This window comes from Dietzia sp. IN118 (assembly GCF_032905965.1).
GTDB lineage: Bacteria > Actinomycetota > Actinomycetes > Mycobacteriales > Mycobacteriaceae > Dietzia > Dietzia kunjamensis.
This window is the reverse complement of sequence record NZ_JAUMSR010000001.1, coordinates 196,607-252,224: the sequence shown is the minus strand read 5'-3', so window position 1 is coordinate 252,224 and position 55,618 is coordinate 196,607. Positions and strand designations below refer to the sequence as shown.

The 55,618-nt window shown below is 71.2% G+C and carries 52 protein-coding genes; 29 read left to right on the top strand and 23 right to left on the bottom strand.

The features are described 5' to 3' along the window. Nucleotides 1-68: 68 nt before the first annotated feature. A complete protein-coding gene (locus Q2K20_RS01290) occupies nucleotides 69-209 on the bottom strand; it encodes a hypothetical protein (RefSeq protein WP_167492364.1) in 141 nt (46 codons plus the stop codon). A gap of 296 nt (nucleotides 210-505) precedes the next feature. Between Q2K20_RS01290 and Q2K20_RS01285 the strand changes: the two genes are divergently transcribed. Beyond that, complete coding sequence (locus tag Q2K20_RS01285) at nucleotides 506-1,747, top strand: fatty acid desaturase family protein (RefSeq protein WP_132062382.1); 1,242 nt, start codon at nucleotides 506-508, stop codon at nucleotides 1,745-1,747. A gap of 185 nt (nucleotides 1,748-1,932) precedes the next feature. Then, complete coding sequence (locus tag Q2K20_RS01280; protein ID WP_313315021.1) at nucleotides 1,933-2,532, top strand: transcriptional regulator; 600 nt, start codon at nucleotides 1,933-1,935, stop codon at nucleotides 2,530-2,532. A 46-nt stretch (nucleotides 2,533-2,578) separates the two neighbouring features. Here the strand turns inward: Q2K20_RS01280 and Q2K20_RS01275 are convergent, their stop codons facing one another. Genes Q2K20_RS01275 through Q2K20_RS01265 form a run of 3 tightly spaced genes read right to left on the bottom strand, consistent with a single transcriptional unit; the run spans nucleotide 2,579 to nucleotide 6,984 of the window. Beyond that, a complete protein-coding gene (locus Q2K20_RS01275; RefSeq protein WP_317176540.1) occupies nucleotides 2,579-5,188 on the bottom strand; it encodes an ABC transporter permease in 2,610 nt (869 codons plus the stop codon). Continuing rightward, nucleotides 5,188-5,958 (bottom strand): ABC transporter ATP-binding protein, encoded by a 771-nt coding sequence (locus Q2K20_RS01270; protein WP_119193069.1) that lies wholly within the window; start codon nucleotides 5,956-5,958, stop codon nucleotides 5,188-5,190. The genes Q2K20_RS01275 and Q2K20_RS01270 overlap by 1 nt, the downstream gene beginning before the upstream one ends. A 27-nt stretch (nucleotides 5,959-5,985) precedes the next feature. Further along, complete coding sequence (locus Q2K20_RS01265; protein WP_313315018.1) at nucleotides 5,986-6,984, bottom strand: pseudouridine synthase; 999 nt, start codon at nucleotides 6,982-6,984, stop codon at nucleotides 5,986-5,988. Nucleotides 6,985-7,240: 256 nt separating this feature from the next. On the opposite strand from Q2K20_RS01265, the gene Q2K20_RS01260 reads away from it, so the two are divergent. The 5 genes from Q2K20_RS01260 (at nucleotide 7,241) to Q2K20_RS01240 (ending at nucleotide 9,936) form a co-directional block, all read left to right on the top strand. Further along, entirely contained in the window at nucleotides 7,241-8,137 is an 897-nt protein-coding gene (locus Q2K20_RS01260) for a universal stress protein (protein WP_119193070.1), read from the top strand. Then, complete coding sequence (locus tag Q2K20_RS01255) at nucleotides 8,134-8,424, top strand: GNAT family N-acetyltransferase (protein WP_096906670.1); 291 nt, start codon at nucleotides 8,134-8,136, stop codon at nucleotides 8,422-8,424. The genes Q2K20_RS01260 and Q2K20_RS01255 overlap by 4 nt, the downstream gene beginning before the upstream one ends. 159 nt (nucleotides 8,425-8,583) lie before the next feature. After that, complete coding sequence (locus Q2K20_RS01250) at nucleotides 8,584-8,862, top strand: GlsB/YeaQ/YmgE family stress response membrane protein (RefSeq protein WP_067717194.1); 279 nt, start codon at nucleotides 8,584-8,586, stop codon at nucleotides 8,860-8,862. A 101-nt stretch (nucleotides 8,863-8,963) separates the two neighbouring features. Further along, nucleotides 8,964-9,236 carry an antitoxin gene (locus tag Q2K20_RS01245; RefSeq protein ID WP_096906669.1) on the top strand — a complete coding sequence of 91 codons (273 nt, stop codon included), beginning with the start codon at nucleotides 8,964-8,966 and terminating at the stop codon, nucleotides 9,234-9,236. A 97-nt stretch (nucleotides 9,237-9,333) separates the two neighbouring features. Beyond that, nucleotides 9,334-9,936, top strand: coding sequence for a TetR/AcrR family transcriptional regulator (locus Q2K20_RS01240; RefSeq protein ID WP_096907452.1), 603 nt, complete (start codon nucleotides 9,334-9,336; stop codon nucleotides 9,934-9,936). 47 nt (nucleotides 9,937-9,983) lie between these two features. Here the strand turns inward: Q2K20_RS01240 and Q2K20_RS01235 are convergent, their stop codons facing one another. Next, nucleotides 9,984-10,529 (bottom strand): DUF2020 domain-containing protein, encoded by a 546-nt coding sequence (locus tag Q2K20_RS01235; RefSeq protein ID WP_119193071.1) that lies wholly within the window; start codon nucleotides 10,527-10,529, stop codon nucleotides 9,984-9,986. A gap of 90 nt (nucleotides 10,530-10,619) precedes the next feature. Here Q2K20_RS01235 and Q2K20_RS01230 point away from each other — a divergent pair, with 90 nt between their 5' ends. Next, nucleotides 10,620-11,279, top strand: coding sequence for a TetR family transcriptional regulator (locus tag Q2K20_RS01230; RefSeq protein WP_119193072.1), 660 nt, complete (start codon nucleotides 10,620-10,622; stop codon nucleotides 11,277-11,279). Here the strand turns inward: Q2K20_RS01230 and Q2K20_RS01225 are convergent. Further along, nucleotides 11,276-11,803 carry a DUF1990 family protein gene (locus tag Q2K20_RS01225; RefSeq protein ID WP_206473043.1) on the bottom strand — a complete coding sequence of 176 codons (528 nt, stop codon included), beginning with the start codon at nucleotides 11,801-11,803 and terminating at the stop codon, nucleotides 11,276-11,278. The two genes, Q2K20_RS01230 and Q2K20_RS01225, sit on opposite strands and share 4 nt — an antisense overlap. 99 nt (nucleotides 11,804-11,902) lie before the next feature. Between Q2K20_RS01225 and Q2K20_RS01220 the strand changes: the two genes are divergently transcribed. The 7 genes from Q2K20_RS01220 (at nucleotide 11,903) to Q2K20_RS01190 (ending at nucleotide 19,965) form a co-directional block, all read left to right on the top strand. Further along, on the top strand, nucleotides 11,903-12,868 hold the full coding sequence (locus tag Q2K20_RS01220; protein WP_163376251.1) for a hypothetical protein: 966 nt from the start codon (nucleotides 11,903-11,905) through the stop codon (nucleotides 12,866-12,868). Nucleotides 12,869-13,420: 552 nt separating this feature from the next. Then, nucleotides 13,421-14,338 carry an Ig-like domain-containing protein gene (locus Q2K20_RS01215; protein ID WP_096906664.1) on the top strand — a complete coding sequence of 306 codons (918 nt, stop codon included), beginning with the start codon at nucleotides 13,421-13,423 and terminating at the stop codon, nucleotides 14,336-14,338. Between the two features lie 117 nt (nucleotides 14,339-14,455). Beyond that, nucleotides 14,456-15,397, top strand: coding sequence for an Ig-like domain-containing protein (locus Q2K20_RS01210; RefSeq protein WP_096906663.1), 942 nt, complete (start codon nucleotides 14,456-14,458; stop codon nucleotides 15,395-15,397). A 149-nt stretch (nucleotides 15,398-15,546) separates the two neighbouring features. Further along, nucleotides 15,547-16,512, top strand: coding sequence for a carbohydrate ABC transporter permease (locus Q2K20_RS01205; RefSeq protein WP_371606897.1), 966 nt, complete (start codon nucleotides 15,547-15,549; stop codon nucleotides 16,510-16,512). Further along, nucleotides 16,509-17,351, top strand: coding sequence for a carbohydrate ABC transporter permease (locus Q2K20_RS01200; protein WP_096906662.1), 843 nt, complete (start codon nucleotides 16,509-16,511; stop codon nucleotides 17,349-17,351). Before Q2K20_RS01205 ends, Q2K20_RS01200 begins: the two co-directional genes overlap by 4 nt. 73 nt (nucleotides 17,352-17,424) lie before the next feature. Beyond that, on the top strand, nucleotides 17,425-18,750 hold the full coding sequence (locus Q2K20_RS01195; RefSeq protein WP_317176539.1) for an ABC transporter substrate-binding protein: 1,326 nt from the start codon (nucleotides 17,425-17,427) through the stop codon (nucleotides 18,748-18,750). Between the two features lie 150 nt (nucleotides 18,751-18,900). Then, nucleotides 18,901-19,965 (top strand): ABC transporter ATP-binding protein, encoded by a 1,065-nt coding sequence (locus Q2K20_RS01190; RefSeq protein WP_067717165.1) that lies wholly within the window; start codon nucleotides 18,901-18,903, stop codon nucleotides 19,963-19,965. Nucleotides 19,966-19,979: 14 nt separating this feature from the next. Here the strand turns inward: Q2K20_RS01190 and Q2K20_RS01185 are convergent, their stop codons facing one another. From Q2K20_RS01185 to ctaD, 4 genes are all read right to left on the bottom strand, one after another. Continuing rightward, nucleotides 19,980-20,960, bottom strand: a complete 981-nt coding sequence (locus Q2K20_RS01185; RefSeq protein WP_269504501.1) for an esterase/lipase family protein — start codon at nucleotides 20,958-20,960, stop codon at nucleotides 19,980-19,982. Further along, on the bottom strand, nucleotides 20,957-21,928 hold the full coding sequence (locus Q2K20_RS01180; RefSeq protein WP_317176538.1) for an esterase/lipase family protein: 972 nt from the start codon (nucleotides 21,926-21,928) through the stop codon (nucleotides 20,957-20,959). The genes Q2K20_RS01185 and Q2K20_RS01180 overlap by 4 nt, the downstream gene beginning before the upstream one ends. Continuing rightward, nucleotides 21,925-23,001, bottom strand: a complete 1,077-nt coding sequence (locus Q2K20_RS01175; RefSeq protein ID WP_069390029.1) for a diacylglycerol kinase — start codon at nucleotides 22,999-23,001, stop codon at nucleotides 21,925-21,927. The genes Q2K20_RS01180 and Q2K20_RS01175 overlap by 4 nt, the downstream gene beginning before the upstream one ends. 66 nt (nucleotides 23,002-23,067) lie before the next feature. After that, nucleotides 23,068-24,837, bottom strand: coding sequence for a cytochrome c oxidase subunit I (ctaD, locus tag Q2K20_RS01170; RefSeq protein WP_069390028.1), 1,770 nt, complete (start codon nucleotides 24,835-24,837; stop codon nucleotides 23,068-23,070). A gap of 121 nt (nucleotides 24,838-24,958) precedes the next feature. Between ctaD and Q2K20_RS01165 the strand changes: the two genes are divergently transcribed. Beyond that, the gene (locus Q2K20_RS01165) at nucleotides 24,959-25,654 is read left to right on the top strand and encodes a Crp/Fnr family transcriptional regulator (RefSeq protein ID WP_067715997.1); all 696 of its coding nucleotides are present in this window, start codon (nucleotides 24,959-24,961) and stop codon (nucleotides 25,652-25,654) included. A gap of 6 nt (nucleotides 25,655-25,660) precedes the next feature. Here the strand turns inward: Q2K20_RS01165 and Q2K20_RS01160 are convergent, their stop codons facing one another. The 3 genes from Q2K20_RS01160 to Q2K20_RS01150 form a co-directional block, all read right to left on the bottom strand. Further along, on the bottom strand, nucleotides 25,661-27,724 hold the full coding sequence (locus Q2K20_RS01160; RefSeq protein ID WP_269504493.1) for a M13 family metallopeptidase: 2,064 nt from the start codon (nucleotides 27,722-27,724) through the stop codon (nucleotides 25,661-25,663). A 155-nt stretch (nucleotides 27,725-27,879) separates the two neighbouring features. Continuing rightward, the gene (locus tag Q2K20_RS01155; RefSeq protein ID WP_159148467.1) at nucleotides 27,880-28,431 is read right to left on the bottom strand and encodes a hypothetical protein; all 552 of its coding nucleotides are present in this window, start codon (nucleotides 28,429-28,431) and stop codon (nucleotides 27,880-27,882) included. 188 nt (nucleotides 28,432-28,619) lie between these two features. Next, a complete protein-coding gene (locus tag Q2K20_RS01150; protein ID WP_159148468.1) occupies nucleotides 28,620-29,132 on the bottom strand; it encodes a DUF4395 domain-containing protein in 513 nt (170 codons plus the stop codon). A gap of 101 nt (nucleotides 29,133-29,233) precedes the next feature. On the opposite strand from Q2K20_RS01150, the gene Q2K20_RS01145 reads away from it, so the two are divergent. Beyond that, nucleotides 29,234-29,695, top strand: coding sequence for a hypothetical protein (locus tag Q2K20_RS01145; RefSeq protein ID WP_301163050.1), 462 nt, complete (start codon nucleotides 29,234-29,236; stop codon nucleotides 29,693-29,695). Nucleotides 29,696-29,720: 25 nt separating this feature from the next. Beyond that, a complete protein-coding gene (locus Q2K20_RS01140; RefSeq protein ID WP_269529043.1) occupies nucleotides 29,721-30,410 on the top strand; it encodes a pentapeptide repeat-containing protein in 690 nt (229 codons plus the stop codon). A 77-nt stretch (nucleotides 30,411-30,487) separates the two neighbouring features. Here Q2K20_RS01140 and Q2K20_RS01135 read toward each other — a convergent pair whose 3' ends face one another. Further along, on the bottom strand, nucleotides 30,488-30,760 hold the full coding sequence (locus Q2K20_RS01135) for a hypothetical protein (protein ID WP_067715983.1): 273 nt from the start codon (nucleotides 30,758-30,760) through the stop codon (nucleotides 30,488-30,490). 244 nt (nucleotides 30,761-31,004) lie between these two features. Between Q2K20_RS01135 and Q2K20_RS01130 the strand changes: the two genes are divergently transcribed. Then, nucleotides 31,005-32,066, top strand: coding sequence for a glycoside hydrolase family 25 protein (locus Q2K20_RS01130; protein ID WP_317176537.1), 1,062 nt, complete (start codon nucleotides 31,005-31,007; stop codon nucleotides 32,064-32,066). 12 nt (nucleotides 32,067-32,078) lie between these two features. On the opposite strand, the gene Q2K20_RS01125 is transcribed toward Q2K20_RS01130, so the two are convergent. From Q2K20_RS01125 to trmB, 5 genes are all read right to left on the bottom strand, one after another. Next, complete coding sequence (locus tag Q2K20_RS01125; protein ID WP_235027816.1) at nucleotides 32,079-32,459, bottom strand: DUF3054 domain-containing protein; 381 nt, start codon at nucleotides 32,457-32,459, stop codon at nucleotides 32,079-32,081. Continuing rightward, a complete protein-coding gene (locus tag Q2K20_RS01120; RefSeq protein ID WP_317176536.1) occupies nucleotides 32,456-33,784 on the bottom strand; it encodes a YbhN family protein in 1,329 nt (442 codons plus the stop codon). Before Q2K20_RS01120 ends, Q2K20_RS01125 begins: the two co-directional genes overlap by 4 nt. Nucleotides 33,785-33,848: 64 nt before the next feature. Then, nucleotides 33,849-36,302 carry an MMPL family transporter gene (locus tag Q2K20_RS01115; protein ID WP_317176535.1) on the bottom strand — a complete coding sequence of 818 codons (2,454 nt, stop codon included), beginning with the start codon at nucleotides 36,300-36,302 and terminating at the stop codon, nucleotides 33,849-33,851. 10 nt (nucleotides 36,303-36,312) lie between these two features. After that, nucleotides 36,313-36,987: an NYN domain-containing protein gene (locus tag Q2K20_RS01110; RefSeq protein ID WP_096906650.1), complete on the bottom strand. Its 675-nt coding sequence runs from the start codon at nucleotides 36,985-36,987 to the stop codon at nucleotides 36,313-36,315. A 46-nt stretch (nucleotides 36,988-37,033) separates the two neighbouring features. Beyond that, entirely contained in the window at nucleotides 37,034-37,828 is a 795-nt protein-coding gene (gene trmB / locus Q2K20_RS01105; RefSeq protein ID WP_317176534.1) for a tRNA (guanosine(46)-N7)-methyltransferase TrmB, read from the bottom strand. A 155-nt stretch (nucleotides 37,829-37,983) separates the two neighbouring features. On the opposite strand from trmB, the gene Q2K20_RS01100 reads away from it, so the two are divergent. The 7 genes from Q2K20_RS01100 to Q2K20_RS01070 all read left to right on the top strand — a co-directional run bounded on the left by Q2K20_RS01100 (nucleotide 37,984) and on the right by Q2K20_RS01070 (nucleotide 45,730). Further along, nucleotides 37,984-38,697 (top strand): hypothetical protein, encoded by a 714-nt coding sequence (locus Q2K20_RS01100; protein WP_317176533.1) that lies wholly within the window; start codon nucleotides 37,984-37,986, stop codon nucleotides 38,695-38,697. Next, nucleotides 38,694-40,022: a hypothetical protein gene (locus tag Q2K20_RS01095; RefSeq protein ID WP_313315106.1), complete on the top strand. Its 1,329-nt coding sequence runs from the start codon at nucleotides 38,694-38,696 to the stop codon at nucleotides 40,020-40,022. The genes Q2K20_RS01100 and Q2K20_RS01095 overlap by 4 nt, the downstream gene beginning before the upstream one ends. Beyond that, a complete protein-coding gene (locus tag Q2K20_RS01090; RefSeq protein ID WP_069389409.1) occupies nucleotides 40,019-40,432 on the top strand; it encodes a DUF6802 family protein in 414 nt (137 codons plus the stop codon). Before Q2K20_RS01095 ends, Q2K20_RS01090 begins: the two co-directional genes overlap by 4 nt. A gap of 117 nt (nucleotides 40,433-40,549) precedes the next feature. Next, on the top strand, nucleotides 40,550-42,376 hold the full coding sequence (locus Q2K20_RS01085; protein ID WP_067715963.1) for a phosphoenolpyruvate carboxykinase (GTP): 1,827 nt from the start codon (nucleotides 40,550-40,552) through the stop codon (nucleotides 42,374-42,376). Between the two features lie 161 nt (nucleotides 42,377-42,537). Next, nucleotides 42,538-43,395, top strand: coding sequence for a hypothetical protein (locus Q2K20_RS01080; RefSeq protein ID WP_317176532.1), 858 nt, complete (start codon nucleotides 42,538-42,540; stop codon nucleotides 43,393-43,395). Further along, entirely contained in the window at nucleotides 43,392-44,969 is a 1,578-nt protein-coding gene (locus tag Q2K20_RS01075; RefSeq protein ID WP_269529049.1) for a sensor histidine kinase, read from the top strand. The genes Q2K20_RS01080 and Q2K20_RS01075 overlap by 4 nt, the downstream gene beginning before the upstream one ends. 98 nt (nucleotides 44,970-45,067) lie before the next feature. Continuing rightward, nucleotides 45,068-45,730 carry a response regulator transcription factor gene (locus Q2K20_RS01070; protein ID WP_069389041.1) on the top strand — a complete coding sequence of 221 codons (663 nt, stop codon included), beginning with the start codon at nucleotides 45,068-45,070 and terminating at the stop codon, nucleotides 45,728-45,730. Between the two features lie 85 nt (nucleotides 45,731-45,815). Here Q2K20_RS01070 and Q2K20_RS01065 read toward each other — a convergent pair whose 3' ends face one another. After that, nucleotides 45,816-47,288, bottom strand: a complete 1,473-nt coding sequence (locus tag Q2K20_RS01065) for an aldehyde dehydrogenase (protein ID WP_069389042.1) — start codon at nucleotides 47,286-47,288, stop codon at nucleotides 45,816-45,818. Nucleotides 47,289-47,363: 75 nt separating this feature from the next. Next, nucleotides 47,364-48,182: a class I SAM-dependent methyltransferase gene (locus Q2K20_RS01060; RefSeq protein WP_069389040.1), complete on the bottom strand. Its 819-nt coding sequence runs from the start codon at nucleotides 48,180-48,182 to the stop codon at nucleotides 47,364-47,366. A gap of 70 nt (nucleotides 48,183-48,252) precedes the next feature. Here Q2K20_RS01060 and Q2K20_RS01055 point away from each other — a divergent pair, with 70 nt between their 5' ends. Further along, complete coding sequence (locus Q2K20_RS01055; RefSeq protein ID WP_317176531.1) at nucleotides 48,253-49,473, top strand: glycosyltransferase family 4 protein; 1,221 nt, start codon at nucleotides 48,253-48,255, stop codon at nucleotides 49,471-49,473. On the opposite strand, the gene Q2K20_RS01050 is transcribed toward Q2K20_RS01055, so the two are convergent. Further along, complete coding sequence (locus Q2K20_RS01050) at nucleotides 49,454-51,433, bottom strand: hypothetical protein (protein ID WP_317176530.1); 1,980 nt, start codon at nucleotides 51,431-51,433, stop codon at nucleotides 49,454-49,456. The two genes, Q2K20_RS01055 and Q2K20_RS01050, sit on opposite strands and share 20 nt — an antisense overlap. Before the next feature lie 105 nt (nucleotides 51,434-51,538). On the opposite strand from Q2K20_RS01050, the gene Q2K20_RS01045 reads away from it, so the two are divergent. Then, the gene (locus Q2K20_RS01045; protein WP_317176529.1) at nucleotides 51,539-52,759 is read left to right on the top strand and encodes a polysaccharide biosynthesis protein; all 1,221 of its coding nucleotides are present in this window, start codon (nucleotides 51,539-51,541) and stop codon (nucleotides 52,757-52,759) included. A 245-nt stretch (nucleotides 52,760-53,004) separates the two neighbouring features. Here Q2K20_RS01045 and Q2K20_RS01040 read toward each other — a convergent pair whose 3' ends face one another. Continuing rightward, nucleotides 53,005-54,342, bottom strand: a complete 1,338-nt coding sequence (locus Q2K20_RS01040; protein ID WP_269504456.1) for a DUF3068 domain-containing protein — start codon at nucleotides 54,340-54,342, stop codon at nucleotides 53,005-53,007. 103 nt (nucleotides 54,343-54,445) lie between these two features. On the opposite strand from Q2K20_RS01040, the gene Q2K20_RS01035 reads away from it, so the two are divergent. Then, nucleotides 54,446-55,618, top strand: a 1,173-nt coding sequence (locus Q2K20_RS01035; RefSeq protein WP_317176528.1) for an acyltransferase, incomplete at its 3' end; no start/stop codon positions are given.

Sequence of the window (55,618 nt, the reverse complement as noted above, 5' to 3'; positions counted from 1 at the left end):
CCCGCCCCTCGAGCGAGGGGCGGGCTGCCGCGGAGATCACCGGGCGATGAACCCGGCGCTCGAAAGGATCAGACCGACTCGGGAGTGCCCGCCGGAGCGGTCGGACGGGGAACACTGATGGTCGAACCGGTGGCGGTCCACACCAGCGACCAGAAGATGTCGATGACCGGCTGGATGGCCTGCAGGAAGATGTCGTTGGCGTTGCTCATGATGTGTCCCCTCGTATTTACTGCTGCGTACTGAGTCGTACTGCGGTATCGGGCGTTCTGTCTGTACCCCACGTAACGCCATCTATGTCGTCACGAACCCGCTCGACGTTACACAACCGTGATGTCCGGCGTGACATCGTCGAACTCCCGCGCAGGCCACACACGCTTCGGCGCCGGAAAAGAGTCCTCGGCCACACCACGACTGGGCGGTGATCGATCAGCTCACCGCACACCGAAATTGTGACCCACGCAACCGAACGTACCTACGCGACCGTAAGTTACGGTACCGTAGCTTCATGGCCATCACCGACATCCCGGAATTCGCGCACCTCTCCGAGTCCGACATCGAAGCCCTCGGCGCGGAGCTCGAGCAGATCCGTCAGGACATCATCGGCTCCCTCGGCGAGCGAGATGCCGCGTACATCCACAATACGATCCGTTTCCAGCGGGGACTCGAGATCGCGGCCCGTGCACTGCTCCTCGTGGGCTCGCGTAACCGCACGGCCTGGGCGATCGGCGCAGGCACCCTCGGTGTCGCCAAGATCGTCGAGAACATGGAACTCGGCCACAACATCATGCACGGGCAGTGGGACTGGATGAACGACCCCGAGATCCACTCCACCACCTGGGAGTGGGACATCGTGGGCACCGCCGAGCACTGGAAGCAGACCCACAACTACATCCACCACAAGTACACCAATATCGTCGGCCTGGACGACGACGTGGGGTACGGCGTTCTCCGGGTGACCCGCGACCAGCGTTGGCACCCCTTCTACTACGGGAACATCGCCTACAACGCGGCCCTCGCGCTGCTGTTCCAATGGGGCGTGGGGATCCAGCACCTCGAGCTGGGCAAGGTCGCCAAGGGTCGTGACGACCGTCGCGAGACCATGAACAAGCTCTCGCTGTTCGCCAAGAAGGCCGGCCGTCAGCTCGCCAAGGACTACGTCTTCTATCCGCTGTTGTCCGGCAAGGGGTGGAAGTCCACCGCCACCGCCAACCTGGTGGCCAACGGGATCCGCAACGTCTGGACCAACGCGGTGATCTTCTGTGGCCACTTCCCCGACGGTGCCGAGAAGTTCACCAAGAAGGACGTGGAGAACGAGACGCAGGCAGAGTGGTACCTGCGGCAGATGCTCGGCTCCGCCAACATCACCGGCGGTCCGGTTGTCGACTTCATGTCCGGCAACCTGTCGTACCAGATCGAGCACCACATCTACCCGGACATGTCGTCCAACCGGCTCGCGGAGGCGTCCATCCGGGTACGTGAGGTGTGCCGCAAGTACGACCTGCCCTACGTGGCCGGTCCCCTGCCGGTGCAGTACCTCAAGACCTGGCGCACCATCGCCAAGCTGTCGCTGCCCAACCACATGCTGCGCGACACGACCGATGACGCGCCGGAGACCCACTCCGAGCGGATGTTCGCCGACCTGCCCAAGCCGCTGCCGGCCGTGGAGGGTCAGCGGGCGGGCCTGAAGACCGCGCTGCAGCACCACCGCGCCACGCGGCGGGCCCGCAAGGTCGCCGCCGTGGCCTGACCAGCGGCCGCAGGAGCGACGCCAGGGACGCCCCGGCACCGGAGACCGGTGCCGGGGCGTCCGTGATTCCGACGCCGACGGCCCCGTACGGCGATAGGCTGTCGCTCGAGTCGGCGGGACCCGTCGACGTCCGGCACTACACCGGTCGAGCTGAATGTCTGTGGAACACGACGACGGGAGCCCCCATGGAGGACCGGCGCATGCTCATCGCCGATTCCGCGATCGAGGTCGTGGCGAGGGACGGGGTCCGTGCCCTCACCCACCGCGCCGTGGACTCGGAGGCGGGACTGCCGTCGGGCTCCACCTCCTACTACTGCCGCACCCGCGCGCAACTGCTCACCCTCACCGTCGACCGGCTCACCTCGCTACTGAGGGGATTCGTCGAGGTCTCGGGGATCCAGGAACTGGCGTCCTCCGACGCCGACGACGTGCTGGGGATGCTCACGCGCATGGTCGACGGGTTGCTGGCCGACTACCGCAGTGAGCTGGCGGCCAGGTCGGCGTTGATCGTCGAACTCGCCGGCAAGGAGGACACCACGGACCTCGTGGCCGCACTGCTCGATCCGAGCGACCTCGTGGGCGCGCTCGACGCCGCCGGGCTACGCGATCCGGCCACCGCCGCCCTGGACCTGTTGACCGTGTACGAGGGCCTGCTGTGGGAGCGCACGGTCGGCAGGCTGGCCGGCGTCGAGGTCGACCACAAGCACGACGCCGAGGTGCTGGGCGCGATGCTCGCCCGCCACGAGCACCGCGGTCCCCGCAACCTCTTCGGCCTCCGCCGCTAGCGCGGGCGACACCCTCGCGGGCGTCACCCGCGCGCGGCACCCGCGGCTAGTCCGAGATCGCCTCGAGCGGGTCGGTCTTGGCGGCCCGGTGCGCGGGCCACAACGACGCGAGGACCCCGACGACCGCCGAGGCCGCCAGCACGACGCCGATGCTGCCCCACGGGATCGTCGTCTCCGTCAGTCCGCTGTCCGCGAGCACGGTGACGAACGCCCAGCCGAGGTAGACGCCCACCGCCGCGCCGATCAACGCGCCGAACACGGCGATCTGCGTGGACTCGAGGTTGATCGTGCGGCGGACCTGCGAGCGCTGCATGCCCACCGCGCGGAGCATCCCGATCTCGGTGCGACACTCGATCACCGACAGGGCGAGGGTGTTGACGATGCCCAGGACCGCGATGACCAGGGCCAGCCCCAGCAGCGCGTAGATGATCGTCAACAGCTGGTCGATCCCGCCGGTCTGGGTGTCGATGTACTGCTGCTTGCTCTGGACCATCGCGATCGGGATGTCGGTGAGCTCGTCGGTCACCGCCGCGAGGACCTCGTCCTCGCTCACCCCGTCATCCGCCGCGACGAGCACGGTGAAGGTCGACCGCAGGTTCTCCGGCACCAGGCGTTCGTAGACGTCCATCCCGGTGTAGAACTGCCCGAGGATCTGGGAGTCCTCGTAGATCCCGGTGACCCGGAGGGTGCTCTCACTGCCGTCGGGCGCGACGAGCGGCACGGAGGCGCCCATCGTCCACCCCTTGTCCCTGGCGACGGTCCGGGACACGACGAGCGAGTCGGGGCCGGGGTCGAGCGAACCGTCGACCACGGTGGCGTCGATCATCTCGCCGACGGGCCCGCCGGCGGCGGACAGCGCCTGCGGTTCCCCGGCGAGCTCGGCGAACGCGAACGCCAGCCAGGCCACGTCACCGACCTCGTCGACGTCGGCGATCTGCTGCTCGATGCCGCCGGGCAGCGGGGTCGGCGGGCCCTGGGACGCCACGCCCTGGACCACGACGTCGGCGTTGATGTCCTGGTCGATGACGCCGCTGACGCTCTCCTTCGTGGTGGCGCCGAGGGTTCCGAACGCCGCCACCAGGGTCAGTCCCAGCGTGAGCGCGAACGCGGTCGCGGCGGTCCGGCGGGTGTTGCGTCCGGCGTTGGTGGCGGCGAGCTTGCCGACCGCGCCGAACGGTGCGCCGATCACCCTGCCGATGCCACCGGCGATCGGTTTGGCGAGCGCGGGCATCACCAGGAAACTGCCGATGATCAGCGCGGCCGCACCCACACCGACCGTGATCGCACCGTCCCGCGTCGTCTCCTGCCAGGTACCTATCATCGCGAGCATGAGGCCACTCACCACGGCGAACAGGCCGACGGAGGTGCGCCATCCGCCGCCGGCCTCGGTGGTGGCCGAGCCGACTCGCATGCCCTGTACCGGGGCGACGCGTCCGGCGCGTCGGGCGGGCGCCCAGGCGGAGAAGACGGTGACGACGAAGCCCAGCACGAGCGGCGTGATGACCGACATCGGGGTGAGCGAGAGGGCGCCGGACGGGATGCCCAGGTCGAAGGCCTCGAGCGCCACGAAGATCAGCTGGGCCAGGCCGAAGCCCACCACCACGCCGATCCCGGAGCCGACGAGCCCGGTGACGGCGGCCTCCGCCATCACCGACCGGGTGAGCTGCCCGCGGGAGGCGCCGATCGCGCGCAGCAGGGCGAGCTCCCGCAGCCGCTGGGCGACGAGCATGGAGAAGGTGTTGTAGATGATGAACGTGCCGACCAGCAGCGCGATCAGCCCGAACGCGACGAAGAAGTAGTTGATGAAGTCGAGGACGGTCGACAGCTGCTCGGACAGTCGCTCCTTGATCTCCTCGCCGGTCCGGACCTCGTAGTCGGGGAACTCGGCCGCGATGGTGTCGCGGACCTCCTCCTGACTCACGCCCGGTTCCGCGCGGACGGAGACGTTGGAGGCGTTCTCGCCGTCGGTGAACAGGGCGCGGGCGCGTTCCTCGGAGAACCCGACGCCCACGTACCCGCCGATGTCGGTCTCGTTGGCGTAGGCACCCACGACGGTCACGTCGAGGACGCCCTGCCCGGTGGTGTAGACCTCGGCTGTGTCGCCGACGGCCAGGCCGGCGGCGGTGAGCACGGTCTCGGGGAGGACGACCTCGTCGTCGGCGGCGGGGGCGCGGCCGTCCGTGATCCGGCTGCTCTCGCCGACCGCGTCGTCGGGATCGATCCAGGCCAGGCCCTCGGACGGCGCGCCGCCGGACTGGTACGGGGTGCCGTCGGCGTTGAACAGCACCACGGTGCCGGACACGCCGGGCATGGCCGCCTGGACGCCCGGCAGCTCGAGCACCTGCTCGGCCACCTCGAACGGCACACCGGCCCCGCGGGGGTCCTCGGGTTCGATCATCGCGGCGAGGTCCGCGGTGCCCTGGTCGAGCAGCCCGTCGAAGGTGCTCTTGAGGGTGGAGGTGAAGACCAGCGAACCGGTGACGAACGCGGTGCCCAGGACCACCGCCAGCACGGACAGCACCAGGCGGAGTTTGTGGGCGGCGATGTTGCGCAGCGACACGCGCAGCATCGGGCGCGTGTGGCGCGGGGCGTGGGCGGACTCGTGTCGCCCCCCGCCGGCGGGTCCGGCGTGCCCGGAGGCGTGCCTGGCCGCCATCACCGCTCCTCGAGGGCGCCCATGGCCGCCAGGATCTCGTCGGCGGTGGGGTGGGTGAGCTCGCGGACGACACGGCCGTCGGCGAGCAGCAGGACGCGGTCGGCGTAGGTGGCGGCGCGGGGGTCGTGGGTGACGATCACGACGGTCTGACCGAAATCGTCGGCGGCGCTGCGCAGGATGGCCAGCACCTCGGCCGAGGAGGTGGAGTCGAGGTTGCCGGTGGGCTCGTCACCGAACAGGATGTCCGGGCGGCCGACCAGGGCGCGGGCGCACGCCACGCGCTGCTGCTGGCCGCCGGACAGCTCGGACGGCCGGTGCGAGAGCCGGTCGGCGATCCCCAGACGGCCGATCACCTCGTCGAACCAGGCCCGGTCGATGCCGTGGCCGGCGATGTCCTGGGGCAGGGTGATGTTCTCCTCGGCCGTCAGGGTCGGGACGAGGTTGAAGGACTGGAACACGAATCCGATGCGGTCGCGTCGCAGCGCCGTCAGTTCCTTGTCCGCCAGCCCCACGATCTCGGTATCGCCGATCCGCACCGACCCGGAGGTCGGCCGGTCCAGTCCCGCCATGCAGTGCATGAGGGTCGACTTGCCCGAGCCGGAGGGGCCCATGATCGCCGTGAACCGCCCCCGTTCGAAGGTCGCGCTGACGTGGTCGAGTGCACGGACCTCGGTCTCGCCCTCCCCGTAGGTCATGACGAGGTCGGTGGCGACGGCGGCCGCGGAGTGCGGCTCGCCGTCGTGCTGGTGGGTCTCGGCCTGGGTGGTCATGTGCTCCCTCGGATCATGGTGGTCGACCTAAAGCTTGCAGGAATTCGGAGCGGAAGCCGATGGGGGATTGCCCGGATGTCCACCCTGATCCTGCTCGCGGGTCCAGGCGTCGAGGGTCCGCCGGGTGGCGAACTCGCGTTTCTCGCCCGAGACGGGGTCGGTGAAGGCGATCGACTCGGCCAGCAACTGCAGTGGTGTCGAGAAGTCGCCGGGGGCCACGTCGAGCACACGGGGGTAGAGGTCGTCGCCGAGGATCGGGGTCCCGAGCGCGTTCATGTGCACACGCAGCTGGTGGGTGCGGCCGGTGGTGGGTTCGAGCCGGTAGAGCCCGATCCGCCCGGCCCCGTCCCCACGGGTGCCCAGGAGGGTGATGCGGGTGTGGGCGTCGGGCTCGCCGTCGACCTCGGCCGCCTGCAGGACGCCGCGGGTCTTGACGATCCGGCTGGACCGCTGCCGTTCGGCGGGAACCCCGTCGGGGGCGGTCGCGACCGCCAGGTAGGTCTTGGTGACCCGGCGGGCGGCGAAGAGTTCCTGGTAGGCGCCGCGGTGCACGGGATCGACGGTGAAGACCAGGACGCCGGCGGTGAGCCGGTCGAGGCGGTGGGCGGGCGCGAGGTCGTCCAGCGCGAGATCGCGCCGGAGCCGGACGAGTGCGGTCTCGGTGACGTGCCCCGCGCGGGGGGTCGTGGCGAGGTAGTGGGGTTTGTCGACGACGACGAGGCGGTCGTCCGCGTGCAGGACCTCGACCTCAAACGGGACCGGGATCTCCGGCTCCGGCGTCCGGTACATCCACACGTCCATCCCCCGGTGCCGCCGGGTGGCGGCGGTGACCGGTGCCCCGTCGGCGGTGACGACCTGCCCCGCCTCGAGGGCCGCGGTGAGCTCGGCGAGCCGATCGGGGAAGCGTCGGCGCAACTCCTCGGGGATACTGCGAGGCCCCTGTCCGGGGTCGGCCAGCCGGATCCGGACCGGGTCGACACCGTTCCGCAACGGGAGGGGCCGCCCACGGCGTCTCGAGCTGGACACGTCCACGAGCCTAGTCGGTGGGCTACACTCACTCGAGCACCATCTATCCCTTGCACCACTCTGAACACTCGGGAGCGCCCATGATCGACGTCGTCGTCGACTTCTTCCTCTTCGGCCCGGGCCGTGTCGTCCTCCCGGCGTTCCAGGGGAGTTTCAACATGGCCTACCCGGCCAACGCCCCGTTCCCGGACCAGCTCTAGACGGCCCACTCCCAAACCGCGATCCGGTGTCGTATCCCGGCGGTAGGGTCGGGGCCATGGCTTCCCTCGAGAACACCGTCGTCGTCGGCGTCGACGGCTCCGCCGCCTCCACCGGTGCAGTCGCGTACGCCGCCAACACCGCCGCCACCCGCCGCATCCCGCTGCTCCTCGTGACCAGCTACACGATGCCGGCCGCGATGTTCGCCGAGGGGATGATCCCTCCGCAGCCCGTCTACGACGAGCTGGAGCGGGAGTGCACGCCCATCATCGAGAAGGCCCGTGAGACCGCGGCCAAGGCGGCGCCCGGCATCGAGGTGTCGCACGCGATCGTCGAGGGCAACCCCGCGCAGGTGCTCATCGACTACTCGCGCAAGGCCAAGCTCATCGTCCTGGGTTCCCGCGGCCTGGGCGGGATCAAGGGCATGGTGCTCGGCTCGGTGTCGGCGGCGGTGGCCAGCCACGCGTTCTGCCCGGTCGTGGTGACCCGGGAGGACACGGACGACCTGAACCGCAGCGGCCCGGTCGTCGTGGGGATCGACGGCTCCGAGGTCAGCGCCAAGGCCACCGAGTGGGCGTTCGCCGAGGCCTCCGCGCGGTCCGCCCCCCTCGTCGCCGTGCACACCTGGATGGATCCGCAGGTGCAGGCCGCGGCGGCCGGCATCTCCCTCACAGAGGATGACTGGAAGGAACTCGAAGAGCAGCAGCTCCAGACGCTGTCGGAGCGGCTGGCGGGATTCTCGGACCGGTACCCCGACGTCGAGGTGCAGCGGTTCGTCACGCGCGATCGCGCGGTCCGGGCACTCGTCGAGCAGGCCGAGAACGCCCAGCTCGTCGTCGTCGGCTCCCACGGGCGGGGCGGGTTCACGGGCATGGTCCTCGGCTCCACCTCCCGGGCGCTCCTGCAGGCGGCCCCGTGCCCGGTGATGGTCGTCCGCCCGGAATCGCACTCATGAGCAGCGAGGACAACGTTCAGGTTCGGCGTGACACCGCCGCCGGGCGATTCGAGATCCTCGTGGACGACGTGGTGGCGGGTTTCGCCGACTATTCCGACGGCACGGACGGCGTCCGGGAGTTCCCCCACACGGTGGTCGCGTCCGAATTCGGTGGGCGCGGTCTCGCCGGGACGCTGGTCGGTGAGGCGCTGCAGGTGACCCGGGAGGAGGGACTGCGGGTGCGTCCGTCGTGTTCGTTCGTCGCGGGATACATCCAGAAGCACCCGGAGTCCGCGGAGATCGCCTGAGGCCGCGGGCGGGTGGCCCGGCGGACACGGACCGGTAACGAGTGAGCGACGTTTAACGCCACCGTGCGCCCTACCGGAAGCTTTCGTGTCGGTGTCGTGTTCTCCTGAGAGAGCGGCCCGTTCCGGGCCGAGTACGACTCTCGGGAAAGGACAACCACAATGTTGTGGAGCATCATCTCCTGGATCATCGTCGGTGGCCTCGCTGGCTGGATCGCCTCCATGATCATGGGCAAGAACGCACAGATGGGCCTCGTCGCCAACGTTCTCGCCGGCGTGATCGGCGCCTTCATCGTCGGCCTCCTCGTCTCGCTCGTCACCGGTGGCGGTGGCATGCCGGAGGCATTCTCCATCTGGGGCTTCGTCGCCGCGATCATCGGCGCGATCCTCGTCATCTTCATCGTCTCCGCCGTCAAGGGGCGCGGACGCACCAGGGTCTGACCCGGGCGCGAGACGCCAGAGACACCGCAGCAACCAGACGGCCCGGCCCCGACGAGGGCCGGGCCGTTCGTGTACACCATCCCGAGTAGAAGGAGCCCGTCATGGGACTGTTCGACAAGGCCAAGGACCTCGCCCGCAAGAACCCGGGCAAGGTGGAGTCGGCGCTTGAGAAGGCGGGCGACGCGTTCGACAAGCGCACCGGCGGCAAGCACGCCCAGCACGTCGACACCGCCCAGCAGAAGGCCGGCGAGTTCCTCACCGGACGCACCGCGGACGCGCCCGAGGTCCCGGACGCCCCGGACGGCACGCCGACCCCGGACCCGGATCCGTCGCAGCACAGCCGCCCGCCGGCCGACGGCCGACCCCCGGCCTGACCGTCATCGACCGCACCGTCAGGCGATGGGGCCGGTGTCCGCCGCGCGCGGCACCGGCCCCGTGGTGTCGGCGGTCACTGCCGATAGTGTGTACCCCGTGACGAGCACACGGTCGACCAAGCCCGGGCCGCGGGAGCGGCTCCTGGCGACGGCGACCCGTCTGTTCTCCACCGACGGGATCCGTGCGGTCGGGATCGACCGGATCCTGCGGGAGGCCGGGGTGGCCAAGGCCAGCCTGTACAACACCTACGGGTCCAAGGACGAGCTCGTCGTGGCCTACCTGCGGTCGGTCGCCGAACGGGACCGTGACCTGTGGCGGCGCCGCGCCGACGTCGCCCCGGATGCCCGGGGCCGCATCCTGGCGCTGTTCGACATCGTCCGCGAACAGGTCGAGCCCGCCATGCCCGGGTCCTGCCACCTCGCGGCGGCGATCGAGTTCCCCAGCCCGGCGACGGACGGCGAGCGCGCGATCCGCGCCGCCGTGGCCGATCAGCGGCAGTGGGTCGCCGAGACCCTGCGCTCCGAGCTCGCCGGCATGGGCCTCGAGGACCCGGACAACATCACCGACCTGGCCGACCGGTTGGCGCTCCTCCACGACGGCTCGGTGACCGCCGCGATGCTCGGTGAGGTCCGGACCACCGCGATGACCGCCCGCAGCATGGCCGAGCTCATCCTGGGGATGGTCACCGACCCGACGTGATCCCCACTGCACGTGATCCCCATTGCACGTGATCCCCGCGCGGCGGGTCAGCCGGCCACCCGCGGTGCGGTGAGCTCGGCAATCCGCTGGGCCGTCGTCGGGTCGTCCTGCGTGGACTGCACGGCCAGCACCCGGGCGTCGCGGGACAGGACCACCAGCGCACCGCCCAGGCCCACCGTACGGCCGCCGCTCCAGCCTCCCTCCGCCTGCGAGGGTTCGGCCTCGTCGGAGGGCGCCGACTCCTCCACCAGCTCCGCCGCCCGCTCCGGGGACGCGACCGAATACACGGTGGTCGTGAGCTGCACCTCGCCGCTCGGGTCGTAGAAGAAGCAGGCCGCGGGCTCCACGCCGTCGTCGATCCGCACATCGGTGACCGGCTGGCCGCTGAGTCGTGTGACCTCGTCGGCGGACAGGTACGGGCACTCGGCATCCGCGACCGGTTCGACCGGCGGCAGTTCCGGCTCGGTCGTCTCGGGAGGGGCGGTCCGGATGGTGCCCATCTCCGGGGCCGGCTCGGAGCCGCCGCACCCGGCGAGGGCACCGAGCAGGATCGCGGACACCGCGACGAGGGCTGGGGAGGCGGGTGTGCGCATACCGCCAGGATAGATGCCGGGTCGGTCAGTACTGTTGACCGTGGCGGTGCAGCTGACCGCCGACACGGCGACGGCACCGGGAGGTGGCAGATGAGCGACTCCACGAGCATCGCTGCGGGCGCCGACCGCGCGGAGGACCGCCGCCGCGACCTGCGCGGTGCGATCTCCGCCGCCGCGGTCGATCTGGTCATCGAGCGGGGACTCGACGCGGTGACGGTCGACGAGATCGCCCGAGCCGCCAACGTGTCGCGGCGGACGTTCTTCAACTACTTCCCGTCCAAGGCCGCCGCGTGCATCCCCGACACGCCCCCCGCCGGTCGTGACGCGGTGAGGGAATTCCTCACCGACCGCAGCGTGTCCACCATGACCGCCCTCTCACGGCTCATGTGGCACCAGGTGTCCAATGCACGGCGACAGAGCCGGGCCTTCGACCGATTCCACGACATGTGGCGCAGGGAGGCGAGCGTCCGGACCCAGGTCTACGAGATCCTGGCGTGCAACGAGAAGGAGCTGGCGGCCCTGGTGGCGCGCCGGGAGGGGCGGGAACCGGACTCGGTGGAGGCCGCGACGATGGCGGCCGCGTCGATCGCGATCCTCCGCATCGCCGTAGAACGGTGGCGCACCGACGAGCCGGGTTCCCTGCTCGAGTACCGCATCCGGGAATCGTTCGATGCGATCCGAGGCTCGGTGACCGAGCCGACCGACGTCGCCAGAGGCCCGGCTGCCCCCGACGGCGCCGTGCCTGGTTAGAAAGCGCCGCCGAGCGTCCGGACCAAGCGGTCGCCCATGCGTTGGTAGGCGCGCGCCTCGCGGCCCGCGGCACCGGGCAGCACCGAGAAGGTGCGCGGCCGCCACACCGTCCGGACGGTGACGGTGACCTCGCCCGTCCCGGGGTGCAGGTCGATGTGGCAGCGGTGCTCGGCCACCGCGGTGTTGCCCTCGAGGGTGCCGACGACGACGCCCTGCCGGAGCGACTCGTCGATCAGGTCGACAAGTCGGCAGGGGCCACGCATCGGCCCGTCGAGCACGACGAGGTCCGATGCCAGGGGCGGATCCGCCGGGGCCGTCCTGATCCCCGCACGGGCGTGGGCGGCCAGACTCAGCAGATCGTCCGCGGCCCCGTCGAACAGGGCGACGCCCTCGCCGAGCACGGCGTGGGCGATGACCTCCCTCCACCCCCCGGGAGGTCTCCCGTGTTCGTGCAGGTCCGAACGCCGGTAGCCGAGTGCGGGCCCCGGCAGCGGCTGCGCGTCCCGCCCGCGTCTCGCTTCCACACCCGGCAGTGTCGCCGAGCGAGATGAGCGGGCCGCGCACGCGCGGTGAACGCCGGACGTCGGGGTCATGGCCGTGGGGCCGACCCGTAGGATCGGGCCATGCGATCGCAGCGACCCCGTCCGGCGCGCGGACGCCGTCTCGCCGGAGGGTTCGTCGCCCTGGCGGCCACGGTGACTGTCGCCGGATGCACTGCCACCGGCCCCGGTTCGGGTGACGCGGGCCCGCCGAGACTCACCCCGAATCCCCGGCACGACGTCGCCGCCGAGATGGTCGAGGGTCGGCCCGCGCCCGAGGAACGACTCAACGCCTGCGAGCTCCTCGACCTGACCACCGAGGAGATCATCGACCTCACCGGTGCCGACATGCCGGAGGTCGCCCCGACCGGTTCCGGCGACCTGGGGCTGCTGTGCACCTACGGCGGCCCGGGGTCACCCGAGAGGTACCAAGCCGGACTGGCGGGCACCAGCACGACCGACGCCGACGCGGCGGGCACCGACGCCGACGCCGCCGAGGTCTCGGATACGGAGTCGGCGGACACGGAGGGCGCGGCGGACACGGCGGGCGCCGCGGGCGCTGCAGGCGAGGCGGAGGCCACGACCGACGCGCCGACAGCCGACGCCACGACCGACGAGTCGGCGACGACCTCGGCGACCACGGTGACGACCACCCCGCCGGCCTTCGATCCGGACGTCGTCCCCGACACCGTCGCCGCCGGGGTCGTCACCCCCCGCGACGGTGCCCAGGCCGCGCTCGCGGGTCAGGCCGCACTGCTGGGCGCCAGGTACGCCTGCTCGGAGATCCGCGAAGCGGGCGCCGCGGAGGCCGGCCTGACGGCCCCGGGCGAGCCCGGGGCACCCGCCGCGGTCGGCCCACGGCCCGCCACGATGTACATCGACTGCGTGGCAGCACCCACCGGCGGCGGCGTCGAGGTGCACACGATCCTGGTCTCCGGCGACGAACTGTGGCACATCACCATGCTCAGGCCCGAGACGCCCAGATCACCGCAGACCGAGGCGGTCGCGCTGGCCGGGCTGCACCGCGTGGCACGGGAGATCGTCGGCTAGAAGTGGGCTGAAATGACGGGAACGGCGCCGGAGCCCCTCAGCATCCGACGCCGTCCCTCCATCTGGCAGATCGCGTACGATCCGGCCTCCACGCTGCCTCTCGGCTGCGGGTCGGCACCCCCCAGGTGCCCCGGTCGGGAAGACCGGCCCCTCGTTACGTGAAGTCGCAGCCCCTCAGCAACCACTTCACTTCGCCACCCACCCCTCGGCGGTGACTGAGATGACCCTATGTTGCACCTGCTGTTCGGTCAAGCCCATGATCAGGCGATTCTCCGTTGACTTCCGCTCAACTACGGCCCCCGCATGGATCTACCAGCAGTTCTCCCCGCGGCGATACCAACGAACGGTGGAAAGGTGCCCGGCCGGGTCGGTGCGCGTCCCCCGCGGAGCGGGCACCCACCGTGATCCCCGCCCGACCTCGGAGATGTACAGGCCGGGCACCTGATATGTACTGTTACTGATGTTACTTATGTGACGCGTGGGGTTGGCTGTCCGCCCTCACGCGACCCCCGCTGTCGCCGCCCGCCGCGGTGCCCGCTTCCGAGGAGAACGATGTCTCGCCGCACCCGGTCCTTCGCAACGCTTCTGGCCACGGCCTGCCTCGTCGTCGTCGGCCTCTCCCCCGCCGCCTCCGCGCAGTCACTCCTCGGTCCCACCGGATCCACCGGCTCGGTCGGCGCGCTCGGACTCGAGTCCGCACCACTGCCCGCGGTCGGCGGATCGACCGGCGTGCTCACCATGCCCGTCCCCGCCGTGGGACGGACCACGGCGGAAACCGGGGTGGCCTCCGTCTATCCCACCTCGGGCGAGACGGTGGGCGTCGCGCAACCGGTGATGATCCGGTTCGACCAGCCCGTCGCCGACCGTGCCCGCGCCGAGGCGTCGGTGGGAATCCGCACGGCGCCCGCCGTGGACGGCAAGTTCTACTGGGTCGGCGACTCGGAACTGCGCTGGCGACCACACGAGTTCTGGCCCGCGGGCACCTCCGTCACCGTGTGGGCCGGAGGGCGTGAGACCGTCTTCCGCACCGGCGACGCGGTGATCTCGACCTATGACGACGCCACCCACACCGTCACCGTCACCCGCAACGGCCAGGTGGTGCGCACCATGAAGGCTTCCGCCGGCCGCGACGCCTACGCCACCCACAACGGCGTCTACTACAACGGCTGGCGGGCCCGCGAGGTGCGCATGGACTCGGAGACCTGGGGACTGTCCCGGACCGCCGGCGGGTACGACACGATCGTGGAGAACGGCGTGCGGCTGAGCTACGACGGCATCTTCATCCACTCGGCGCCGTGGTCGGTCGCCGACCAGGGTGTCCGGAATGTCTCGCACGGCTGCATCAACGTCAGCCCCGAGGACGCGGCCTGGTACTTCGACAACACCCGCAATGGCGACCCGTTCATCGTCACCGGCGGCCCCGGCCGACCGTTCGGCGCGTTCGACGGTCAGGGCGACTGGAACTACTGACCGCGGGCGGCCGCGGGCCGCCGCTCCGAAACACTTCGGTTGTGACGCACGATATATCCGGGTAGAAGTCTGTCGTAACGCTTAGAGAATCCCTCGCCGTCCTCAGGAGCCCCTCACATGACCCGTTCCTCCCGCCCCTCGGTGGCCGCCGCGGTCCTCGCCGCGATCGCGCTCCTCATGGGGGTGTCGGTCGGCGCGGGCACCGCCCCGACCGCCGAGGCCCAGTCCGTCATGCCGCTGAGCCCTCCCGGGGTGCCGCAGCTCGAGAACGCGCCCCTGTACACGCCGGCCATCCCGGGCGTCGCCGCGATGCCCGTACTGACCTACCCGGTCATCGGGCCCGCGCGGCCGACACCCGAGTACGGCAACGTCGACATCTTCCCCACCCCGAACGAGATCGTGGGCGTGGCACAGCCGGTCATGTTCTTCTTCGACCGCCCCATCCGCGACCGGGCGCGGGCCGAGGCCACGATCGGCATCCGCACCGAGCCGGCGGTCCCGGGCAAGTTCTACTGGGTGAACGACCGCGAGGTGCGCTGGCGGCCCCACGAGTTCTGGCCGGTCAACACCTCCGTGACCGTGTGGGCCGGTGGCAAGCGTCAGCAGTCGTTCCGGACCGGCGACGCCGTGATCGCCGTGTTCGACGACCGCACCAAGCTCGTCACCGTCACCCGCAACGGCCAGCACATCCGCACCATGCGAGCCTCCGCCGGACGGCCCGGCTGGGAGACCTACAACGGCACCTACTACACCGGCCAGCGCGGCCGTGAGGTCCGCATGAACTCGGAGACGTTCGGTCTGCGCATCGAGGACGGCGGGTACAACTCGATCATCAACGACGCCGTCCGGCTCTCCTACGACGGCATCTACATCCACTCCGCACCGTGGTCGGTCGCCGACCAGGGTGTCCGCAACGTCTCCCACGGCTGCATCAACGTCAGCCCCGCCGACGCCCGCTGGTACTACGACACCAGCCGCAACGGCGACCCGTTCATCGTCAAGAACGGGCCCGGCCGCCCGTTCGGCGCGTTCGACGGCCAGGGCGACTGGAACTACTGACGCCCGCTCGCCGGCGGCCCGGCCGTCCGGAATGAGAAGCGTGGGGACATCATGCTTTTCAACACCTGTACCGGTTAGACCTCGCCGGGCCACCGGCGGTCAATCGTCCGGAAAGGACCCGTTCACCTCTCCCGGCCAGGCTGCACAGCGTGCAGACTCTGTCCTCCCCGGTCGACGGGCACCCGGCGACCGCTCCCCCTGACCTCGCCGAGCGCGGCCCGGCCCGGCGCCGGGCCCGGGCGGGCGGACTGTTCCGCGAGAAGGCGCTCTTCGTCGCTCTGGTGTTGCCCAACCTGGCACTGCTCGGCGTGTTCACCTACCGGCCGTTGCTGGACAACTTCCGGCTGAGCTTCTTCGACTGGAACATCTCCTCCCCCACCTCGACGTTCGTGGGAGCCGCCAACTATGTCGAGTGGTTCGGGCGGGACGACAGCTGGCTGATCCTGCGAAACACCGGCGTGTTCACCGTCTCGGCCGTCGTGGGGTCCATGGTGCTCGGGCTGGCCCTGGCCCTGCTGCTCGACCAGCAGCTCATCGGTCGCGGCATCGTGCGCTCGGCGGTGTTCGCGCCGTTCGTCATCGCCGGGGCTGCCATCGGCGTGGCGTTCCAGTTCATCTTCGATCCCCGGTTCGGCATGGTCTCGGCACTGCTCACAATGGTCGGACTCCCGGTGCCGGACTTCTACCAGGACCCCGACTGGGCGCTGGCGATGATCACCATCACCTACATCTGGAAGAACCTGGGCTACTCGTTCGTCATCTATCTGGCGGCGCTCCAAGCCAAACCCGCAGAGCTCTACGAGGCCGCCGAGATCGACGGCGCCGGCCGGTGGACCACCTTCCGCTCGGTGACACTGCCCATGCTGCGCCCCACGACGTTCTTCTTGTCGATCACCGTGATGCTCAACTCGCTCCAGGTCTTCGACATCATCTACGTGATGACCCGCGGTGGGCCCCAGGGCAACGCCACCACGACCATGGTCTTCCAGGTCTATCAGGAGACCTTCCAGAACTTCCGGGCCGGCTACGGAGCCACGGTCGCGACGATCATGTTCCTCATCCTGCTGGTCATCACCTACCTACAGGTCCGCGTCATGGACAGGAACGCCCGATGAGCACTATCCGCGCAGGCTCCACGCCGACCATGATCATCGGGTACGCGGTGATGATCCTCGTCCTGCTGGTCATCGGCCTCCCGCTGTTCTGGGTGGTCGTCACCTCCCTCAAACCGGACAACCAGGTCTACGTCCAGCCGCCGGTGTGGTGGCCTTCCCCGCTGACCGGTGACGCGTACCCGCAGGTGCTCTCCGAGGTCCCGTTTCTCCGGTACTTCACCAACTCGGTGGTCATCACCGGCCTGCTCAGCATCGTGAAGATCACGTTGGGGGTCCTCAGCGCCTACGCGTTCGTCTTCCTTCGCTTCCCAGGCCGGTCCGTCCTGTTCATGGTCGTGCTCGCGGCCCTGATGGTGCCCAACCAGATCACGGTGATCTCCAACTACGCACTGGTGGCGCAGCTCGGGTGGATCAACACCTTCCAGGGCATCATCATCCCGCTGGCGGGGGTCGCGTTCGGCACCTTCCTCATGCGCAACCACTTCCTGACCCTGCCGTACGAGATCATCGAGGCCGCGCGCATGGACGGGTGCGGGCACCTCAAGCTGCTGTTCCGGGTCGTACTGCCGATGAGTTGGCCCACCCTGGTCGCCTTCGCGCTCATCACCGTGGTCAACGAGTGGAACGAGTACCTCTGGCCATTCCTCATCGCCTCCGACGACCGCGTCGCCCCGCTCCAGGTCGGGCTGGCCCGCCTCGTCAACACCGACGGCGGTTACACCGACTGGCCGATGGTCATGGCCGCCACGGTGCTCACCATCACCCCGATCCTCGTCGTGTTCCTCATCCTCCAGCGCCACATGATCAAGGGCCTGACCTCCGGCGCGGTGAAGGGATGACCCACTCCGCGCGATCCCACCTCCAATCCCGTCGGGCCGAACCGGTCCGGCAGCAACGAAAGGTCCGACACGAATGAACCCCATGAACCGTCGCGGATTCCTCGGCGTCCTCGGCGCCACCGCGGCCGCCACCACCCTCACCGCCTGCGCGGGCGCGGGCGGCGACACATCCGGTGAGTCGGGCGGAACCGCCTCCGGCGGCGACACCGGCACCATCACGTTCTGGTCCAACCACCCCGGTGACTCCAAGTCATTCGAGACCGACATCATCGCGGCGTTCGAGTCGGAGAATCCGGGCCTCAAGGTCAACCTCGTCGACGGCGGGAAGAACTACGAGGAGGTCGCCCAGAAGTTCAACGCGGCACTCACCGGCGGCGAGCTGCCCGACGTCGTCGTGGTCTCCGACGTCACCTGGTTCAACTTCGCGCTCAACCGGCAGATCACCCCGCTGAACGACCTGTTCACCGAGGCCGGCGTCGATACCGCTGACTACGTCGACGCCCTGCTGGGCGACTACGTCCTCGAGGGCGACAACTTCGGCGTGCCCTTCGCGCGGTCGACGCCGCTGTTCTACTACAACAAGGAGGTGTGGCGGGCCGCCGGGCTGCCCGACCGCGGCCCGGAGAACTGGACCGAGTTCGCGGAGTGGGCACCCCGCCTACAGGACGCCATCGGGGACGGCAAGCACGCCATCGCGATGTACGACGGCTCCAACTACATGGACTGGACCGGGCAGAACATCATCTGGGACTTCGACGGCGCCTTCTCCCGCGACTGGACCCCGACCTTCACCGACGACGGCACCATTCGCGGCATGGAGTACATCAAGAAGCTCGACGACGTCGGTTTCCTGGTGGTCTCCGCCGACTCGATCGTCGAGTTCGGTTCCGGTCTCGCCGCGTGTGCACTGGCCTCCACCGGCTCGCTCGCCACCGCCAAGACCAACGCCGGTTTCGAGTTCGGCACGGCCTTCCTGCCCGGGGCGGCCGAGAAGAACTCCTGCCCGACCGGCGGCGCGGGCGTCGCGATCCCGGCCGGTATCTCCGACGAGCGCAAGCTCAACGCCATGAAGTTCATCGACTTCCTCACCAACACGCAGTCGACGGCGACCTTCGCGCAGGGAACCGGGTACATGCCGGTCCGTAAGTCCGCCCGCGAGGCGCAGGAGATCAAGGCCTACCTGTCCGAGACCCCGCAGGCGGTCACCGCGATCGACCAGCTCGCGCACACCCGGCCTCAGGACAACGCCCGTGTCCTGGTACCCAACGGTGGTAGGCGCATCGGTGGCGCGTTCGACCGTGTCCTCGGTGGCGCCGACATCCGCGAGACCATGCAGCAGGTGCAGGACGAGACCGCGCAGATCATCGAGACCCAGATCCAGCCGAAGCTCAACGGCTGACCGGTCACCGCCGGCGATCGCCTACGCCCGGGGCCGGGCACCTCGTATCCGGCCCCGGCGTCGGCGTCGTTCGGCGGCCCCGGCCCCACCCCTGACCCCACAGCCGCGTCACCTCCCCCGAACATTCACGCACGAGGAGCACCCCACCCGATGGCCACCGTCCGCTTCGACCACGCGACCCGCCGGTTCGACAAGGGATCGGCGCCCGCCGTCGACGCCCTCGACATCGACATCACCGACGGCGAGTTCCTCGTCCTGGTCGGCCCCTCCGGCTGCGGCAAGTCCACCAGCCTGAGGATGCTCGCAGGTCTGGAACCCGTCGACGCCGGCCGCGTGTTCATCGACGAGCTCGACGTGTCCGGCGTCGCTCCCCGCGACCGCGACGTGGCCATGGTGTTCCAGAACTACGCGCTGTATCCCAACATGACGGTCGCCCAGAACATGGGGTTCGCACTGCGCAACGCCGGCGTCAACAAGTCCGACACCCGCAAGCAGGTCGAGGAGGCCGCGCGGATCCTGCAGCTGGATCCCCTCCTCCACCGCAAACCCTCCCAACTGTCCGGCGGCCAGCGCCAGCGGGTCGCCATGGGTCGGGCGATCGTGCGTCGGCCCAAGGTGTTCTGTATGGACGAGCCACTGTCGAACCTCGACGCCAAGCTGCGGGTCTCCACCCGCGGGGAGATCGCCGGGCTGCAACGACGGCTGGGCGTGACCACGGTGTACGTCACCCACGACCAGGTCGAGGCCATGACGATGGGTACGCGCGTCGCGGTGCTCAGAGACGGCGTCCTCCAACAGGTCGCGGCCCCCCGCGAGCTGTATGACCGGCCGGTCAACGCGTTCGTCGCCGGCTTCATCGGCACGCCGGCCATGAACCTCCTCGAGGTGGCGGTCGAGGGCTCCCGGGCCCACGTCGGTGACGCCGAGGTGGCCATCCCCGCCTCACTCGAGGGCCGCGACCGCGTCACCCTCGGTGCCCGACCGGAGTCACTGCGGGTTGTGGGCGAGGACGAACCCGGCCTGGATCTGGTGGTGGACCTGGTCGAGGAGCTGGGCGCGGAGTCCTTCGCGTACGGCCACACCGACGCCGGCGACCGGATCGCCGTGCGCCTGGACCGGGCACACGGGACCGCGGTCGGCGAGCGCCTCCGCGTCCGGCACGTCGACTCCGAGGTCCACGCGTTCGACCCCGAGACCGGCCTCCGCTTGAACTGATCCGGCGCGCCTGGTCACCGGGGCGGAACGGGCGCGAGCACGCCCAGCAGCTGATCCGCGGGAACGCAGCGCGGCGGCGGGCCGGCCGGCTCGACACCACCCGGGCCCCGCGGCCCGCCGAGGGCGTCGATCACCAGGTCCACCGCTCGAGGCGACGCCAGCACGGTCAGGTGCCCCGAGCGGTCGACCTCGCAGCCGTCCTGCAGCCGCACCACGTCCAGGTCCACGAAGTCCGGCACCTCCGGCGCCACCACCGGCCCGGTGAGTTCGTCGTAGTCCGAGGACACCGCCACGTACCGCACCCCGCGCGCGAACGGGACGCCCTCCTCGCCCAGCCACGCGAGCGTCGCCTCGGCGTCCTGCCGCGCGGTGTCGGGCGACAGCACGCCGAGCAGATCGGTGACGAACTCGGGTGGCCCGTCGCCGGACCGGGCGGGATCGGCGCCCAGCGTGACGACGGTGCGCACGGCGTCGGCCCGGGCGGTCGCGGTGACGTAGGAGGCGATGATCGCGCCCTGCGAGTGCCCCACCAGGTCCACCTCGGCGGCCCCGGTGAGCGCACGCACCCGGTCGATCTCGGCGGCGAGCTGCGGCGCCGAGGCGCCGGTGAGCGAGTCGACGCCGCCCACAGACGTCGGGGCGCCGCCGGGTCCGGGTGGCGCGCCCACGGTGGGGGCCCAGACGCAGTAGCCCTCGGCGGCCAGTGCGGCGCCGAAGGTGGCCCACGAGTTCCCGCCGGTGAGCCCGGTGCCGTGCACGAGGATCACCGGCGCGGGGCGCTGCGCGGTCGGCCGGCAGTCGTCCCGGTTGATGCCGGGCGGATCGGCCAGGCCGTGGGTGAGTTGGTACGCCGCGCCGTCCCACCACCGCCACGGGACCTGGTCCGTGGTGGGGGCGGGAGCGGCCGCCGCCGTGGGCGCGGCAGCCGCGGGGACGGGGGCGACGACGACGAGGGCCGCCGCCGCGAGCAGTCCCGCGATCCCGGTCCGGTTCACGATCCCGGCAGCGGGGGGATCGGTCCCAGGTACGGGGCGACCGCCTCACACCGCGGTTCACGCGGGTCGGCGGGGTCGAGGGCGTTGAGCACGAAGTCCGCGGTCCGGGGATCCGAGGCGATGGCCAGGTGCTCGGCCCGGTTCTGCTCACACCCGTCCTGGATGGTGATGTTGGTGGCCCGCGGACCCTCGACGACACCGACGGTGTACGGCCGGACCAGCTGGTCGTAGCGGGTCACGAGGTTGAGGTAGGTCACGCCCGGCGCATAGGGGGTGCCACCCGACCACAGGAGTTCGAGCGTCTCCGACCCGGCCGCCATCCGGCCGAGGGACGGCGCGATCTCGACCGCGCGTCCGCGGTCCCCGCTGGCCAGGGCGGTCCCGATCGCCCCGGACCCGGTCCCGCGGGAGCCGTGCCACAGCGGGGCTACCGAGGCGACGGTGTTCACCTTGCCGGGCCGGCCGACCTTGGCGACCAGGCCGGAGACGAGCGTCCCCTGCGAGTGGCCGACGAGGTCGACCTGCTCGGCACCGGTCGAGGCGAGGACGCGGTCGACGAACTCGCCGACCTGCGGCACCGAGACCTCCGTGATGTCCGACAGGCCGCCCAGGAGACTGACCGGCCACGGCTGGCCGGGCAGCGCCCCGTAGGTGAGCGTGTAGACGCAGTAGCCCTCGTTGTGCAGCAGCGGCCCGTAGGTGGCCCAGTTGGTGACCGCGCCGCCCCAGGTGCCGTGGACCAACACCACGGGGCGCGGCTTGTCGGCGGTGGGGCGGCACGACCAGTCGTTGGCCCCGGGCAGCTCCGCCCCCGGGGCGGTGAGCGCCCGGGCGGCTCCGGAGAAGAAGGAGTACGGCACCGGCAGCGGTGCCCGTCTCGACGGGTCGGTGGCGTTCGCGGCGCCCACGCCCGTCACCGCGAGGAGGGCGGCGCCGGTGACGGCCAGGGCGGCCCGCAGGGTTCTCATCTGGTCATTAAGCCACGCCCGGTGATCATCGGGAGGTCCTTCGCGTACACGAGTCCCGGCGCCGCCGCCACGACCGCCTCCACCGAGTTGACCAGCCGCATCGCGGTGACGAGCATGCCGGAGACGTTGTGATCGCCGTGCTCGGCGTGGTGTCCGAACTCCACCCGCATCGCGGGCTCGCCGGTGATCTCGATGCGGTAGCAGCCGTCGCCGTGGTCCGGGCGCGGCCAGTCGGGGGCCTGGTCGTGCGCAGTGCGAGTGACGTGCTCCAGGACGATGCGGTCCTCGCCGTCGACCTGCCCCACCACCTCGAACCGCAGCGCGGCCTGCGTCCCCTCCGGGACCTCGCACGCAAGCAGGTTCAGGTCGCGGTCCGCGGGCAGGCGCTCGTGTCGCTCCAGGAGCGGTTCGTCGAGGGTGACGTCGAGGGCGGCCGCGAGCTGGCGGACCACCGATCCCCAGCCCGCCGCGAGCATCCCCGGACGCAGCAGTGGCGGCAGCGAGTCCATGGGCCCGCCGAAACCGAACAGTCGCCGCATGGTCTCACCCTGGTGGTACACGGAGTAGTCGGCGATCTCGCCCACGCGGATGTGGTCGATCCGCCGGGACAAGCTGGTCATGGCCAGCGGCAGGACGTCGTTGGCGAAGCCGGGGTCGATGCCGTTGACGTGCAGTGTGGCGCCGCCTTCACGTCCGGCGGCGGCGAGCTCGGAGATCATCTCCTCGGGCAGGGTGCCGTGCGGGTACTGCAGCAGCACCGGACCGGAGGCCACCACGTCGATACCGGCGCGCAGGAAGCGGCAGAAGTCGGAGATCGCGTCCACGAACCGCGTCTCGGTCTCGGCGGTGTAGACCACCGCGTCCGGGTCCAGCGCGAGCAGCGCGTCAGTGTCATCGGTGGACGCGATACCCAGGTCGCGGTCCACCCCGGCGAGTCGCCCGGCGTCCACGCCGACCTTGGCCGGGTCGGAGACGTACAGGCCCACCAGTTCCAGCTCGGGCCGGGCGGCGATCGCCTCGACTGCCATCCGGCCCAGATACCCCGTCGACCATTCCACTACCCGGATCGTCATGGGCACCGACACTATCCGTCGCCCCGACCCGGGGGTTACCGCTTCCACGCATCCGGCCCTCGGTGTTCAGCTCCTGTAGGGCGAGGTCCCGCGCTCCCCGACGTCCTTCGCGGTGTCCGGGTCCCGGGCCTTGCGACGGCCCCCGACGTGGGCCTCCTCGCGCATTCGCTCGCTCATGTGCGGGTAGTGCAGTTCGAACGCCGGGCGCTCGGAGCGGATCCGGGGCAACACCGCGAAGTTGTGACGCGGCGGCGGGCACGAGGTCGCCCACTCGAGGGAGTTGCCCGCGCCCCACGGGTCGTCGACCGTGACGATCTCCCCGTAGCGCCAGCTCTTGATGATGTTCCAGATGAACGGCAGCATCGCGATGCCGAGGATGAACGAGCCGACCGTGGAGATCTGGTTGAGAACTGTGAAATTGTCCGTTGCCAGGTAGTCGGCGTACCGGCGCGGCATGCCCTGGTTGCCCAGCCAGTGCTGCACCAGGAACGTCGTATGGAAACCGATGAACATCAGCCAGAAGTGCCACTTGCCCAGAGTTTCGTCGTACATGCGGCCCGTCATCTTGGGGAACCAGAAGTACACGCCGGCGAACGTGGCGAACACGATGGTGCCGAAGAGCGTGTAGTGGAAGTGCGCCACGATGAAGTACGAATCGTGGATGTGGAAGTCGATCGGCGCCGACGCCATCATGATGCCGGTCAGCCCGCCGAACAGGAACGTGATCATGAATCCGAGCGCAAACAGCATCGGGGTCTCGAAAGTGATCTTGCCTTTCCAGATTGTGCCGATCCAGTTGAAGAACTTCACACCGGTCGGGACCGCGATCAGGTACGACATGAACGAGAAGAACGGCAGCAAGACCGCACCTGTGGCGAACATATGGTGCGCCCACACCGCCATTGACAGTGCGGCGATCGCGAGGGTCGCGAAGACCAGGCCGGCGTAGCCGAACAGCGGCTTGCGCGCGAAGACCGGAAAGACCTCGGAGACGATGCCGAAGAACGGCAGTGCCACCACGTACACCTCGGGGTGGCCGAAGAACCAGAACAAGTGTTGCCAGAGGATAGCGCCACCGTTCCCGGGGTCGTAGATGCGCCCGCCGAAGGTGCGGTCGTAGAACACCCCCATGGCCGCAGCGGTGAGCAGCGGGAAGATCAGCAGGATCAGAACCGACGTGAACAGTAGGTTCCAGGTGAATATCGGCATCCGGAACATGGTCATACCCGGGGCTCGCAGGCAGATGATGGTCGTGACGAAGTTGACGGCACCGAGGATCGTGCCGACGCCGCCGATGCCGACGCCGAGGATCCACAGGTCCGCGCCCACGCCCGGGGAGTGGATCTTGTCCGCCAGCGGCATGTACATGGTCCATCCGAAGGCGGCCGCACCGCCGGGGGTCAGGAAACCGGTAAGTGCCACAGTCGCGCCGAACGTGAAGAGCCAGAAGCCGAACGCGTTGAGCCGGGGAAACGCGACGTCGGGCGCACCGATCTGGAGCGGCATCACGTAGTTTCCGATGCCGATCACGATGGGGGTGGCATAAAAAAGGAGCATCACTGTGCCGTGCATGGTGAACAGCTGGTTGTACTGCTCATTCGACAGGAACTGCATCCCCGGAAGGAAGAGCTCGGCGCGGATGAGCAGTGCCATGAGGCCGCCGGCGAAGAAGAAGATGAAGCAGGTGACGATGTACATGATGCCGATCAACTTGTGGTCGGTCGTCGTCAGCATCTTCCACACGAACGCGCCCGGCCGACCTCCACCCGTCGGGACGCCCGGCGGGTGGTCGAGCTCACGCGTCGGGCGCGTGGGCGGTACAAGAGTCTCCGACATATCGCTCCCCTGTCGTTCGTTCATCCGAAACTAGGCCGGGAGCCTCGGAACCGCATTGATCTAGGTCAACTCGGTGTGAGGAAATGCACACGTGGGCGCCCCACAGGGCCACACTGGTGACATGACCGCGCACGGGGACGATTCCGGAGTCACCGGGTCCGCGCTGTTCGCGGGCTCGGTCCTGTTCGCCTCGCTGCCACCCCGGTGCGGGGCCGCCCTGGCCGCCTCGTCGCGGACGAGTACGGCGAGGCCAGGCGCGGTGGTGCAGGTGACCGGGGAACCGGTGGGCCGCCTGGTGGTGATCACGGCCGGGGCCCTCCATGTCGTCCGGGAGGACCGGTCCGGGCACCAGCGTCACGTCCGGGTCCTCGGCCCCGGGAGCCATCTCGGCCTGGTGGAGTTCGCACTGGGCTGCCCTGCCCGTCACACCGTCGTCGCCGCGGAGGCCACCACGCTGACCAGCGTCTCGCACGGCGCGCTCCGGTCAGCGGCCGCCGCGTGCCCGGTGCTCAACGACTCGATCACCCGCGAACTGGCGTGGAAGGTGGTCGAGAGCGAACAGCACCTGGCGTCGATCACCTCGGAGGACGTGCTCACGCGACTGTCCGCCTACCTCGTGTCGTTACCCGGGTCGCCCCGCCAGGACGGGCGGATCCGGGTGCGACTGCCACTGTCCCAGTCCGACCTGGCCACGCATCTGGGGACGACCCCCGAGACGCTGAGCCGTCGACTACACGACCTCATCGCCTCGGGGGCGGTCGAGAGGGTCGCGCGGCGGGAGTTCGACCTCGACCACCGCCGACTCACCGGCGCCTGAGCACCCTCACCAGATGCTGACGCGCTCCTCGGGGGCGAGCCACAGTCCGTCGCCCTCGGTCACGTCGAAGGCGGCGTGGAAATCGTCGAGGTTGCGGACCACCTGGTTGCAGCGGAACTCCGGCGGGGAGTGCGGGTCCACGGCGAGCCGGCGGGCGGCCTCCTCGGCGCGGGTCTTGGTCCGCCACACGATCGCCCACGAGATGATGAGCCGCTGGATGCCGGTCATCCCGTCGATCTCCGGGCCCACCTCGGTGCCCTCGGCGGGTTCGCCGTCGGTGCCCTGCTCGTTCGAACCCTGCTCGTTCGAACCCTGCTCGTTCGAACCCTGTGCCAGCCGGTAGGCCAGCAGCGCGATCGTGAGACCGCCAAGGTCGCCGATGTTCTCCCCTACCGTGAAAGCCCCGTTGACGTGGTCCTTCGTGGCGTCCAGGCCGTCGGGGGTGAGGCCGTCGTACTGGGCGATCAGCGCCTCCACGCGGGTTCCGAACGCCTCGCGATCGTCGTCGGTCCACCAGTCGACCAGGTTGCCGTCGCCGTCGTACTTCGCTCCCTGGTCGTCGAACCCGTGACCGATCTCGTGCCCGATCACGGCACCGATCGCCCCGTAGTTGGCGGCGTCGTCGGCGTCGGCGTCGAAGAACGGCGGCTGCAGGATGGCGGCCGGGAAGACGATCTCGTTCATCACCGGGTTGTAGTAGGCGTTGACCGTCTGCGGCGTCATGTGCCACTCACCGCGGTCGACCGGGCCGCCAAGCTTGCCCAGCTCGTAGTGGTGCTCGAACTCGGCGGAGCGGCGCACGTTGCCGAGCAGGTCGTCGGCGCGGACCTCGAGCGCCGAGTAGTCGCGCCACTTCTCGGGGTAGCCGATCTTGGGCACGAACGCCTCGAGCTTGGCCAGCGCCCGCTCGCGGGTGGCCGGGGTCATCCACGGCAGACGGCTGATGGAGTAGCGGTAGGCCTCGGTGAGGTTCTCCACCAGCTCGACCATGCGCGCCTTGTGGCCGGGCGGGAAGTGCCGGGCCACGTACTCCTTGCCGACCTCCTCGCCGAGGGCGGCCTCGACCGCACCGACACCACGCTTCCAGCGGGCCTTGTTCTCCTCGGTGCCGGACATGACGGTGCCGTAGAAGCGGAAGTTCTCGTCCACCAGGTCCGAGGTCAGGAACGGCGCGCGCGCGGAGACCGTCCGCCAGCGCAGCCACTGCTTCCAGGTCTCCAGCGGCTCGGAGGCCCACAGGTCGGCCACGGCGGTGAGGAAGTCGGGCTGCATCGCGACGAGCCGGCCGAACGTCTCCTCGGTGCCGCCGAGCTCGCGGGCCCACTCATGCCAGGGGAAGCCGGGGGCCTGCTGCGGCAACTCGTCCCAGGTGACGGGGTTGTAGGTCTTGTCCGCGTCGCGACGGGCCACCACGTCCCAGTGGGCGGCGGCGATGCGGGTCTCCAGCGCGACGATCCGCTCGGCGGTCCGGCGGGCCCCGGTCTCCCCGTCCACGTCGTCGACCAGCCCGGCGAGGTCGAGCATCCGGGCGATGTGGTCGGTGTACTGCTCGCGCATCTCGGCGTACTGGTCCTCGCGGTAGAAGGACTCGTCCGGCAGCCCGATGCCGTACTGCACCAGGTAGAGGATGTACTCGCTCGAGTTCTTGGCGTCGTTGTTGACGTAGGCACCGATCAGCCCGCCGACGCCAACCTTCTCCAGCCGTGCCATCGCCAGCGCGAGTGAGTCGGCGTCGGTCGCACCGTCGATCTCGGCCAGATCGGGCGCGAGCGCGGCCACGCCGGCGGCCTCAACGGCGTCGGTGTCCATGAAGGAGGCGTAGAAGGCGCCGATCTGCGAGTCGACCGGGGCGTCGGTGATGATGTCGCGCACCCGCTCCTCGGACAGGTCGCGCAGGGCGAGGAACGCACCGTCGATCGGCCGGTCGGCGGGGATCACGTGCTCACGGATCCAGGTGCCGTTGACGTGCTGGTAGAGGTCGTCCTGGGGCCGGACGTCCAGATCGACGTACTGCAGGTCGAGGCCCGAGGGACGGGGCGCGTCGGTGGTGGGGATCTCGGTCGCTGTCATGTGACCAGGTTACGTAAGTGGTCGCGGGGTGGGCGGTCGGCACGACGTCGGAGGTCGCCACCTCCGTGACGACGACGAGGCGGGCCGACGGGATGCGCCGAACCGGTGAGGCGGGCCGGTGGTCGTGGATGCCGCGCGCGGCTGCCGGACGCGGGTCAGGGCAGGCCGTGGCGGGCGTTGTGATCCTTGGCGCCCTGGTAGGCGTCGACCATCCCCCAGATCCAGAACCCGAACATGATGGGCAGTCCGATGAGGATGACCGAGAGCAGAGCACCCACGAGGTAGCCGGCGAGGATGCCCACACCCCTACCGGCCCGGCCGACCAGCATCGTCCCCAGGCCGGGCACGAGGAGGGACGCCACCAGCATCAGCGCCGGGTCCTTGCGGGCCGCCGGCGGGAACTGACCGTAGGACTGCATCCCGTACCGCTGACCATAGGACTGCATCCCGTACGGCTGCTGCGCCCCGTAGGCGTACTCGGCGCCGTAGAAGGGCTGCGCGCCGTACTGACCCGGGTCGAACTGACCGCCGCCCTGCGGGCTCCCGTACGGCGGGGTTCCGTACTGCGGTCTCCCGTACTGCTGACCGCCGTAGCCGCCGGCCCCGTACTGCTGACCGCCGTCGTGACCGGGCCACTGCTCGTTCGCCCGACCGCCGAACGGGTCGTCGGGCCGGTCGGAGGCGTTGCCATCAGCGGGAGTACTCATGGGTCCACAGTATCGCGGCGCCACGACAGGTCGTCCGCCATGAAGTCCGCTCGCACCGCCACCACAAGCGGCCCCGGCTGCACGTCCTCACTGGCTTGCGCTGCCCGATTGCACACTCATCGAAGGGGTTGGGCTGCGTGAATGGACCATTCCGGGCGCGTAGGCCGGGGGCGGCTGCGGGCCGCCCTCTAGTTGCGGGCCGTCATCCCGGGCCGCGCCCAGATGTCCGCGCAGTCCACGCACGCGTCCTCCGAGACGATGCCGACCCGCTGGAGCTGCCCGTACATCCAGCAGCCCAAGCAGAAGCCGAGCGCGGCCTCGGCGAGCGCGGCGGCGACCAGCACACCGAGCACGACGCTGCCCGCCACCGCGAACCCGGCGAGGAACAGTCCGAACGCGATCGAGGACATCACCAGGCCGATCGTCTGGGCGAATCGCTTGGGCGCGCCGGCGACCATCTTGGGCTCGTCGCTGACCCGCGGCGCGAGCACATGGACCGACAGGCGACCGAACGGCGAGTACCGCGGGCCGCCGGCAACGCGGAGCGCGAAACCCACCACCAGCGCTCCCGCCAGCCATGTCCGGGCGGGCTCGGGAGCGAGGAGGGTGACCACCGCGAGCGTCACCACGAGGGCGGCGGTGCACCGCGCGGCGTAGTCGTTGACGATCTCGGGGAAGACGAACGCTTCTCGCAGACTCACAGTTCTCGCTCCTCACACACTTCGATAGACCGATCGGTCTACCCCGCGGACCAGAGTACGCCTGCGCCCCGCGGATTCCCAGATGCCGCTAGTGTCGGCCCATGATCCCCGGTAGAGCAGCGGCCGGCACCGTCGTCGCGGCGGCCGCGTCACTCGCATTGGCGCTGTCCGGGTGCGGCCAGGTCAGCGTCGGAGACCAGACCCCCGCGACCGCGGACCCCGCCGTCCCGGCCACGGCCACGGCCACCTCGACCATCGCGACGGCCACCTCATCCCCGGGAGCCGCGGCCCCCACCGCGACGACGCCGCCCCCGACGCCCGGGCCGGAGGCCACCCCGGGCTGCGGGACACTGACCGAACCCGTCCATCGCCTCGTCCACGGCGCCGGCACCGATCGCGAGGCCGTCTCCGCCGAGGTCCGCCGCCTTTCCGACGGGGTCACCGACAACGCACTGTCCGCGGTGGCGAGTCGACTGTCGGGCATCGCAGTGCAGCCGACCGTCTTCCCGGCAGCGCTCGAGGCCCAGTGGGACCAGTTCCGGCGCCTCTGCGACCTCCCCTGATCGCGCCCCCTCTACGCTGACGGCCGTGCCCCCACCGCTGCGTCGCCGCTCGAACTCACCTCGTCCACCCGCCGCCCCCGTCATCCCGAGGCGGGAACAACTCGAGCCGCCGCGCACTGAACTCGAGACGGACGGCCTGTGGGACGGGGTCCTGGCCGCCGGCGAACACGCGCCCGACCCGGAGGAGGGCGCGGCGCAGATCGGCGGGATGGAGGTCCGGGAGTCCGCACTCGAGAACCTCCGGTTGAGCGGAGCCCGCGCGGACGGCCTGAGGCTGACCGATGTCGTGATCAGCAGCTGCGACCTGTCGGGACTGGTGGCCGACGGCGCCTCGCTCACCCGCGTGAGTTTCGTGGGTTGCCGACTGACCGGGATCGTGTTGTCCGACGCACGATTGACCGACGTGACGTTCGAGGACTGCCACGCGGACATGATCAACCTACGGATGGCCCGACTGCAGCGGGTCCGCCTCGCCTCGACACGGTGCCGGCAGGCCGACCTGCTCGAGGCGCGCATCGCCGATCTGACCACAGAGGGCTCCGACCTGCGTGGGGCCGCGTTCGACCGGGCCACCCTCTCGGCCGTGGACCTGCGCGGCGCGGACCTGGAGGACCTACGCGGGGCGTCGGCACTGCGGGGCGCCCTCATCTCGCCCGACCAGGTTCTGGGCGTGGGCCTGGCGCTGATCGGCGAGGCGGGGATCCGGGTCGACTGACCGGCCACCCGCATCCGGTCACTCACCTCCGGCCGCCCGACGTCAGGGCGCAGCGCGACGAGTCTCGCGAGAACAGATCAGATCAGATGCGAAGCGGACTCGCGCCACTGGTTCACTGCCCGGTTGATGATCGCCTGGAGCTGCAGGATCTGGTCGCGATCGGTGAGCGTGATGCCCTCGGCCCCGGTCTGCAGCCGCAACTCGGGAACGCCCCGCCCCGCGCCGTGCTCGTCCAGCATCACGGTCTCGGCGACCGACACCTCCAGAAAGGGGTCGTCGCCCGGGCCATCGACCTCGGTCACGAGGTCTTGGCGGTAACGCGGGGTGGTCAGGTCGATCGCATTGTTCATTGAGGGGCACTCCCGACTGGTCGGTGGGATTGCCTTAATCGTAGGTGAGGAAGCCAGGTCATCGAACGCGTGGGGCAGCGTGTTACAGGTTGTAATCAACCCGTGATCTTGGCCACTCTCCGGTCGCTCTCCGGCCACCCTCCGGCGCCTCACCGCGACCGCCGTGCGGACCGGAACTGGACAGATGTGAGAAACGTTGCGTGAGTTGCTTGTGTGACTGGAGGGGTTGCAACATACTCAGCCCATGACATCTGCCGGACCGTCGGCCCGACGCGCCCCCCTTCCCCGCCTTCTCGTCGCCGTGGCCTCTGCAGCAGCCCTTTCTCTCGGCCTCCTCGTCGTCGTCATCTCCCCGCGCGCCGACGCCGGCGTCCCCCTGGCGCCCGCCTACCACGGCCTCGCACAGGGGGTCGACGCCGCGAGCTGGCAGCACCCGCACGGTGCCGGCGTCGACTGGCACGCGGCCGCCGCGTCCGGGCAGTCCTTCGCCTTCATCAAGGCCACCGAGGGCACCGGACCCGCCAACCGCTACTACGAGTCCGACGTCGCCGATGCGCGCGCCGCCGGCATGCTCGTCGGCAGCTATCACATGGCGCGCCCCGCCATGGACCCCACGCAGCAGGCCCACGCGTTCGCCGACCGACTGCAGTCCGTCGGCGGCCCGCAGCTCCCGCCGGTGCTCGATCTGGAGAAGGACGAGGGCCTCGACCCCGCCGAGCTGGCCGACTGGACGCAGGTCTTCCTCGACACTCTCGCCCACCGGACCGGTCGCGCGCCGATCCTCTACACCTACCGCTACTTCTGGATCGATCGGATGGCCAACACCCACCGCTTCGCCGAGTTCCCGCTGTGGCTCGCCGAGTACGGGGTCTCCGAGCCCACGCTGCCCGTGATCGGCGGCTGGAACGAATGGCTGTTCTGGCAGCGCTCCGAGACCGGTGAGGTGCCCGGCTTCACCGACGCCGTGGACCTCAACGTCTTCGCCGGCACCCGCGACGACCTCCACGCCTGGCTCGGCCACGTCGAGCCCGCCCCGGCCCCGGCCCCCGCACCCGCGCCAGCACCCGCGCCCGAAGCCACACTGGAACCCGCACCGGCGCCCCCTCCCCCGCCCGCCCCCGAGCTCGTGGCGGATCGTGAGATCGTCGAGGCGCCCGCCGGGATCCCGCCGGAGGCACCCGTCCCGGTCGAGCCGTTCACGATCCCCGTCCCGCGCGACCTGCCGACCCCGGACGGGGTGCGGCTGCCGGAGACCATCGAGGTCCCCCGAGAGGTTGTGGCCCAGCTGCCGCCCGGAATGCGCTGACCTCCGGCGACGTCAGCGCGGTGCGGGTTCGCGTCGCCGCACCACGGCGGCGCGGATCGCACGCCATCCGATGAGGAGGACGGCGGTGACGACGCCCGCCACCACCATGAAGCTCCAGTGCGGCACACGCCCGTCACCGAGACCGCGGATCACCATGCCCACCACCAGCGTGGCCAGCCACAGCAGTACGCCCGACCCGACGGCGGCGGGCGCGCGGCGGGTCGCCAGCAGGATCAGCCACCCCACTGCCAGCCCGATGAGGAACGGCCACGCCGTCCCCCAGACCTGCGCCACGCCGAGCCCCTCGGAGTGCGCGCCCCGGCCGAAGGTGGAGAACACCACCACCAGCACCGCGTCGAGCGCGATCATCACCGGTACCGCCACTCGACTCACCGTCTCCTCCCCTCCCGCCGCTCGCTCGCACTGACCGAGCAGGACGCGTCGCCGGCCTCGTCCACGACCCCGTCCTCACGGACGCGCAGCAGCGGGATGGGACCCGAGTCGTGATGCACATGGGGGCGCCACGGTGTGCCCTTGAGCGGCCACATCGCCGAAATCCCGGCCGGCGGGGCCGCCGCGACGGTCTGCCGCGACGCGGCGGTATACGCCGCCGCGGGGGACGGAGAGGGGGACGACGACGAGGTGTTCTCCCCCGGGTCGTCGGCGTCGTCCGGGTCGGCGTCGGGGTCGAGGTCCACGGCACCCCGGTAGAAGAGGAAGAAGACCACCCATCCGGCCAGGGCGACCAGCACGAAGCTGACGATGCGGTAGACGAACACCGTCGCGAACGCCTGATGCGCACCGAGCCCGCCCGCGGTCAGGGTCGTGATGAGCGCGAACTCCACGGTCCCCAGCCCGCCGGGCGTGATGGGCGCGCTGGCCACGATCTTGCCGGTCACGTAGGCGATGCACAGCCCGCCGATGCTGTGCTGGGCACCGACGGCGTTGGCCGCCGCCCACAGACAGCCGATGTCGGCGACCCAGTTGAGCAGGGAGAACGCGAAGGCCTTGGACAACTGCGTCTTGGTCAGTTCGACGGCCTCGGCCTGCTCGACGACCTTGCGCACCGCGGCGGCACCGTGGTCGGCGGGTTTGCGACGCCGCGCGTTGATCCACTCGAGGAGGGCCAGGAGCGCCCCCTCGATCCTGTCGGGGTTCCGGGCGGCCCACTGGACCACCACCACGATCCCCACCAGGCCCATGGCAGAAAGCGCCAGCAGGAACGGGTTGGACACCGTCCCCACCAGGAAGAAGCCAAGCAGCGCCAGCAGGACGATGCCGACGGTCGACAGCACGCCGGAGATGACGAGCTGCCACGAGGCGACGACGCGGGTGGCGCCCCACTGCCGGGTCTTGCGATAGGTCAGGGTGGTGCCGAAGACCTGCCCGCCGGGGATGCTCGTGGAGAACGCGTTGGCGGAGAACACCAGGCCGACGCTGCCCCAGTAGCCCACCCTGACACCGGCGGACTGCAGGAGCAGTTTCTGCACCGAGCCGTAGCTCGACATCGACAGGTAGGAGAACACCAGCGCGGCCGCGACCCAACCCCAGTGCGGGCGGGTGACGGCCTCGAATCCCTCGGCGAAGAACGGCATCTGGCCACGGAGCCAGTAGAGGATGAAGCCCAGGACAGTGAGGGTCGCGATGGCCTTGAACCACGGATTGCCCAGGACCACCCGGATGCGACGCCGCGCCTCGGCGCCCCGCGTGCCCATCATCGACCCACCATAACCAAAGGATCCGACCCGGCCCAGGACCCACACCGCCGGGCCCTGGCGGGCGTCACGCGTCGCGCCCCTGCTGACGTTCCCGCATCAGACGGGCGATCAGGTCGGAGGCGGGGATCTTCCCCTCCTCGGTGGTGTCGGGCTCCTCGTCGTACTCGGGGTCACGGACCGGCTCGAGCTCCGCCTCCGGCTCGAGCTCCGGCTCGGCCCCGGGCTCGCGGTCGAGCACGGCCACGGCGGTGGCGGGTCCGGCGACCTCTGTCCGTCCGGCGCCCGCGGAATCCGCGGAGACCCCGGAGTCCGCGGCGGGGACCGGCTCGGCCGCGCCGGTGGTGGCGGGTCGGCCGGTGAGCAGCTCGGGCTCGTCGTCGATCTCCGCCTCGCCGAGGCCGATCCGTTCCTGGACGCGCTTCATCCACCCGGGCGCCCACCAGTTGTCGGTGCCGAGCATCTGCATGACCGCCGGCACGAGCAGCATGCGGATCACGGTGGCGTCGATGATGAGCGCGGCGATCATGCCGAACGCGATGTACTTCATCATCACGATCTCGGAGAACGCGAACGCGCCGGTCACCACGATGAGGATGAGCGCGGCCGAGGTGATGATCCGGCCGGTGTTGGCCACTCCGCTGCGGATGGCCTCCGTCGTCCGAGCGCCCCGCGAGCGTGCTTCGACCATCCGCGAGACCAGGAACACCTCGTAGTCCGTGGACAGCCCGTAGATGATCGCCATGAGCAGCACCACGACCGGCGAGGTGAGCGGGCCGGCCGTGAACCCGAGCAACCCGGACAGGTGCCCGTCGACGAAGATCCAGGTGAGGATACCGAGGGTGGCACCGAGGCCGAGCAGGTTCATGATCGCGGCCTTGATCGGCAGCACCAGCGACCCGAACGCGAGGAACATGAGGAGCGTGGTCGCCAGTAGGACGTACAGCACGAACCACGGCAGACCGTCGACCAGGGCCTCGACCGAATCGCGCTCCATGGCCGGGTTGCCGCCGACGTACACCTCGGTGTCCGCGGGGATCGGGAAGGACTGCAGGTACTCGACGGTCTCGGCGGCGTCGTTCCGGTCGATCACGCCGGTCTGCAACACCACCACGTCGCGCCCCTGCGCGTCCTGCTCGCCCGAGCGGGCGAACTGGAACGGACCGGTCAGACCCGGCGCCTCGTTGGCCGCCGAGCGGATCTGCGACAGGGTCGCCCCGTCGGAGCCGATCACCACGAGCTTGACCGGGTCGGTGCGGGTGCCGGGGAAGTTCTCGTCGTACTGCTCCTGCGCGACGCGGGTGGTGTTGTCCGGCGGGAGGTAGGTCTCGTTGATGCCGCCGAACTTCACGCCGGAGAACGGGATAATGAGCGCGACCAGCACCACGACGACGGGGATGGCCACAGCCACCGGGCGCTTCATGGAGAAGTCGGCGACGCGACCGAACAGGCCGTTCTCCACCTGCTCGCGCGAGCGGTGACGCTGCAGTCGCTTGATGCCGAGCATGTCGATGCGGTGGCCGAGCAGCATCAGCACGGCCGGCAGGAGCGTCACCGACAGTGCGGCGGCGAGGATGACGGCGGCGATCGCGCCGTAGGCGACGGACTTGAGGAACGCCTGCGGGAAGATGAGCAGCCCGGACAGGGTCACGCCCACCATGACCGCGGAGAACACCACGGTCCGTCCGGCGGTGGCCACCGCCCGGCGCACCGCCGCGTCCGGTGGGTAGCCCTCGGCCATCTCCTCCCGGAACCGGCTCACGACGAACAGGCCGTAGTCGATCGCCAGGCCGAGGCCGATCAGAGTCACCACGTTCTGGGCGAAGGAGTTCACCGGGGTGACCAGCGACAGCAGGTGCAACGCCCCGAGCGAACCGAGGATCGTGAGCACGCCCACCGCGACCGGCATGAACGCGGCCACGACACCGCCGAACACCACGATCAGCAGCAGGAACACCAGCGGCAGCGCGATGATTTCGGCGCGGACCAGGTCGGCGTCCATCCCGTCCTGCAGCGCACCGGCGACCGCCTGCACACCCGCGACGTCGGTCTGGATGCCGTCGATGGCGATCCCGTCCTCGATCACCCGGAAGTTCTCGAGGATCTCCTCGTCCTCGCCGGCGATCTGGATGGAGGCCACGACGATGCCCTCGTCCCTGTTGACCAGGGCCGGGGACTGGTTGAACACGAAGCTGGTGACGCCGGTGACCTCGTCCGGGTGCTCGGTGCGGATCGACTCGAGCGAGGCGCGGATCGGGTCCTGGAAGGCGGGATCGTCGACCGAGGTGCCCTCGGGTGCGTGGTACGACACCACGACGTCGCCGAGCGCGTCGCGTCCGTACGCCTCCTGCTCGAGCCGTTCGGCGGTCGCCCACCCGCTGTCGGGGTCCTCGAACCCGCCCTGACCGAACGGGTTGCCGAACGCGGTTCCGGCGAGGCTGATGAACGCCATGACGAGAACCGAGCACACCAGGACCAGCACGCGGCGGTGGGCGACGAACCGCCCGAGTGAGTTGAACACCGGGGAACTCCTAGCGCGAGGTGAGCAGGGCCGTGAGCGGCCGCAGCGGCTGCAGCCAGGCACCCTCGTCGGGCAGGTTCTCGAGGCTGACCCGGGGCAGCGGCTCGCGGAACACACCGGGGATGTCCTCGAGGTCGAGGAACGTGATGGTGTCGTGCTGGACGGCCCAGGTGGCGTGCTCGCGGAACCCGATCACCGTGACCGGGATGTCGTGGGCGAGGTCCTCCAGCGGTTCGCGGAACGCCTGACCGTCGGCCGACGCCACCACCACGCCCGCGAGGCGGCCGGAGCCGGCCCGCAGGTCGATGTGCTGGAGCATGTCCTCGTCGACGTCGGAGTCGTCGCTGGTCTTGGGCTTGGCGAACACGGCGAAGCCGACGTTGCGCAGCGCCTCGACCCACGGCCGGACGTTGTCCGAGGTGCCCTGGACGATGTTGGTGAAGACCGTCGCCTCGGCCTCGAGGGTGTCCTCGGTCTGCAGGGACAGGTCGGCGGTGTACCCGAGCAGCCACCGGCCGAGCGCGTCGAAGCGCGGCCGGTAGATCGCGGTGGGGCGGCCACCCAGGATGGACCCCAGCCCCATGTCGACGTTGGGCGCGTCCCACACCAGGAGCACCACTCCCGGGGCGTCGGGCGTGACCACGTCCGTCGTGTCGTGGTTGCGCATCTCGTCAGGTGGGGTCATCGCGTCCGCCTCGGTCGTCGTCGTTCGGGGGCTGTGGAGAAGGGCGTCAGTTCGTACGACGCCAGAGGAATTCGTTGATCACTCGCTCCTCCTGCAGCCCCTTGCCCTCGAACTTCGTCACGGGTCTGTCAAGACTGAACGGTACGTGCCCGAGGTCGGTCGCGGGGTCCAGCCGTCTCAGCGCGGGCTCGGCGTCGCCGGTCTCGCCGATCCACTCGGCGTAGTCGGCGTGGTCCGTGGCCACGTGCAACACGCCGCCGGGCGCCAGGCGTGAGGCGATGAGCTCGAAGGTGCCGGACTGCAGCAGCCGCCGCTTGTGGTGGCGGGCCTTGGGCCAGGGGTCGGGGAAGAACACGCGGACCCCGGTCAGGCTCGCCGGCGCGATCATGTTGGTGAGCACGTCCACGCCGTCGCCGCGGATCATGCGCACGTTCTCGAGCCCCTCGCGCAGGACCATGCCCAGCAGCTGGGCCAGTCCGGGCTGGTAGACCTCCACGGCGATCACGTCGACGTCCGGCTCGGCGGCGGCCATCGCGGCGGTCGAGGTCCCGGTCCCGGACCCGATCTCCACGATCAACGGTGCGCGGCGCCCGAACATCTGCTCCGGGTCCACGATCTCGTCGGAGACGTTGCGCCCGTAGGTGGGCCAGTGTGCCTCCCAGTTGCGCTGCTGGCCCGGCCGCAGGGTTCCGCGCCGGAACCGGTAGGCCGTCACCCGGGGGAACAGGCGGGCGCTGTCGTCGGGAGTGGCACCGTCGTCCGGAGTGGCACCGTCGTCGGGAGTGACACCGTCGTCCGGGGTCCCGTCAGCCGCCGGGGCGGGGTTCTCGCTCTGGTTCACCCGGCCATCATCCCGTAATCCGTGGTCGGGTTACGAATCCGACCGACGTCCCCGCCCGTGCCGCGGGGCCGCTCGCCGCGCCGCGCGGGTGACCCTGCCTGGGGGAAGGTCTTGCCGCGGGCAGGTCCCCACGTCACGATTATCGCGTGCCGACCGTGACCCACGACACCGAGCCCCAGGCCCCGGTGCGACCCGAGAGCCCGGATCCCGCCGTGCGCGTCCGACGCCTGCTCTCCTCCGCCCGGGAACGCTCCGGACGGTCGGTCGACCCCGCCGTCGGCCCTGTCGAGTACGACCCTGGTGCGTACGGCCCGGTGGAGGAGGCCCTCGCGCGTTTCGACGCGCCCGTCGACATCCGGATCCGCGGCGGCCTGGGGTCGGGGCGCCGCACCCTGGCCGCGGCGCTGCGGGCGCGGCGCGGGTGGCGGGCGCAGGTCGACGACCTCGACGTGCTCGCCGCTCCCGGCGCGCCGGCCACGACGACGCCCGATGTGGAGATCGTGTGCCTGCGCACCGCCCCCTGCCGCCACGAGGAGGCGTGGGTGCGGCGCCCGCGCCGGCACGCCCTGTTGGTGGTGGCCACGGGTGTCGGTGGCGGGGGCGCCGACGGTGGCACCGACGGCGGCGAATCCGACGACGACGAGGTCCTGCCGCGGTGGGCCCGTGGGCTGCCCGCCGTGGATGCGCGCGAGCCGGGGCACCGGTCAGTTGACGGCGTCGTGTCCTTCCTCGAGCGCGCCCTGGACGCCCTGGCGACGGTCCGGGTGGCCCGTCTCGAGGCGGAACTGGAACGCCTCGCGGTCCACGACGAGGTGGGCGACCTCGCGGAGGCCGCCCTCTGCGTCCTCGCGGGATCGGGCCCGTCGTGACCGCCGCACCCGCACCGCTCCGTGACTCTCCGCCCCGTGACTCTCCGCCCCGTGACTCTCCGCCCCGTGACTCTCCGCCCCGCGACTCCCCACCCCGTGACCTGACGATCGCGGTCCTGGGCGCACGGGACTCCGCCGCGCCCGCCGTCGCCGAGGCGCTGACCTCGGCCGCGGGCCCGGCCGTCGATGGCGGGGCCCGGATCCGTGTGCTCGTCGACGCGGCACCCGAGGACCGGCCGGACGCCGCTGTCCTCGTCGTCGACGCCGTCTGTCCGGTGCGCCCCGACGACGTCGAGGTCGCGCGCGGCGTCGCCTCCCGACTGCCGATGGCGGTCGCCCTGGCCGGGCGCGCCGGCCAGTGCACGGCCGAGGGCTTGTCGGAGACGGTCGACGTCACCACCCGGCGACTGGCCGAGGTGGGCGTGACGGCGCCGGTCCACGTGGTCGACGCCAGTCGCCCCGGGGCCCCGGCCGCCCTGCTCGCCGCCGTCGCCGCCCTCGTCTCCAGCGGCCGCCGTCCGCCCACCGCGCGCCCCGGCCCCGGCGGAGCGCCGCCACCGGATCCGGCCGTCGCGACCGTCGACTGGCTCCTCGCCCGTCGCACCGAGGCCATCACCACCCGTTCTCAGGCGCTGCGGCAGGACGTCCAGGCGCTGCGCATGCAGGTCATCCAGGATCTCCACCGATCGGTGCGCGACCTCGGTGGGCGGGCGCGCGAGGAGCTCGCCGCGGCCCCCCGCTCCCGAGTCGACGCGCTGGTCCACCAGCTCGCCGCCGATGCCGACTCCGCGGTGGCGGGCACCATCGCCCGCGCAGACCTCCGCGCCGACGCCCTCGTGGCCCGGCATCTCGGCGCCGCCGCGCCGGCGGGTCCCCGCATCCCCCCGCCCACCAGCGGCATCGCCCCGGGTCGACCGCCGCGCAACACGGGCGAGGAACTGCTCGTCATGATCATGGGCGCCGCCGGCGGGACCGGGGTGGGACGCATGCTGCTGTCCCCGCTCGCCGAGATCCCCGGCGTCGCGGCGGTGGTCATCCCGCTCGCCCTCCTGTGCGGGCTGGTGCTGGGGTGGATCACCGTCACCGTCCGCCGCACGCAGGCGCTGCGCACCCACACCGTCGCGGCCGTGGCCGACAGGCTCGCGGCGCTGCGGGCCGATGCCGAGCAGTCACTCGGCTCGAGGATCCTCGCCGCGGAGGCCACCATCACCGACGGCTTCGCCCACGATCCCGGCCCCCGGGTCGCCGACCTCGAACGCCGCATCCGAGCCACCCGCGCGGGACAGACCGCCCCGCCGGCCCCCACGACAGGGAGTCCCTCATGACCGATCCGCTGTTCGGTGCGGACTCCTTCGATCACCACCCGGCGCCCGACGTGTGCGGCCTCCAGGACGCCCCGCTGGCCGAACCCTCGTCGCTGGGACTGCACGTGCCCGTGGGCGAGGACGTCCTCGACCTCGGCTCCCCCGAGGCGGACCTCGACGGGGACGGCTTCATGGAGGCGGTCACCCTCGGCGACGATCGGGGGCTGACCGTGTACACCGACGCCGACGGTGACGGGACCGTCGACCACGTCTCGACCGTGCGGTTCGACGGCAGCTACGACTCATGGCGGCTGGCGAACCCCGCGGAGGGCGTGCCCTTCGGGGGATTCACGAACGAGGCTCGCGGGGACACGACCGGCGACTTCCCGTCGCCCGCCCGGTGGGAACGCATCGACCACGGCCACATCTGACCGGCGACCTGAGGAATCCCTCATGTCCGGGTGTGCAAAGGGGGCTGCGACTGAGCAGTCGACAACGCTTGACGATACTCTGTGACTAACACCATGCACCACGCGCGAGGAGCTGTGATGACCACCACCACCATTCCCGGCCTCGAGGGTCAGGCACCAACCGATCACGCGGAGTTGCTCGCGTGGATCGCCGAGGTCGCCGAGCTCACCCAGCCGGACCGGGTCGTCTTCGCCGACGGCTCCGACGCTGAGTGGGATCGCCTCACGACCGAGATGGTGGAGGCCGGGACCTTCGTCAAGCTCAACGAGGAGAAGAAGCCGAACTCCTTCCTGGCCCAGTCGGACCCGAAGGACGTCGCCCGCGTCGAGTCGCGGACCTTCATCTGCTCGGAGACCGAGGAGGGCGCCGGCCCCACCAACAACTGGCGCGACCCGGCCGAGATGCGCGAGCACATGACCGGACTGTTCCGCGGCAGCATGCGGGGCCGCACGATGTACGTCGTGCCGTACTGCATGGGCCCGCTGGAGGCGGAGGACCCCAAGCTCGGCATCGAGCTGACCGACTCGGCGTACGTGGTGGTCTCGATGAAGATCATGACCCGCATGGGCTCGGCGGCCCTGGCGAAGATCGGCACGGACGGCGAGTACGTCAAGGGCCTGCACTCCGTGGGTGCCCCGCTCGCCGAGGGCGAGCAGGACGTGCCCTGGCCGTGCAACGAGGAGAAGTACATCACCCACTTCCCCGAGACCCGCGAGATCTGGTCGTTCGGGTCCGGCTACGGCGGAAACGCCCTGCTGGGCAAGAAGTGCTTCGCGCTGCGCATCGCCTCCGCCATGGCCCGCGACGAGGGCTGGATGGCCGAGCACATGCTCATCCTCAAGCTCATCTCCCCCGCCGACGAGGTCCACTTCATCGCCGCGGCCTTCCCGTCCGCCTGCGGCAAGACCAACCTCGCGATGCTGCAGCCCACCATCGAGGGCTGGCGCGCGGAGGTCGTGGGTGACGACATCGCGTGGATGCGCTTCGGCGCCGACGGCCGGCTCTACGCCGTCAACCCGGAGTACGGCTTCTTCGGCGTCGCCCCGGGCACCAACTACTCGTCCAACCCCAACGCCATGAAGACGCTGGAGCCGGGCAACGCCATCTACACCAACGTGGCGCTGACCGACGACGGTGACGTGTGGTGGGAGGACCTCGAGGGCACCCCGGACCACCTCATCGACTGGCTGGGCAACGACTGGACCCCGGAGGGCGACGGCAAGGCCGGCAACGCCGCGCACCCCAACTCGCGCTACTGCGTCCCGATCAACCAGTGCCCGGTCACCGCGCCGGAGTTCAACTCGCCCGAGGGCGTGCCGATCTCGGCCATCCTCTTCGGCGGTCGCCGCGCCGACACGGTCCCGCTGGTCAGCGAGGCCTACTCGTGGAACCACGGCGTGTACATCGGCGCGACCCTGTCCTCCGGGCAGACCGCTGCCGCGGAGGGGCAGGTCGGCGCGGTGCGTCGCGACCCCATGGCCATGCTGCCGTTCGTGGGCTACAACGTCGGCGAGTACTTCCAGCACTGGGTCGACATGGGCGCCCGGGGCGGCGACAAGATGCCCAAGATCTTCCTCGTCAACTGGTTCCGCAAGGGCGCCGACGGCCGCTTCGTGTGGCCCGGCTTCGGCGAGAACAGCCGCGTGCTCAAGTGGGTCGTGGACCGCATCGAGGGTCGCGTGGAGGGTGACGAGACCGCCGCCGGCATCACCGCCCGCGCCGCGGACATCGACATGACCGGCCTGGACACCCCGATCGAGGACGTCGAGGCCGCCCTGGCCGTCGACCCCGAGGAGTGGCGCCGCGAGCTGCCGCTCATCACCGAGTGGCTCGAGTTCTGCGGACCCAAGGTCCCGGCCGAGGTCCACGAGCAGTTCGCCGCCCTCAAGGAGCGGCTCGGCTGACACCGGCACCTGCACGGAAAGACCCACGCGGACGGGCCACACCATTCCCCGGTGTGGCCCGTCCGCCTCTACAATCTGGGCGAAGCCCTGTACTACTGCCCTTGTTGATGTCACAGTTACTGGCTGTGCGGGCAACAGCGTTCCCGCCCGGAAGGAGGGGCATGAGAGCCAGCGTGATCGGCCTCATCGCGCTTCCCATCGTGGCGAGCGGCGTCGCAGCAGCCGCCGTGGCCGGTTTCGGGCTCCCCGCCCCGACGTCCGTTCCTGCCGGGCCGACCGCCACCGCCGGGATCACCGGCGAGTCGACGGACGCGTCCCCGGCCGTCGACGAGGAGTACGCGGGCACCGCCATCGAGGGGATCAAGCCGTTCCTCACGGTGATCGACGGCAGGTCGGCCCTGCCCGTACCGGAGCCGATCCCGTCGTTCCTCTCGCTGTTGACGGTGCCCTCCGTGCCGCTGGCACCGCTTCCCCCGCAGGTCGACGGCCGGGTTGCTCCCGCGGACACCGTCGGTCCGCGCGCCGGGCAGGGCCCGGACCGGGTCCGGGACGACCTCGTGCCCCGCGACCCCACGACGGGCCCCGGTCCCGGCTCCGGGGCGGACGACCAGCCGGTGACCTTCGAACCCCACTCCGAGGGCGGGGTCGATCGAGGCGACACGCCTGACGACCGCGGGCCGGGCGGCCGTCCCGCCGTACCGGCGCCCGATGCCGGTCGGCCTCCCGTGTCCGTTCCCGGACCGCCCGCAGCAGGTGGCCCGCTGCCCGGGCCCCCGCCCCACGCCGGAGAGACCGGCCGACCGGCCCATGCCGACGAGACCGGGCCTCCCCCACACGCGGGTCGGTCGCCCGCCGGCGGCGCTCCGGTGCTCGGCCGACCTCCCGTGGGGGACCGTGCCGCGAGCGGGCCGGTGACGACCTCGCAGGGGGCGGGCACGACGGAGGCGGGCACGACGGAGGCGAGCCCGACGGTGTCCAGCCCGAGAGCGTCCGGCGACGACCACCCGATGCCGAGGTGAACGCCTCGATACGGACGTCGGCCCCGATCCGTTGGTGGCACTCCGCCCGGCTCCGCATCACCCTCGGCATCACGTTGATCACCGCCGCCGTGTTCGCGGCGATGATGGTGTTCACGTTCCAGCTGCTGAACCTCAGCACCGAACGGGTGATGGACTCGCGGCTCAACCGGGAGGCCGCCGACTTCACGACCTTCATGACGGCCGGGATCCTGCCGTCCTTCGAGTCGGAGAACCCCACGGTCGAGCAATTGATCCGGGCGTACCTCGCCCAGCAGTACCCGTCCTCGGAGCTGCTGCTGGTCGGGACGGCCACCGAGTCGGGCACCCAGTTCACGCTCTCCCGGTACGGGCCCGAGGAGGACCAGCTCTTCCCGCCGGCGATACGCTCACAGATCCAACGGATCGGCCTGGTCTCCACCGAGAGTTCGGGGATCCTCGACGGCTCGGTGCGGTGGCGCAAGACCACGGTCGAGAGCCCCGCCGGGCTGGCCAACATCGTCGTCGCCGTCAACGACCGGGGCACCCACCAGGAGACACGGCGCGTCGTGTTCTACATGCGCTGGGCCAGCGCCGGAGGCATGGTCGTCAGTGCGGTACTCGCGTGGTGGATCGCCGGGCGGATGCTCGTGCCGGTGCGCCGTATCCGCGAGGCCGCCGAGACCATCTCCGCCGCCGACCTGTCGAGGCGCGTCCCCTCCGACGGACCCGACGAGATCGTCTCACTCGCCGACACGGTCAACGCCATGCTCGAACGCGTCGAGGAGGCCTACCGGACCCAGCGGGAGTTCCTCGACGATGCCGGGCACGAACTGCGGACGCCCCTGACCGTCGTGCAGGGCAACCTCGACCTCATGCCCGACGACCCCGACGGGCGTGCCGAGGCCACCCGCCTCATGCAGGACGAGCTGTCGCGGATGACCCGCATCGTGGAGGACCTGCTCACCCTCGCCAGGGCCGACCGTCCCGACTTCCTCCGGACCGTCCCGACCGACGTCGCCGAACTCGTGCTGGACGTCGAGGCGAAGATCGACGTGATCGCCGACCGTGACTGGCGGGTGCTCCCCTACGCCGAGGGCGTGGCCCGACTCGACCAGCACCGCATCACGCAGGCACTCATGCAGTTCTGCTCCAATGCCGTCCGCTTCACCGGCCCCGGCGACACCATCGAGATCGGGTGCCGGATCATCGAGCCGGGGGATCCCACCGTGCCCGACGGGTTCGCCGCGGGGCCCGTCGCCCCGTCGCCCAAGCGGGAGGACTACCGCCGACGGCTCCTGTGGTGGGTCCGCGACAGCGGACCGGGGATCCCGCCCGGGGAAGAGGAGAGCATCTTCCAGCGTTTCCACACCGCGCGCGGCCAGCTCCGCGACGGCCGGGGCGGCACCGGCCTCGGTCTGGCCATCGTCTCCACCATCGCCAAGGCGCACGGGGGACGTGCGTTCGCGTTCAACGCCGAGGGCGGGGGCGCGGTGTTCTGCATCGTCGTCCCCCTCATCGCACCACCACCGGAAAAGCGGCCCCGCAACGACGGGGACGCCGAGCCGGTCGCGTCGGGCGACAGCGGTACGCGCTGATCCCGCGCACGTCCCGGACGAAACCGCGGACACGGGACCGGGCAGCGTCCAACTAATGTCTTCCCGTGGGATACTCCGGGTTCGAGAAGGAGGGTTGCATGACGAATGTTCTCGTCGTGGAGGATGACGATCTCATCCGATCGGTGTTGGTGAAGGCACTCGGCGGCGCGGAGTACACCGCACTCGAGGCCGTGGACGGGGAGAGCGCCCAGGCGATCCTGTCGACGATCTCCGACATCGACCTGATGTTGCTCGACATCGGCCTGCCGGACACCGACGGGCTGACCCTCCTCCGCGAGGCCCGCGACCGCGGGTTCGCCGCACCCGTCATCATCCTCACGGCCCGCGACAGTGTGGCGAACACCGTCGAGGGGCTGGAGTCCGGCGCGAACGACTACATGGTCAAGCCCTTCCGCGTGCCCGAGTTGCTCGCCCGCATCCGTCTGCGGCTGCGCGAGTACGAGGCCACCGAGGACCCGGGCATCCTCGAGCACGCGGGCATGCGCCTGGACATCCGCACCCGCCGCGTCGAGGTGGACGGCCGGATCCAGGAGCTGACCAACCGCGAGTACTCGCTGCTCGAGATGCTGCTGCGCAACAAGGGCGAGACCATCAGTCGCGAGCAGCTGCTCGAGAGCGTGTGGGGCATGGACTTCGACCCGGGCTCCAACATCGTCAACGTCTACATCCGTTCCCTGCGTCGCAAGATCGGCGAGAACAAGGTGCAGACCGTCCGCGGCGTCGGTTACCGCGTGGAGTGACACCCGGCCGGTCGGCGCCGCGCCGACGCGTCCGATGTGTGAAGACCCCCGGCCGAGGCCGGGGGTCTTCACATCTGTCGAGGTCTCAGCCCTCGCCGGGCTCCCAACCGAACGGCATGAGCACACTCTGCAGCTCGCAGAAGGCCTCGAGCCCCTCGGGGCCGTTCTCGCGACCCAGGCCCGAGTTCTTGAACCCCCCGAAGGGCGCGCTCGGGTCGAAGGCGTACCAGTTGATGCCCATTGTGCCGGTGCGCACCCGCTGGGCCACGGCGAGCGCGGCATCCGGGTCTGCGGAGTACACGGCCCCGGCCAGGCCGTACTCGGAGTCGTTGGCGATCTGCACTGCCTCGTCGACCGTGTCGTAGGCGATGACCTGCAGGACCGGCCCGAAGATCTCCTCCTGGGCGATGGTCATCGAGTTGTCGACGTCCCGGAAGACGGTCGGCTGCACGTAGGCACCCTCGGCGACACCCTCGGGCAGTCCCTCGACCGTGCCGCCCCCGTAGGCGATGGTCGCGCCCTCCTCGACGCCCTTGCGGATGTAGCCCTCGACGGACGCCTTCTGCTTGTGGTTGGCCAGCGGGCCGAAGGCGGTGCCGTCGTCGGCCGGGTCACCCACGGGCATGGCCTTGACGTTCTCCACCAGCGCCTCGACGACCTCGTCGTACCTCGACCGCGGCGCGAGGATGCGGTTCTGGGACACGCACGCCTGCCCGGAGTTCATCAGGGCGGAGAAGACCATGGTGCCGGCGTTGGCGGCGATGTCGGCGTCCTCGAGCACGATGGCGGCGCTCTTGCCCCCCAGCTCCAGCGAGCAGCGCGTGAGGCTCTGGGCGGCGATCCCGGCGATGTGCTTGCCGACCCCGGTGGAGCCGGTGAACGAGATCTTGTCGACGTCCGCGTGCGAGACGAGGTGGTCGCCCACGGAGCTGGGGCCGGTCACCACGGACAGCACGCCCTCGGGCAGCCCGGCCTCACGGAACAGGTCGGCCAGCCACAGCGCGGACAGCGGCGTGGCCGAGGACGGCTTGAGGATCACCGAACTGCCGGACAGCAGTGCGGGCGCCAGTTTGGCGGTGTTGAGGTAGAGCGGGACGTTCCACGCGGTGATGGCGGCGACGACGCCGACGGGGTGGCGGGTGATGACCGACGCGCCGAAGTCCCCGTGCCGCACCTCGGACCACGGGAAGGTCTCGGCCAGGCGGGCGTAGTACCGCAGCACGCCGAGGGTCGGCGTCACCTGGATCATGGCGGCGGTGCCGGGCGGGGTGCCCATCTCGTCGGAGAGGATCTGGCACACCTCGGCCTGACGCTCCTCGAGCATGTCGGCCACGCGGGCCAGCAGGGCGCCGCGCTCGGCGGGCGGGGTGGAGCGCCACACGCCGGACTCGAACGAGTCGCGCGCCTGGCTGATCATCTCGTCCAGGTCCTCGGTGGTGGTCTCGGCGACCCGACCCACGACCGCATTGGTGGCGGGCGAGGTCACCTCGAGGACGCCGGTGGTGATGGGATCGGTCCAGCGGGTGCCGGAGAAGAGCTTGTCATGGACGACGACCACGGGGACCTCCGGGAGGTAGTAAACAAGAACGTGTTCCACCTCACTGTAGCGAGTCCACGGCGCCCCGTGGGGCAGCTACCCGGCCCGCATCACCAGCACGAGGTTGGACACCAGGACCTCCCTGACCAGTGGCACGCGCACCAGCCCCCACGCCCACCGTGGGTGGTAGCGCGGGAACGCCGCGACCAGTTCGGCCGATCCGGTGTCGCGTGCCCAGTCGAGCCCCTCGGCGCAGCCCACCTCGAACAGGGACTCGCCGTAGACGTTCTTGGGCGGCCGGCCGTGGCGACGCTCGTACATCCGCCGCGCCCGCTCGCCACCGAGGTAGTGGGTGGGTCCCATCTCGTGGCCGCCGAAGGGTCCGTACCAGAGCGTGTAGGAGACGACGACGAGGCCGCCCGGTCGCGTGACCCGACACATCTCCTCGGCCATCGTCCAGGGCTCGGGGACGTGTTCGGCCACATTGGAGGAGATGCACACGTCGACGCAGTCCGATCGAATCGGCAGCGACATCCCGCTGCCGCGGATCGAGCCCGCCTGGTCCAGGCCCGCCGCCGACATCTCCCCCACGTCCGGTTCGACGGACACGTACCGCGCCCCCTCGGCGGCGTAGGCGTCGGAGAAGTAACCCGGCCCGCCGCCGACGTCCAGCACCGTCAGCCCCGGGAGGCGGCCGGTGTCGGACCCGGGGCCCCGCCCGGCCGGCCGGTCACCGGCGCGCTCCCACAGGTCCGCCACCAGTTCGACGGTGTCGCGGGCCAGACCGGAGTAGAAGACGTCCGGGTCGGACTGCTCGAGCGGGAACGAACGCAGCAATCCGAGCGACCGACCGAGGGTGGCGCGGCGGGCCACCGAGCGCAGGGCGGGCGAGCGGTGGACGGGATCGGTGATCACGGCGGTGACGATACCGGCGGCAGCGTTGACCACCCCGTCGGCGGTCCCGACGCCCGCGTACAGTGTCCGCGTGGCTCGTATCCTGCTGCTGTGCTGGCGCGACAGCACCCATCCCCAGGGCGGCGGCAGCGAACGCTACCTCGAGCACGTCGCCGAGGGCCTCGCCGGCGCCGGGCACACCGTCGTCTACCGGACCTCGCGCTCGCCGGGCGCGGCCCGCTCCGCCACCACCGGGGCCGGGGTGCGGTTCAGCCGGGCCGGTGGGCGGTTCACCGTCTATCCGCGCGCGCTGCTGGCGATCCTGTTCGGCAGGATCGGACTGGGGCCACTCGGTGTCCTGCGGCGGCCCGACGTCGTCGTCGACACCCAGAACGGCGTCCCCTTCTTCTCCCGCCTCGCCACCACCGCGCCCGTCGTGGTGCTGGTCCACCACATCCACCGTGAACAGTGGCCGGTGGCCGGGTGGCTGGTCGCGCGGATCGGCTGGTGGATCGAGTCGTGGCTGTCCCCGCGCGTGCACTCGCGCAGTCAGTACGTGACCGTGTCGCTCCCCTCGGCGGACGAACTCGCCGGGCTCGGCGTGGACCCCGCGCGCATCGCCGTGGTGCGCAACGGACTCGACCCGCTCCCGGCGGACGTCGAGCCGGGCGGGCCGGCCGCTCGAGAGGGCCCCAGCCCTGACACCGATACCGCCGCCCCGCGGCTAATCGTGCTGTCCCGGCTGGTGCCGCACAAGCACGTCGAGGACGCCCTCGACGTGGTCGCCACCCTGCGCGCGAGCAGGCCCGGCCTGGTGCTGGACGTCATCGGCAGCGGCTGGTGGTCCGACCGCCTCCGTGGGTACGCCGCCGAGCGCGGGCTCCTCGACCCGGACGGCCCGGACACCGGCGCGGTCCGGTTCCACGGGCACGTCGACGAGTCCACCAAGCACCGCCTCCTCGCCGGGGCCACACTGCACCTCATGCCCTCCCGCAAGGAGGGCTGGGGCCTGGCGGTGTCCGAGGCCGCCCAGCACGGGGTGCCCACCGTCGGCTACCACCACGCCGCGGGACTACGGGACTCGATCGACGACGGCGAGACGGGCCTCCTCGTGGACGATGTCGCGGCCATGACCCTGGCCACCGATCGCCTCCTGGCGGACCCCGACCTGCGGGGACGCATGGGTGAGGCCGCCCGCCGCAAGGCTGCGGGACTGTCCTGGCCCGCCACCGGAGCGGCGATGGCGCAGGTCCTCCGGGCGGTCACCGAGGGCCGGCGCGTGAGCGGTGTGATCAGCGGCCGGGCCGGCTGACCGGACCTCCCGCGGCGTACGCGTCCCGGCGCGCCGTGGTGGTCGAGGCAGAGACCCCGGCGACGGCCATGGCAACGACCAGGGCGAGGACCAGCGTGAGCAGCCACAGCGCGTGCGCCGCCAGCACCCATCCGCGGGCCGACGCCGGAGCGGCGGGCTCGGCGGTGGCCTCCCATCGGGCATCCGCCCCACCCGGCCCGTTCGGCGCGGCCAGCTCGTGCAGGACGAGTTCGGAGCCGGTGAACCTCGTCGTCGTCGACTCCTGCGGTGTCCCGGCCAGCGTCTGAGCCGCCCGCCCGCGCGGGCCGGCGGACGTGCGCTCGTCGAGCACCCACCGCACCCCCAGCCCTGCCAGGACGCTCGGATCGTCCCCTCGCAGCAGCGCCTCGGTGGCCCGCCTCGCGCGATCACCCTCGCCCGGCACCGCGGCCGCGTCGTCGCCGGCCGCCCCGCCGACGACCAGGTCTCCGGGCACCAGCACGCGGGTGTCGAGCAGTCGGGGCGCCGGATCGAGCACCGCCGCGCCGCCCGCCCACAACGGCGTCGAGCGGAAGGACCCCGCCGGCAGGACCAGCAGGTCACCGGGCCTCCCGTCGACGATCCGCGCCACCTGCTCCCAGTCCTGGCCGTAGGTGACCGGCCGCAGCTGGTCCCACAGGGCGCGCGGGGCGTCGGGGACGGCGGCGACGGCCACCGCCGTGAGCAGCAGGCCCGCCCCGGCCGGTCGGAGTCGCCCGGCCAGCTCGCGGGCGGCGAAGGCGAGCGCCAGCACGGTCGCCGGGAGCGCCAGTGCGACGAACTTCTGGGTGTCGCGCAGCAGACCCGCGCCGGGGACCGCGGCGACGACGGTCTCCAGCGCGGCCAGGCCCGGCCCCGTCGCGGCGGCCGCCACCAGCAGCCACGTCCCGACCGCCAGCGGTACCGTCGCCCGCACCACCGGATCGCGGCGCGCCCGCCACACCCCGCGCGCCGCCACCGCCCACACGACGAGCAGCAGCACGAGCGCCAGGGCCGCCCACCACGTTGACCGCGACGGCGGCACCGCCTCCGAGTTCCAGATTCCGCCCAGGGCGACCACGGACCCGAAGGTGCCGATGCCGGGCTCGGCGCGGGCGGCGAACGCGCTCACGCCCGTGCCGGCGGTCGGCGCGGTGCCGGTCCCGGCCGGGGCGAGCGCGGTTGCGAGCAGCCACGGCAGCGCGGTCACCACGGCCGTGGCGACCAACGCCAGCGCTGCACAGGCGCGCCGGCCCGGCCGCGCGGCGGAACCGGCGCCGGCACTATCACCGGCGCTGTCACCGCCACCCGCACCGCCGCTGACCAGGGACACCGCCGCGGCGACGACCGCGAGGACCCAGCCCGTCGGCGTGAGCCCCGCCGCGGCCAGCGCCGCGCACGCCGCCGCCACCCGGCGCCGACCGGGCGCGCCACCGAGGGCGCCGGAGGAGGTCAACAACACCGGCATCGACATCACCGCCGCCGTCCCGGCCAGCACGGACCAGTGCCCCTGCAGCAGCCGCTCCACCACGAACGGGTTCCACACCGCCCCCACCACGGCGGGCAGGCGCAGCCAGAGCCCGGACAGCCCCGCGGCCGCGTCGCCGGGCAGGACCCGGCGCACCAGCGCCCCCGCCGCCACCGCCAACCAGATGCAGAACACGGCGGTGAGAACGCCGGTCAGCGGCCACACCGGCAACCCCACCGCCTGCAGCGCGCGGGTCGCCCACACCACCGCCACGTCCTGGGGCACCGCCCGCGCCGCCGACTCCCCCAGCCCGAGCGCGGCGTCCGACAGGGGCGGTGTCGGCGTGGCCACCCAGTCCCTGAGCAGGGGGAACCCGGGCCGCGCCACCCCCGCCAGCAGCAGGGCGGTCACCACCGCCCCCACGGCCGCGTCCACCGCAGCGTCCCTCCCGGTGGATCGCAAGGTCACGCGACGGGGACCGACAGCGGACGACATGCGCTCATTCCACCACGCCCGCGCGCGGGGCCGGCCGCCACCGCGCGGCCGCGCCACCGGCGGCCAGCCACCGGGCCACCGCGGCTGCCCCCTACGATTCCCGGTGTGGACCATCAGGCGCGCGAGGCGGCACCCGGCACCGCCACCAGGCGCTTCCTGACCGGCGCGGGGGCGGTGACGGCCGGGTCGATGCTGGCCAACATCGCCGCCTACCTGCTGCACCTACCGGCCTCCCGGTGGCTGGGGCCCGAGGGCTACGGCGCCTTCGCCGCCCTGCTGTCCGCGCAGCTGCTGGTCGCCGTTCCGTCACTGGCGTTGCAGGCGGTCGTTGCCCGCGACCACGTGCGCGGAGTACCGGACGGGGTCCTGCGCTCGCTCGGCAGACGGGTCGCGCTCCTGGTCGCGGTGGTCGCCGCACTGGCGGTCGTCCCGGTGTCGCTGCTGCTGGACACCCCCGTCCTGGCCACCGCCGCCGCGCTGGCCCCCGGCCCGGTGCTCTGTCTGCTCACCACCGAACAGGGCGTGCTGCAGGGCGCCGAACGGTTCCGCGCCCTCGGAGGAGTGCTCGCCCTGGCCGGCGCCGGCAAGGTGGTGCCGGCCGTCGCGGTCCTCGCCGCGGGCGGGGGCGTGGGGCTCGCGCTCGCGGCCGGGGCCGTCGGCGTGACGGTGGCCTGGCTGGTGGCGGGGTGGATCTCGACACTCGGGCCCGGGGCGTGGCGACCGCCGACCGGGACCTCCTCGCCCTCACCCGGCGTCGCGGCGGTGCTCGCGGCCGGTCAGGTGCAGCTCGTGATGATGGCCCTGACCTCCGTCGACCTGCTCCTCGCACGTGCCCTGCTGTCCCCGGGGGACGCCGGCCGCTACGCGCTCGGGGCGGTCGCCGCCAAGGCCGCGTTCTGGCTGCCCCAGGCCGTGGGCACCGTCCTCTACCCGCGGATGGCCGATCCGGCCGGGCACCGGGGCGCGGTCCGTTCCGCGGTGGGCGTCCTGCTGGGCATCGGTGCCGTCGTCGAGATCGGTGCCGCCGCGGCCGCCCCGCTCGTGCCGGTGGTCGTCGGCGAGGCCTACCGGCCCGTCGCCGGACTGCTGTGGGCGTTCGCCGCCCTGGGCGTGACACTGAGCGTGCTGCAGGCGTTCCTGCTGGCGAGCATCGCCTCCGACCGGACGGTGGAGGCCGTGATCGCCTGGTGCGGGCTGGTGCTCACCGCCGTCGCGGTGTGGCTCGCGCCCCGCGGCGTCGAGGGCGTCCTGGGCGCGACACTCGTCGCGGTCGCCCTCACCACGGTCGCCGCAGGCTGGCGGGCGCTGCGCGTGCGCCCCGCCTGAGGCGAGGGCGCCGAAGCGGGCCGCGCCCTCGAGCCGAGCCACGTCGCCTATCCGTTGGCGACTCACCTACGGGATCCGCTAGGTGGCGCGTGATCCGATGGGCGAAGCGGCCGGCGGAGCGGCCGGCGGAGCGGGATCGTCGAGGCCGGCCTCGGGTTCGCAGCGCCCGATCCGAGGGACAGATCGCGGGAGCGGGGCGGCTTGGTGTCCCCGACGGTCGCGCGGCGGTCGCGGGGTCTGACAGGTCAGGCGCGGGTCCGGGTGGTCCGTCCGCCGGTGCCGCCGCGGCTCCCGCGCAGGCCCAGCACTATGCCACCGATCAGCGAGAGCAGGCCGAGGATGCCCAGCACCGCCGGGACGATACGACCGAACGTGTTGAGCGTGTCCGCGCTGTCCTGCGCCGCGGCCAGAGTGCTCTCCTGGGTCTCGTCGTTCCATCCGGACTGGAAGCGGACGGCCGTGCGGGTCGGCTCGGCTTTCTCCTCCTCCAGGCGGGCCTTGTCGGAGAAGAAGGCGTCGGCCTCGGCCTGGTCCTCGGCGAAGAACTGGAAGATGTCCTCCTTGCCGTTGATGATCTGGCCGGTCGCCGGGTTCACGTACACCGTGCGGGTGTTGGTGTAGAAGCGCCGCATGTCGACCTCGCGCTTGGGGTCGCCCTCGAGGCCCCACTGGCCGGCGGTCATGCCCTCGCGGCGGTAGCTGGCCAGGACCGACTCCACGGCGGGGTCGTAGCCGTCGGAGATCGAGGCGAAGTGGTCGCGGATCGAGGACCACATGTCGATCGGGCCGAGGTCCTGGGTGAACTCGTAGGCCTCGATCCCACCGACGGACGTCTCGCCGACGAACTCGATCGGGTTGGTGGTGAACGTGCTGGCGTCGAAGTAGTCGTAGGCCCGCTGCTCGGTGTCGAACGGGAACTTGTACTGCAGACCCTCGCGGACGAAGCCCGTGGGGGCGGTGTCGTCGGCGCCGCCGGCGACGACCTGCAGGGTGCTGGTGGCCTCGTCGACCGGCTGCGCCGTGACGCGGTCCAGCGTGATGCGGTCGACGGTGGCGTTGATCAGGGACTCGACCTCGTCGCCGCCCGCGATGTCCTCGCGCAGCAACGACTGGGCGGCCTGCAGGGTGATGACGTCGGCGTCCGACGGCTCGACGGCCATCACCCGACGCTGCGAGTACAGGGGGATGTCGTTGTCGATGAAGCACGAGACGGGGAACTGCACCTCGGAGTCGTCGGCCTCGGCGCCGTCCTGGGTCTCGACCGCCTCACCCTCGGGCGCGTCGCCCTCTCCCTCGTCCCCGGACGCGGCCTCGGCCTCGGCCCCATCCTCGGGGCGGCACTCGGGCCGGTCCGCGTTGAGCTCGGTGGGTGCGTTGCCCGCCAGTGCCCTGCCCACGAGGACCGCCCCCGGCGCGACCTCGGTGACGGTCGTCGAATTGATGTCCAGCGGGGTCTTCTTCTGCGCCGGCACCACGAAGAACACGAGCGCCAGTGCGATAGTGATCAAGAATGCGCCGAGCCCGACGAGGACCAGCGCGGGCACCGACGACCTCCGTCCCGCGGAACTGCTCTGTCGTGCCATCGGTTGTCCTCCTGGAGTCGCGCCCTCGGTCCGTGGTCACGCCCGGGTAACGTCCCCGGGCCGGCTGCCAGACCGGACCATCATCTGGAGAAGATTAACAGTGATGAAGAACGCATTTGGCACCCCCGACCACCGAGTCGGGACACTGCCCTCCGCGACGGGCTTCGTGCCGGCGCTCGAGGGGCTCCGGGCGGTCGCCGCGTTCGCTGTACTCACCACCCATGTCGCGTTCCAGACCGGGGCCTCGACGGGGTCGTTCCTCAACCGCGTCTGGGGCCGCTTCGACCTGTCCGTGGCCGTGTTCTTCGCGCTCTCGGGCTTCCTGCTGTGGCGCGCGCACGCCCTGCACGCACGCCGGGGAGGCACGGGGACCGCACGGCCCGCCCGCGACTATCTGCGCTCCCGACTCGTCCGGATTATGCCCGCGTATCTCGTCCTGGTGTCCGCGGTGTTCCTGCTGATCCCCCGGAACGCAGGGAGCTCCGCCAGCACATGGACGTCCAACCTGACGCTCACCCAGGTGTACGTCCCGGACTCCCTCGTCGAGGGGCTCACGCACGCGTGGTCGCTGTCCGTGGAGATGAGCTTCTATCTGGTGCTGCCGTTGCTGTGGTGGGCGCTCGCGGGCCTGCGCGGGCGGGCGGCGCGGTGGCGCATTCCGGCGATCGCGGTCGTGGGGGTGGCGAGCCTGGGGTGGGCGCTCCTGCCGTGGTACGAGCTGGGTCTGCACGACCGGCTCAACGACCAGATCCTGCCGCCGGCGTTCGCGTCGTGGTTCGCGGCGGGGATGATCCTGGCCGAACTCGCCTGCGCCCCGCCCGGACGGGCGGCGGCGCTGGCCCGCCACCGCCACGCACGGTGGGGGTGGTGGGCGGTCGCGGCCGCGGCGTTCCTGGTGAGCACGGTGCCGCAGTGGTTCACCGAGGGCTTCGTGCATCCGTCGGGCCCCGAGTTCGCGCTCCGCACGGCGCTCGGCGCCGTGGTGGCGTTCTGCCTCCTGGCCCCGGCCGCGCTCGCCCCGGCCGGCGCGTCACCCACCCCCCGCGGAGCGGGCAGAACGACGAGGGCGACCCCCGAGACCGCCGGGGTGCGCCGCAGGACTTCCCCGCCGATGGCGGTGGGCCGGTTTCAGCCGCCGGCGCGCCACCCGACCCCCCCGCGCCCGGCCAGGGACGAGGACGCCCCCTCCGGACGGGAGGAGGGCGGGGAGGGGAAGGGGAGCGGGTGGGGGAGACGTGTCGGTGGGAGCCACGAGTGCCGGAAAACGAAGACAGCG

Coding starts and splice junctions, on each gene's coding strand:
- Q2K20_RS01285 (WP_132062382.1), top strand. CDS start 506: ATGGCCATCACCGACATCCCGGAATTCGCGCACCTCTCCGAGTCCGAC.
- Q2K20_RS01180 (WP_317176538.1), bottom strand. CDS start 21,928: ATGAGAACCCTGCGGGCCGCCCTGGCCGTCACCGGCGCCGCCCTCCTC.
- Q2K20_RS01135 (WP_067715983.1), bottom strand. CDS start 30,760: ATGAACAATGCGATCGACCTGACCACCCCGCGTTACCGCCAAGACCTC.
- Q2K20_RS01130 (WP_317176537.1), top strand. CDS start 31,005: ATGACATCTGCCGGACCGTCGGCCCGACGCGCCCCCCTTCCCCGCCTT.
- Q2K20_RS01215 (WP_096906664.1), top strand. CDS start 13,421: ATGTCTCGCCGCACCCGGTCCTTCGCAACGCTTCTGGCCACGGCCTGC.
- Q2K20_RS01190 (WP_067717165.1), top strand. CDS start 18,901: ATGGCCACCGTCCGCTTCGACCACGCGACCCGCCGGTTCGACAAGGGA.
- Q2K20_RS01175 (WP_069390029.1), bottom strand. CDS start 23,001: ATGACGATCCGGGTAGTGGAATGGTCGACGGGGTATCTGGGCCGGATG.
- Q2K20_RS01085 (WP_067715963.1), top strand. CDS start 40,550: ATGACCACCACCACCATTCCCGGCCTCGAGGGTCAGGCACCAACCGAT.
- Q2K20_RS01050 (WP_317176530.1), bottom strand. CDS start 51,433: ATGTCGTCCGCTGTCGGTCCCCGTCGCGTGACCTTGCGATCCACCGGG.
- ctaD (WP_069390028.1), bottom strand. CDS start 24,837: ATGTCGGAGACTCTTGTACCGCCCACGCGCCCGACGCGTGAGCTCGAC.
- Q2K20_RS01070 (WP_069389041.1), top strand. CDS start 45,068: ATGACGAATGTTCTCGTCGTGGAGGATGACGATCTCATCCGATCGGTG.
- Q2K20_RS01290 (WP_167492364.1), bottom strand. CDS start 209: ATGAGCAACGCCAACGACATCTTCCTGCAGGCCATCCAGCCGGTCATC.
- Q2K20_RS01195 (WP_317176539.1), top strand. CDS start 17,425: ATGAACCCCATGAACCGTCGCGGATTCCTCGGCGTCCTCGGCGCCACC.
- Q2K20_RS01255 (WP_096906670.1), top strand. CDS start 8,134: ATGAGCAGCGAGGACAACGTTCAGGTTCGGCGTGACACCGCCGCCGGG.
- Q2K20_RS01165 (WP_067715997.1), top strand. CDS start 24,959: ATGACCGCGCACGGGGACGATTCCGGAGTCACCGGGTCCGCGCTGTTC.
- Q2K20_RS01220 (WP_163376251.1), top strand. CDS start 11,903: ATGCGATCGCAGCGACCCCGTCCGGCGCGCGGACGCCGTCTCGCCGGA.
- Q2K20_RS01110 (WP_096906650.1), bottom strand. CDS start 36,987: ATGACCCCACCTGACGAGATGCGCAACCACGACACGACGGACGTGGTC.
- Q2K20_RS01090 (WP_069389409.1), top strand. CDS start 40,019: ATGACCGATCCGCTGTTCGGTGCGGACTCCTTCGATCACCACCCGGCG.
- Q2K20_RS01155 (WP_159148467.1), bottom strand. CDS start 28,431: ATGAGTACTCCCGCTGATGGCAACGCCTCCGACCGGCCCGACGACCCG.
- Q2K20_RS01145 (WP_301163050.1), top strand. CDS start 29,234: ATGATCCCCGGTAGAGCAGCGGCCGGCACCGTCGTCGCGGCGGCCGCG.
- Q2K20_RS01040 (WP_269504456.1), bottom strand. CDS start 54,342: ATGGCACGACAGAGCAGTTCCGCGGGACGGAGGTCGTCGGTGCCCGCG.
- Q2K20_RS01245 (WP_096906669.1), top strand. CDS start 8,964: ATGGGACTGTTCGACAAGGCCAAGGACCTCGCCCGCAAGAACCCGGGC.
- Q2K20_RS01280 (WP_313315021.1), top strand. CDS start 1,933: ATGGAGGACCGGCGCATGCTCATCGCCGATTCCGCGATCGAGGTCGTG.
- Q2K20_RS01230 (WP_119193072.1), top strand. CDS start 10,620: ATGAGCGACTCCACGAGCATCGCTGCGGGCGCCGACCGCGCGGAGGAC.
- Q2K20_RS01200 (WP_096906662.1), top strand. CDS start 16,509: ATGAGCACTATCCGCGCAGGCTCCACGCCGACCATGATCATCGGGTAC.
- Q2K20_RS01275 (WP_317176540.1), bottom strand. CDS start 5,188: ATGGCGGCCAGGCACGCCTCCGGGCACGCCGGACCCGCCGGCGGGGGG.
- Q2K20_RS01270 (WP_119193069.1), bottom strand. CDS start 5,958: ATGACCACCCAGGCCGAGACCCACCAGCACGACGGCGAGCCGCACTCC.
- Q2K20_RS01080 (WP_317176532.1), top strand. CDS start 42,538: ATGAGAGCCAGCGTGATCGGCCTCATCGCGCTTCCCATCGTGGCGAGC.
- Q2K20_RS01210 (WP_096906663.1), top strand. CDS start 14,456: ATGACCCGTTCCTCCCGCCCCTCGGTGGCCGCCGCGGTCCTCGCCGCG.
- Q2K20_RS01235 (WP_119193071.1), bottom strand. CDS start 10,529: ATGCGCACACCCGCCTCCCCAGCCCTCGTCGCGGTGTCCGCGATCCTG.
- Q2K20_RS01120 (WP_317176536.1), bottom strand. CDS start 33,784: ATGATGGGCACGCGGGGCGCCGAGGCGCGGCGTCGCATCCGGGTGGTC.
- Q2K20_RS01160 (WP_269504493.1), bottom strand. CDS start 27,724: ATGACAGCGACCGAGATCCCCACCACCGACGCGCCCCGTCCCTCGGGC.
- Q2K20_RS01260 (WP_119193070.1), top strand. CDS start 7,241: ATGGCTTCCCTCGAGAACACCGTCGTCGTCGGCGTCGACGGCTCCGCC.
- Q2K20_RS01250 (WP_067717194.1), top strand. CDS start 8,584: ATGTTGTGGAGCATCATCTCCTGGATCATCGTCGGTGGCCTCGCTGGC.